Raw genomic sequence first — 47,464 nt, 5'->3', positions numbered from 1 at the left:
ACCGAGGTCTCCAACTGGACCTTCGACCCCGTCCGCAAGCAGTACTTCTTCCACCGCTTCTTCTCCCACCAGCCGGACCTCAACTACGAGAACCCGGCCGTGCAGGAGGAGATCCTGGCCGCTCTGCGGTTCTGGCTGGACCTCGGCATCGACGGGTTCCGTCTCGACGCGGTGCCCTATCTCTTCGCGGCCGAGGGCACGAACTGCGAGAACCTGCCGCCCAGCCACCGGTTCCTGAAGCGGGTGCGGCGCGAGATCGACGCCATGTATCCCGACACGGTGCTGCTGGCGGAGGCCAACCAGTGGCCGGAGGACGTCGTCGACTACTTCGGCGACTACGCGGCCGGCGGCGACGAATGCCATATGGCGTTCCACTTCCCCGTCATGCCCCGCATCTTCATGGCGGTCCGCCGGGAGTCCCGCTACCCGGTCTCGGAAATCCTCGCCAAGACCCCGGCGATCCCGGCCAACTGCCAGTGGGGAATCTTCCTGCGGAACCACGACGAGCTCACCCTCGAAATGGTCACCGACGAGGAACGCGACTACATGTACGCCGAATACGCGAAAGACCCGCGTATGCGCGCCAACATCGGCATCCGGCGCAGGCTCGCCCCGCTCCTCGACAACGACCGCAACCAGATCGAGCTCTTCACCGCGCTCCTGCTGTCCCTGCCCGGCTCGCCGATCCTCTACTACGGCGACGAGATCGGCATGGGCGACAACATCTGGCTCGGCGACCGCGACGCCGTCCGCACACCGATGCAGTGGACGCCCGACCGCAACGCGGGCTTCTCGTCCTGCGACCCGGGCCGGCTGTCCCTCCCCGCGATCATGGATCCCGTCTACGGGTACCAGGTCACCAATGTCGAGGCGTCGATGTCGTCGCCCTCGTCGCTGCTGCACTGGACCCGGCGCATGATCGAGATCCGCAAGCAGAACCCCGCCTTCGGCCTCGGGACCTACACCGAACTGCAGTCCTCCAACCAGGCCGTCCTCGCGTTCCTGCGGGAGTACGAGGACGACCTGGTGCTGTGCGTGCACAACTTCTCGCGCTTCGCACAGCCCACCGAACTCGACCTGCGCCGCTTCGACGGGCGGTATCCCGTCGAGCTCTTCGGCGGTGTCCGGTTCCCCGCCATCGGTGAACTGCCCTATCTGCTCACCCTCGCGGGCCACGGCTTCTACTGGTTCCGGCTCACCAGAGCCGCGTCCCGGATCGGTCGCCGCCGGTGAGCGTGCGCCGCGGAAAGGATGGGTCACCGTGACGAAGACCGCACCCCTGCGGCCGAGCGGCGCGAGCGGCGTCCGCTCGGTCGGGCCGCTCGCCGCGCTGCTGCGGGAGTGGCTGCCGCGGCAGCGCTGGTTCGCCGGCAAGGACCGGCCCCTCACCGATCTGCGCATGCTGTCGATGACCGAGCTGTACCCGGGCTGTCTGCATCTGCTCGTGCACGCGGGTCAGTCGGGCGTCCCGACGCCCGGGGGCACTCCCCCGGCCGGTGACTGCTACCAGTTGCTCCTCGGTCTCCAGGAGCATCTGTCGCCGCGGCTGGGGCGGGCGCTGATCGGCAGGGTGGAGGACGGGCCGCTGGCCGGTCTGACGGTCCATGACGCGTTGCAGGACCCCCGGTCGACGCATCTGCTCCTGGAGCGGATGCGTCACCCCGGCCCGCTCGGCCCGCTGTGCTTCGAGTCGGACCCGTCCGTGTCGCTGCCCCCGGGGCTCGCGCCGCGGCTGCTGGAGGCCGAGCAGTCCAACACCTCGCTGGTGTACGGGGACGCGTTCATCCTGAAGATCTTCCGGCGTATCCAGCCCGGGGTGAATCCCGACCTGGAGGTGCCGGTCGCGCTGGCCGGACAGGGGTGCGGGCGGGTGCCCGCGCCCGTGGCCTGGTTCTCGACGACGCATCCGCAGGAGGCGACGCTCGGCGTGCTCCAGCCGTTCCTGCCCGACGCCTCGGACGGCTGGACGCTGGCGCTGCGGGCGCTCGCCCGCGGGGAGGACTTCGCGGCGGAGGCCGAGGAACTGGGGCGGGCCACGGCGGACGTCCATCTGGCGCTGGCCGCGGCCCTGCCGGCCGGCCCGGACGCGGAGGACGGCCGTACGGCGGCGGCGATGACCGAGCGGCTGGAGGCGGCCGCGCACCATGTGCCGGCGCTGCGGCCGTTCGTCCCGGGCCTGACCACCGCCTTCGGCGCGCTCTCCGTGTGCGATTCCGGTCCGCCCGCCCAGCGCATCCACGGCGATCTGCACCTCGGGCAGGTGCTGCGCGCCGGGCGCGACTGGTTCGTCATCGACTTCGAGGGCGAGCCGTCCCGTCCGCTGGCCGAGCGGCGCAGCGCCCACTCCCCGGTCCGGGACATCGCCGGGATGCTGCGCTCCTTCGACTACGCGGCCCGCCAGCGCCGGCCGTGGCGGCCCGAGTGGGCGCGCCGCTGCCGGGAGGCGTACTGCGCGGGCTACGCGGCCCGCGCGGGCTGGGACCCCCGCAAGAAACATGCCCTGTTGCGTGCCTACGAGACGGACCGAGCCGTGTACGAAGTGCTGTACGAGGCCCGTAACCGTCCCGACTGGCTCCCCGTACCCATGGCGGCGATCGAACGACTCGCCGTCCGAGGAGGCTGACCCCTGTGGCCCTGCGTGACACCTCTGAGCCCGAGTCGGCCGGCCCCCGCCCGCGCACGGCGCCCGCACTCGATCCGGCCGACCGCGGTCGTCTGCTCGTGGGCGCCCACCACGATCCGCACGCGCTGCTGGGCGCGCACCCGGTGGAGGGCGGGGTCGTCTTCCGGACCCTGCGGCCCTTCGCCGACGCCGTGAGCGTCCTGATCCACGGCGATCCCACCCCGCTGGTCTCGGAGGGCGACGGTCTCTTCGCCGTCGTGCTGCCGCTCGACTCGGTGCCCGCGTACCGGCTGCTGGTGTCGTACGAGGGCGCCGAGCACAAGGTGGACGACCCCTACCGCTTTCTGCCGGCCCTGGGCGATCTCGATCTGCATCTCATCCGTGAGGGGCGGCACGAGGAGCTGTGGAAGGCGCTGGGCTCCGAGCCGATGGCCCACCAGGGGGTGATCGGCACCCGGTTCACGGTGTGGGCGCCGAACGCCCAGGGGGTGCGGGTGGCCGGGGACTTCTGTTTCTGGGACGGGACGGCCTTCCCGATGCGCTCCCTCGGTGCGTCCGGGGTGTGGGAGCTGTTCCTGCCCGGGATCGGCGAGGGCGCCCGCTACAAGTTCGAGATCACCTCCCGTTACGGCCACCGCTTCCTGAAGGCCGACCCGATGGCCCGGCGCTCCGAGGTGCCGCCGGACACCGCGTCGATCGTGCACGCCTCGCACTACGAGTGGTCGGACGAGGAGTGGATGGCGCACCGGGGCGATGTTCTCGTGCACGTCGCGCCGTTCTCCGTCTACGAGGTCCATCTGCCCTCCTGGCGACCTGGACTGACGTACCGCCAGTTGGCGGAGGAGCTCCCGGCCTATGTCGACGATCTCGGTTTCACCCATGTGGAGTTCATGCCGGTCGCCCAGCATCCGTTCTCGGGCTCCTGGGGGTACCAGGTCACCGGCTTCTTCGCGCCGGCCTCCCGGCTCGGCACGCCGGACGACTTCAAGTACCTGGTGGACGCCCTGCACCGGGCCGGGATCGGCGTGATCGTGGACTGGGTGCCGGCGCACTTCCCCAAGGACGACTGGGCGTTGGCGCGGTTCGACGGGGACCCGCTGTACGAGCCCGGGGACTCACGGCGGGCCGAGCATCCGGACTGGGGGACCTACGAGTTCGACTTCGCGCGGGTCGAGGTGCGCAACTTCCTCGTGGCGAACGCCACTTACTGGTGTGAGGAGTTCCACGTCGACGGCCTGCGGGTGGACGCCGTCGCCTCCATGCTCTATCTCGACTATTCGCGGGACTCCGGGCAGTGGACGCCGAACGTGTTCGGCGGCCGGGAGGACCTGGACGCGATGGCGTTCCTGCAGGAGATGAACGCGACGGTGTACCGGCGCAGCCCCGGGGTCGTCACCATCGCGGAGGAGTCCACCGCCTGGGACGGGGTGACCCGGCCGACCGACAGCGGCGGTCTCGGCTTCGGGCTGAAGTGGAACATGGGGTGGATGCACGACTCGCTGCAGTACATCGGCAAGGAGCCGGTGCACCGCAAGTACCACCACAACGAGATGACCTTCTCGATGGTGTACGCCTACAGCGAGAACTACATCCTGCCCATCTCGCACGACGAGGTGGTGCACGGCAAGCAGGCGCTGGTCTCCAAGATGCCCGGCGACTGGTGGCAGCGGCGTGCCAACCACCGCGCGTACCTGGGCTTCATGTGGGCCCACCCGGGCAAGCAACTCCTCTTCATGGGCCAGGAGTTCGCCCAGGGCGCGGAGTGGTCCGAGCGCCACGGCCCGGAGTGGTGGCTGCTCGATCCCGGGTACGCGTCGGCGGGCGATCACCGAGGCGTGCGGGACCTGGTGCGTGATCTCAACACCGTCTACCGGGCCACCCCGGCCCTCTGGGAGCGCGACACCGACCCGGCCGGCTTCCGGTGGGTGCTCGGCGACGCCGCGGACGACAACGTCTTCGCGTTCCTGCGCCACGACGCCCACGGCGCTCCGCTGCTGGCCGTCAGCAACTTCTCCCCCGTCGTACGGCACGACTACCGGCTCGCCGTCCCCGGCGAGGTCGCGGCCTGGCGTGAGGTGCTCAACACCGACGCGGAAGCGTACGGCGGCGGCGGTGTCGGCCACCCGGCGCCCCTCGCGCCGGAGAACGGGGAGCTCAGGGTCACGCTGCCGCCGCTCGCCACGGTGTGGCTGGTGCCGGCGTCCGTGTGAACAGGCAGCGGACAGGGCAGTCGGGTGCGTACCACCCGCCAGAGAGAGGCCGAATCCCGTGCGCACCGTCGGAGTGGAGGAGGAACTCCTCCTGGTCGACCCGGAGACCGGGGAGCCGCAGGCCCTGTCCGCCGCCGTCCTGGCCCGCGCCTCGCGGTGCGAGACGGAGAAGGACGTCTTCGAGAAGGAACTGCACAAACAGATGCTCGAGTTCGCCACCCACCCGCAGTCGGGCATGGGCGAGCTCGGCGCGGAGATCGTGGACATGCGCCGGGAGGCGGCGCGGCACGCCCGGGACGCCGGGTGCGCGGTCGTCGCGCTCGCCTCGTCCCCGCTGCCGGTGAGCCCGTCCGTCAGCATGAACCGGCGCTACCAGTGGATGGCGGAGCAGTACGGCATCGCGACCCGCGAGCAGATGGTGTGCGGCTGCCATGTCCATGTGTCCGTCGACTCGGACGACGAGGGCGTCGCGGTCGTCGACCGGATCCGGCCCTGGCTGTCGGTGCTGTCGGCACTGAGTGCCAACTCACCGTTCTGGCAGGGCCGGGAGACGGACTACAGCAGCTATCGCAGCCGGGTGTGGGCGCGCTGGCCGTCGGCGGGGCCGACCGAGCTGTTCGGTTCGGCGGAGCGCTACCACCGGCAGGTGGCGGACATGGTGGCCACGGGCACCATCCTCGACGAAGGCATGATCTACTTCGACGCCCGGCTGTCGGCGCGCTATCCGACGGTGGAGGTGCGGGTGGCGGACGTCTGTCTCCACGCGGACACCGCCGTGCTGATCGCCACGCTGGTGCGCGGGCTCGTCGAGACCGCCGCCCGTGAGTGGGAGGCCGGCCGGGCGCCGCTGGACCACAGCGTGAGCCTGCTGCGGCTGGCCGGCTGGCGCGCCGCCCGCTCGGGGCTGAACGGAGATCTGCTGCACCCCGCGACCATGCGGCGGACCCGCGCCGAGACGGTCGTGCGGGCCCTGCTGGAGCATGTCGAGGACGCGCTGGCGGACAGTGGGGACCTGGAGCGGGCCCGTGCGTCCTGCGCCCGGCTGTTGCGGCACGGCAACGGCTCCCGGATCCAGCGCGACGTGTGGGAACGCACCGGTAATCTGCGCGAGGTGGTCACCGCCTGCGTGCGCCACACACAGGCCTGAGAAGGCCGCCGATCCCCCGCCCGGCCTCCGGGTTCGGGGCTCGCGCGAGCCGTCCGGTCACGGCGAGATCACCAACGCGGATTACTTATTCGTTCCAGGCCACAACCGGTCCGACCTGGGCTAGATTCGACCACCGTCGATAACAGTTCCCGTCGGCGAGGTCACAGCCCGTACACGTCAGGAGCAGCGCATGCGCAACTTCGCCCTCGCTCCCCCCACCACCTCGCCGCTGACCGCGGGGCTCGTCGACAGCGTCTTCGAGACAGCCGCCCGTACCCCCGACCTCCCGGTGCTCTCCCGTCGGCCCGCCGGCTCCGCCGACTGGGCGGAGGTGACGGCCGTCGAGCTGCGGGACGAAGTGATCGACCTGGCCAAGGGATTCGTGGCGTGCGGGATCAAACCCGGCCACCGGGTCGCGATCATGGCGCGCACCCGGTACGAGTGGACGGTGCTCTGCAACGCGCTGTGGGCGGTGGGCGCCGAGGTCGTCCCCGTGTATCCGACGTCCTCGCGCGAGCAGGTCGAGTGGATCCTGCGGGACTCGGGCTGTGTGGGCGTGGTCGTGGAGGACGAACAGAGCGTCATGACCGTGGGATCGGTGTGCGCGGCGCTGCCCGCGCTACGGCACGTCTGGCAGTTGGACGCGGGGGCGCTCGACGAGCTCACGCACCGCGGCCGGTTGGTGCCGATCACCACGATCCACTCGCTGCGCCGGATCGTGCTGCCCGACTCCACCGCGGTGATCGCCTACACCTCCGGCACCTCGGGCCGGCCGCTGGGCTGTGCGCTGAGCCACCGCAGCCTGGCCAGCCCGTGCGACACGCTCCTGGCCGGCTGGGGGCACACGGCGGCGCGCTCCGGAGAACAGGGCCGGGTCCTGGCCTTCCTGCCGTTCTCCCACGTCTACGGGCTGATGATCCAGGGCCTGTGTCTGCGCGGCGGCATCATGATGGGCCATGAGCCCGATCTGGGCGCGGAGGCGCTCTCCCAGTCGCTGCGCACGTTCCGTCCGACGTATCTGTACGCGGTCCCGTCGGTGTTCGAGAAGATCTACAAGAACTTTCTGCGGGCCGCCCAGGAGGCGGGCCGCGGCGCGCTGTTCGAGCGGGCGGCGGAGACCGCCCGGGACTTCGCGGCCGCCGTCGAACGCCAGCGGCTGGGCCGCGGCTCGGGGCCCGGACTCGACCTGCGGCTGCAGCACTCCCTGTTCGAGCGGACGGTGTACCGCAGACTCCGGGCCGCGCTGGGCGGCCGTGTCCAACGCGCCACCTCGGGCGGCTCCCCGCTCCACCGCGATCTGTCCCTGTTCTACGAGGGCATCGGCGTCTATGTGCACGACGGCTACGGTCTGACCGAGACCAGCGGCGGGATCACCATGCAGCCGCTGGGCCGCGAGAAGTCCGGCACCGTCGGACAGGCCCTGCCGGGCACGGACATCCGGGTGGCGGACGACGGGGAGATCCTGGTGCGCGGCCCGTCGGTGTTCCAGGGCTACGTCCACGACGAGACCGCGACCCGGGCCGCGATGTGGGGCGGCTGGCTGGCCACCGGCGACCTCGGCTTCCTGGACTCCGACGGCTATCTCACGATCACCGGCCGCAAGAAGGACGTCATCATCACCAGCAGCGGCAAGAGTGTGGCGCCGGCCGCGCTGGAGCAGCGGCTGCGGATGCATCCGCTCGTCCACCAGGCCGTGGTCGTGGGCGACAACCGGCCCTGTGTGGGCGCGCTGATCACGCTCGACCCCGACTTCCTCACGCACTGGCGCGGCAACCTGACCCTGCACGGCGACCCCCAGAGCCGAGAGGCGCGCGAGGAGAACGCGCTGCGGGAGGAGATCGGACGGGCGGTGGCCGCCGCCAACAGCGCGGTGTCCCGCTCGGAGTCGATCCGCGCCTTCCGGATCCTGCCGCAGCCCTTCGACCAGGCCAACGGGCTGCTGACGCCCTCGATGAAGCTGCGGCGCGACTCGATCGTGGCGCACTACGCGACGGAGATCGAGGCGATGTACCAGGCGCGGGCCCGGCTGCCCCGGCAGAGCGCTCCGGAGGAGGTGCTGAGCTGGGACGACGCGGACGACGTGTTCCGCTGAGTCGGCCCCGCGCTTAGCCTGCGAGGCCTCGGGAACCCTGAAAGGGGCGACACCGAAGAGCCGTACGAGAAAGGACGACGGTCCCGGCAGCGACGGGGCCGCACAGACGACATGGCAACCGAGCCGCGTGGTGACGACGCACTGTCCTCCTGGGCGATCCCGGACAGTACGGCCCGTTTCGCGGGCGATCCCCGGGACGTCACGGGTGCGCGGCTGGCCACCGAGGAGTTCCTGCGCGAACTGGCGCGGACCTCGCCGCCCACCACGCCGGAGTCCTGGCACGACATCGTGCTGATCGTCACCGAGCTGGCCGCCAACGCGGTCCAGTACGCGCCGGGCCCCTTCGACCTGCGGCTGCGCCCCACCTTCGACGGGGTGCACATCACGCTCCACGACACCAGCAGCACCCCGCCGACCCCGCGGCCGTTCCGTCCCGACAGCGGGGGCGGGGGCATCGGCTGGTACCTCGTGCACACGCTGTGCAGTCAGGTCAGCGTGGTGCCGAACGAGGCGGGTCGGGGGCAGGGGAAGGACGTCCACGTCTTCCTGCCGTGGTGAGGGCGCGGGCGGGCTGCCCGCTCACGCCGAGGTCGTGCCGCGCGGGGTCAGCCGACGGTAGTGGTCGCCGACGGTGGTGAGGTACGCCGGGTCTCTCGTCTCGCTGTCGGTGCGGAACCGCGGTGCCTCCTTGACCTCGTCCCCCGTGCAGGCCAGGGAGACCTTGCGGCCCGCGTGGTCGATGCCCGTCACGACGCCGACCGGGACGACGGCGCTCCTGCCGAAGAGCCAGACGCCCGTGTCGACGACCAGGTGCCGCATGCCGTGCGGACCGGCCTCGCGTTCCACATGTCCGAGGGTGCCGTCGGCCGTCACGACGGCGTAGCCGGTCAGGTCCTGCCCTTCGGCACAGCCGCTGCCCGGTGCGTACGACCAGATTCCGTCGATGGTCACGCTGCCCCCTTCTCCCGCTCACAGCTCAAATACCCTTCCGCGGCGGCCGCATTCGGGCCCGTGCCACCCGTTGCGGACACCATGGGCTGTTCAAGGCCATCGGCCGGGGGCGTATACAGGCCTTTCGGCGGGTACGACGGTGGCCTCAGGAGAAACGTTCGTCTGCATGCCTCGCCCGGCTGGCGGAACCGGCCCGGGCGCGGTGGGATCGACGAGTGGCGAAGCGCCCGGGGGCGGGGCTCGCGCAGACGTCGGGGCAGACCGCCTGGAGCCGCAGAAAGGGATGGACATCGTGACACGACCCAGGATCCTGGTGGTGGGTGCGGGCTTCGCGGGAGTGGGGTGCGTTCGGCGTCTGGAACGCAGGCTCGCCGCCGCGGAGGCCGACGTCACTCTGGTGACGCCGTACTCCTACCAGCTCTATCTGCCGCTGCTGCCACAGGTCGCCTCAGGGGTGCTGACGCCCCAGTCGATCGCTCTGTCACTGCGTCGCAGCAAGAAGTACCGCACCCGGATCATTCCGGGCGACGCCGTCGGCGTGGACCTCGAGTCGAAGGTCTGCGTCATCCGGACCATCACCGACGAGATCGTCAACGAGCCGTACGACTACATCGTGCTGGCTCCCGGCAGCGTCACCCGCACCTTCGACATCCCGGGGCTGACCGACCACGCCTTCGGGATGAAGACCCTCGCGGAGGCCGCGTACATCCGCGACCACGTCATCAGCCAGCTGGACCTCGCCGACGCCAGCCACGATCCCGCCGAGCGGGCCTCGCGGCTGCAGTTCGTGGTGGTGGGCGGCGGCTACGCCGGCACCGAGACCGCCGCCTGTCTGCAGCTGCTCACCCACAACGCGGTCAAGCGCTATCCGCGCCTGGACCAGAACCTGATCAAGTGGCATCTGATCGACATCGCCCCGAAGCTGATGCCGGAACTCGGCGACAAGCTCGGTCTCAGCGCCCAGGAGGTGCTGCGCAAGCGAGGCATCGAGATCTCACTGGGCGTGTCCATCGCCAAGGCGGGCCCGGAGGAGGTCACCTTCACCGACGGGCGGGTGATCCCGACCCGGACCCTCATCTGGACGGCGGGGGTCGTGGCGAGCCCGCTCATCGCGACGCTGGGCGCGGAGACGGTCCGCGGGCGGCTCGCCGTCGCTGCCGAGCTGAACCTGCCCGGCAGCGACGGGGTGTTCGCGCTCGGCGACGCCGCCGCCGTACCCGATGTCGCCAAGGGCGAGGAGGGCGCGGTCTGCCCGCCGACCGCGCAGCACGCGATGCGGCAGGGCAAGGTCGTCGCCGACAACGTCATCGCGACGCTGCGGGGGCAGTCGATGCGGCCGTACGTGCACAAGGACCTCGGTCTGGTCGTCGACCTCGGCGGCACCGACGCCGTCTCCAAGCCGCTCGGCATCCCGCTGCGGGGAGTGCCCGCGCAGGCCGTGGCCCGCGGCTACCACTGGGGGGCGCTGCGCACGGGCGTGGCCAAGGCGCGGGTGCTGACGAACTGGACGCTGAACGCGGTCGCGGGCGACGATTTCGTCCGCACCGGCCTCCAGGCGCGCCGGGCGGCGAACCTGAAGGACTTCGATCACACGGACCGGTATCTGACGCCCGAGCAGGTGCGGGCGCAGGTCGAGGGGAACGGCCCGGAGACCGCCTGAGGGCCGGGCGGCGGGAGACGGACGGCGGGAGAGACGGTGGGCGAGAGTACGACGGCGTGAAGGCGGCGGCGTGAGGGCGGCGGCACGGTCGTTCGGTGCACGGTGGCGGGATCGGGTCGCGGCGTCCGATCCCGGGCTGCTGCGGCTGGCGGCCGGGCTGCGGACGGTCGGCGCGATCACCTGCACGCTGGCCGTGCTCTCCCTGCTCGGCGCGGACGTCTCGCATCTGGTGGCGGGGGCGATCGCAGCGATGGTCGCCACGTTCGCCATCCGCGAGAAGCAGCGCGACCGGCAGGCCGTCACACTGGCGCTGGGCCTGCCGGTGGCGCTGGTCTCGGTGTCGCTGGCGGCGCTGCTCAGCTCCCGGGTGGTGGCCGGTGACGTCTTCTTCGTCGTCCTGATCTTCTGCGCGGTGTACGGCCGCCGGTTCGGCGACCGGGGCACGGCGCTCGGGCTGATCGCCTTCCAGGTCTACTTCATGGCGTTGTTCGTCGGCGTCGGGACGTCCGACCTGGCGGGATACCACGGGGTGCTCGCCGTCGCCTTCGCGTGCAGCGCGCTGGCCCGGTTCGTGCTGGTGCCGCAGACCCCGGCGGGGATTCTCCAGCGGCTGCGGCTGGCGTTCCGGGCGCGGCTGGCGCAGTTGCTCGACGCCCAGCTCGACCTGCTCGACGCCGGCCCGGACGACGTGGACAAGGCCCTCGCCCAGGTCCGCGAGGGCACCGCCCGGCTGCACGAGACGGCCATGATGATCCACGGCCGGCTGGAGGAGGGCACCCCGGACGAGGCGACGGCCCGGTTGGTGCAGCGCCGGATCGCCGACGCCGAGATCGCCGCCGAGCGGCTGGGTCTGCTCCTGCTGACGGCCCGCAGCGCCGAGCAGGCCGACACCCTGACCCTGCACCTGCCGGGCGCGCCCCTGCCGGAGGGCGGTCATCTCCCCGTCCGGGACCAGTCCCTCGACGCCCTGCGCCGCGATCTGGGGGCCCTGGGGCTGCTCGTACGGCATCCCGTCGAGGAAACGTCGGGCACGGCGTTGGCGCAGGTGCGCAACCGGCTGCTCGGCTACCGGGACGAGGAGAACCTGCCGCGGGCCTCGCCGTCCGTGCAGGACGTCTTCCGGGGCGTCGGCGAGACGGCGCGTGCGGTGCTGGGGCTGCGGATCGCGCTCGACGGGCCGCAGGACGAGTCCGACGACAGCCCCGAGACGTCCCGCTCCCGCGAGGAACTGGACGCGGAGGACGCCGCGATCGGCGGGGCCGAGGAGGACGATGCCACGGCGGCGGACGCCACGGGGCTGCGGCGGCCGACGACCCGGGCCGCGGTGCAGGTCGCCGTCGGGTCGTCGCTGGCCATCGTCGGCGGCGAGCTGCTCTCCTCGCACCGCTGGTACTGGGCGGTGCTGACCTGCTGGATCGTCTTCCTGAACACCGCCTCCACCGGGGAGATCCTGGTCAAGGGCTACCGCCGGCTGCTGGGCACCGTGCTCGGCGTGGTCGCGGGCATCGTGCTGGCGGGGCTGGTCGGACACCACACCTGGACGGCGTTCGCGGTGGTGCTGCTGTGTGTGTTCGCGATGTTCTACACGGCCCCGCTGTCGTACACGCTGATGTCGTTCTTCGTGACGGCCGCGCTGGGCGTGCTGTACACGCTGCTGCACACCTACAGCCTGTCGGTGCTGGTCCTGCGGATCGAGGAGACGGCGCTGGGGGCGGCCTGCGGGATCGTCGCGGCGGCGCTGGTGCTGCCGGTGCACACGGACCGGCGGACCAACGAACTGCTGGAGACCGTGCTGGACCGGCTGACCGAGGTGACGGAGCAGGCCGTCGAGCAGCTGAGCGGCGGTCCCCCGGCCGAGCTGCTGGACCGGGCCCGCGATCTGGACCAGGCGCTGGCCGATCTGCGGGCCGCCACGCAGCCCCTGACGCATCCGGTCACCCCGCTGCGGACGCGGCGGGACACGGCCCGGTACGTCGTCGCGCTGCTGGAGACCTGTGCCTATCACGCCCGCTCCCTGGCGGCCACGGCGGAGCTGCTGCCGACGCATCCCTCGATCGCGGCGGACCCGCGGCTGCGCCGGGCCGGGCAGCGCATCCTGCACAACATCGGGGCCATCGCCGCGCGCGTCGCGGACGAGCGGAGCACCGTCGGCGTGCTGACCGGGCCGAGCGTCGCCGCCCTGCTGCAGCCGGGCGGGGCGGGGACCCCGCGCTACGGCCGGGTGACCGACCGGGTGCTGCGGCACCTGCAGCGCCTGGACGAGGCGGTGGTCGGCCTCGCCCGCCCGCTCGGGGTGCGGATCGCTCCGGCACCGCCGCCGCCGAAGTGAGAACGGCCCCTGCGGTACCTGTGTCCCTGCGTCCCTGCGGTCCCGGTCGGCCTCAGAAGTCCGTGGACATACCGCTCGCCTCCGCGATGCCCCGCAGTTCCTCGGTGTCCCGGTGGCGCTGCATGATGATGCCGGCGATCTCGGCGAGACGGCCGGGGTCGGACGCGGTGACCGCGTCGGTGACCACCCGGACCGGGCCGGTGCCGTCGACGTCGATCTCCACCAGCCGGTTGTCCAGCCGGCCGGTGACCGCGGTGGCGATGACCAGGGCGGCCTCGTCGCGTATCTCCTGGGGCAGGTGTTCGGCGTCCTCCGGGTCGAGGGCGAAGTCCAGACTCTCGGGTGGCTGTTCGTCGAGAGCGCGCAGGGCGGGGGCGACGACCCTCAGCAGAAGCTGGTAGTCCTCGCTGTCCATGCGGACGCGCAGCAGGTCGAGGTACATGTCCACGGCCCGCTCGTCGCTCGGGAACTCTGATTCGTCCATCTGGACCGTGTTCCCAGGGAGCGGGACGTCAGACCTCGCGCCGTCATCGCAGAGCTTCCTGGCGTACGCGGGCACAGCTGCGGCTGATGAGCCGGGAGACGTGCATCTGGGAGATGCCCAGCCGGTCGGCGATCCTGCTCTGTGTCATGTCCTCGAAGAAGCGCATGTAGAGGATGGCGCGCTCGCGTTCCGGCAGGCGGCGCAGGCTCTCCCTGGCGGACTCGCGGTCGACCACGATGTCGTAGGAGGAGTCGGCGGCGCCGAGGGTGTCGGCGAGGCTGTAGCCGTCGTCGCCGGTCGGGACCTCGGCGTCCAGCGAGAGGGTGCTGAAACTCTCCAGGGCCTCCAGACCGGCCGTCACCTCGTCCTGAGTGAGGCCGGTGTGGGCGGCGAGTTCGGCGGGCGAGGGCTCGAGGGCGCCCGGCCGCTGGATGAGTTCCCGGCGGGCGACGCGCACCTTGTTGCGCAGTTCCTGCACGCGTCGAGGCACGCGCAGCGCCCACATGCGGTCGCGGAAGTGCCGTTTGACCTCCCCGGTGATGGTGGGCACGGCATAGCTCTCGAAGGCGCCGCGGTCGGGGTCGAAGCGGTCGACGGCCTTGACGAGTCCGAGGGCCGCCACCTGCCGCAGGTCCTCGACCGCCTCGCCGCGGTCGCGGAACCGGCCGGCGATCCGGTGCGCCATGGGTAACCATGCGGTGACGATCTCCTCGCGCACGGCGTCCCGCTCCGGCCCCGCCTCCAGGGCGACCAGCCGGACGAAGCGGCTCACGGTGTCGGGCGCGTCGTCGTGGGTGCGTCGTGACGGTGCGGTGCGTGCGGCGCGTGCGGTGCGTGCCGTATGTGCGTTGTTTGCGGTGGGACGGCTTGTCGACATGTCGATGGGCATGCGGAATCGCTCCTGAAGGGTGGTTTCAGGGACTGCCGACGGAAGGGCTCCTGCCGTCCGGGGCTCGCGCGGCCCCCGGGGCGGACCTGCTGCTCCCCTCGGCGCGCCTCCGGTCCGAAGCACGAACCTCCGTCTGCCCGGCCCCCGAAGGAGCAAACTCCGGGTGCGCGAAAGTCGCCGGTGTGGGTACGCGAAGTACATGACCGATGTCGTGGACTCGGACGAACTGCTGCGGCGCATCCAGCGGGCCAGGGCCTTCGCCCGGGAGGAACTGCAGGTCTGGCGGGGCCGTGGCGCCGACCTCGGGCAGACCGACGCCGACGGTGCGCGCGACGCACAGATGCGGACTCTCGCCTACGAGGCCGTGCTGAGGGTGCTGGACGAGATCGTGGCGCCCGGCCGAAACCGCAGGACGGAAGTGAAACCGGTCACGCGACCGGGTTAGGTATGCACGAAATCTCCGTGAATGGTTTACGGTTCACTCAGACGTGGTGAGCGGGGTCGACGCTACTCCTCCTCCGTTCGCCACCCTTTACTGCCCTGGCTGGAATCCCCCGTCCAGCCAGGGCTTTTCCATGCGCCCGTACGGAAAGTACGGTCCGTCGAGGTGCCCCGGGCGTCGGCAACGGCTGAAATGGAAGGGGAAAGCCCCCCTCCACCGATCGCCGGCGAGGAGCTCCGCGCCATGACCAAAGCGACCAAACTCCTGACCGCCCTTCCCCCGCCCCAACGTCAGCGCCTCATGGAGCTCGCCCGTGAGGTCTCCTTCGCCGACGACGCCCGGATCTTCGAGGCGGGCGGCACGGCCGACCGTTTCTGGGTCATCCGGTCCGGCGCGGTCTCGCTCGTCCAGCAGGTGACGTCCCTGCGGCGGGTGACCGTGGCCAGCCTCGGCTCCGGCGACATGCTGGGCTGGTCCTGGCTGTTCCCGCCGTACCAATGGGACTTCGGCGCCGAGGCGTTCAGCCCGGTACGCGCCTACGAGTTCCAGGCCCAGCCGGTCCTCAAGCTGTGCGAGGAGGACCCTGCGCTCGGGATGTCCCTGGTGCGGATCGTGGCCGAGATCCTCGCCCACCGGCTGGAGATGACCCGGGGCAGGCTGATGGAGCAGTACGGGACCCATGGGCGCGGGGTGATGTAGAGCCCCGGACACCCGATGCCCGGCACCCGATGCCCGACACCCGGTGTCGCGTCCGTGTCAGATGCGGTACCGGCGCAGTGCGGGCACCGCGGCCGCCAGGCCCAGCATCAGGGCGACGACCAGCAGCCCGCCGCCCGTGACGGCGGCACGGGGTCCGAAGGCCGCGCCCGCCGTGCCGTGCAGGACGTCGGCCAGGCGGGGGCCGCCCGCCACGACGACCGTGAACACGCCCTGCATCCGGCCGCGCATCTCGTCGGTGGCCGCCGACAGCAGGATCGCCCCGCGGAAGACCATGGAGACCATGTCGGCGACCCCGGCGCAGGCCAGGAACACCACGGCGAGCCACAGGCTGCCGCTCAGTCCGAAGCCCGCGATCGACACGCCCCAGGCGACGACCGCACCGATGACCATCCAGCCGTGCCGGCGCGCGCGGGAGAACGTGCCCGAGAACAGTCCGCCCAGCACGGCCCCGATGGGGATCGCCGCGAACAGCAGGCCGAGGGCGAGCCCTTCGCCGTAGGGGGCGTACGTCTCGGCGGCGAGCTGCGGGAACAGGGCGCGGGGCATGCCGAAGACCATGGCGATGACGTCGGCGAGGAAGGACAGCAGCAGGACCTTGTGCCGGGCGATGTAACGGAACCCCTCGGCGATCTCCCGCACCCCGGCGCGCCGGGCGGTCGTGGTCGCGGGCGGGGGCAGCGCGGGCAGCCGGGCCACGGCCCACAGCGTCACGCACAGCGCCACGGCGTCGAGGAGGTACAGCTCGGGCAGCCCGATGACCGGAATCAGCGCGCCCGCGAGCAGCGGGCCCGCGACCAGGCCGGTCTGCATGACGGTCGAGCCGAGGGCGTTGGCGGCGGCCAGTTCGTCCGCGGGGACCAGCCGGGCGATGGAAGCGGTGCGGGCGGGGGCGTTGAGACCGAAGAACGCCTGCTGGGTGGCGAGCAGCACCATCAGCACCACCACCGAGTCGGCCCCGGAGACCGCCTGGAGCCAGAACAGCACCGAGGTGACGGCGATGCCGCTGTTGGTGACCAGCAGCAGCTTGCGCCGGTCGACGGTGTCGGCGACCGCGCCGCCCCACAGTGCGAACAGCACCATCGGCAGGAGCCCGGCGAGGCTGGCGTAGCCGACCCAGGCGGAGGAGCCGGTGATGTCGTAGATCTGCTTGGGCACGGCGACGGCGGTGAGCTGGCTGCCGACGGCCGTGACGATGGTCGAGGACCACAGCCGCCGATAGGCCGGCCGGCGCAGGGGGCGGGTGTCCATCGCCCAGCGGCGCCAGCCGCGCCGGGGGCCGCCCGGTGGACCCGGATCGTCGTCGGCTTCGGCCTTGGACTCGGGTGCGGTGCTGCTCTCGCTGGTGTCCACGCGCTTCCTGGTTGCTCGTTACATCTTTCGACTCCGGGGGCCACTATCCCAGCACCGCCTGAGATTTCGCTTCCCTCTTGGACATGCATTCTCAGATTGCGGACATCAGGCCCCGGCGATGAGCAGCACGCCGAGGGCGATCATCGTGGCGGCGACCAGACCGTCCAGGACGCGCCAGGCGGCGGGGCGGGTCAGGAAACGGCCGAGCAGCCGGGCCCCGAAGCCCAGCGCGGCGAACCAGCAGACGCTGGCGAACGCGGCGCCGAGACCGAAGGTCCAGCGCAGCGGGCCGCGGTCGGCGGCGACGGAGCCGAGCAGGAAGACGGTGTCGAGGTAGACGTGCGGGTTGAGCCAGGTCAGCGCCAGACAGGTCAGCACGGCCCGGCGCAGCGATCCCGTCCCCTCGCCCTCCGCCGCCAGGGCGCCCACCGGCCGGAACACCCGCCGGGCCGCCAGTGCCCCGTAGCCGAGCAGGAACAGTCCCCCGATCCAGCCGACGACGGTCAGCGCGTCCGGCCAGGCGACCACCAGCGCTCCCACCCCGCCCACACCGAGGGCGATGAGAAGGGCGTCGGACAGGGCGCAGATCCCGACCACGGCGAGGACGGCGTCCCGGCGGATCCCCTGCCGCAGGACGAAGGCGTTCTGGGCGCCGATGGCGACGATGAGCGACAGACCGGTGCCGAATCCGGCGGCAGCGGCGGCGAGAGCGTTGGACATGACGTCCACGCTAGGGAAGCGATCACAGGGAGTACAGCTAAAGATTTTTACGTATCATTAGCGTTCGTGATGATCGGATGATGACCGACCTCCCGCTGGACCAGGTGCGGACACTGCTCGCCGTGGTGGACGAGGGCACCTTCGACGCGGCCGCCGCCGCGCTGCATGTGACGCCGTCGGCGGTCAGCCAGCGCGTCAAGGCGCTGGAGCAGCGAACGGGCCGGGTCCTGCTGCTGCGCACCAAGCCGGTCCGGGCCACGGAGTCCGGCGAGATCGTCGTGCGGTTCGCCCGCCAGCTGGCCCGGCTGGAGCGCGACACGCGGTCCGAGCTGGGTATGAGTGGCGAGGACGAGCCGACGCGGGTGACGGTCGCGGTGAACGCGGACTCGCTCGCCACCTGGTTCCTGCCGGCCCTCATGCGGGTGGCGCAGGAACCGCGGCTCTGCTTCGAACTGCACCGCGAGGACGAGACACGCACGGCGGAACTCCTGCGGGAGGGTCGGGTGATGGCCGCGGTGACCTCGTCGCCCGACCCGGTCACCGGCTGTACCGTGCGCCCCCTGGGAACCATGCGCTACCAGGCCGCCGCGAGCCCGGACTTCGTGGACCGCCATCTCACCGACGGTCCGCTCCACGAGACGCTGGCCCGGGCGCCCGTGATGACGTTGGACCGCAGCGACGACCTCCAGGACGCGTTCGTCCGCCGACTGCGGCACGGCGCGGGCGGCGCGAGCCCGGCCCGACACGCCGTGCCGACCTCGGAGGGCTTTGTGACGGCGGTCGCCGCCGGGTTCGGCTGGGGCATGGTGCCCGAGGCGCAGGCGGAAGCCCTGCTGCGCTCCGGCCGACTGGTCTCCCTCGCCCCCGACCGGCCCCTGGACATCCCGCTGTACTGGCAGCAGTGGAAGCTCGACTCGCCCGCACTGGCGGCCGTGGCGCAGGCGGTGACGGCGACCGCGGCCCAGTCCCTCAGGCCCTGACCCAGACCCTCAAGCAGGCCCCGACCCGAACCCTCAGGCCCTGACCCGGGCCAGCGTCTGCTCCGCGCTGTCCAGCAGCATCTCCAGCGCCGTGGGATAGGCGCTGGTCACCATGCGGGACGCCAGCAGTGGGGCCGCCTCCGCGATGCGCGGGTGCGTCTCGGCCGGCAGCCGCGCGTACGTCGAGCGCCACATCGCGTCGTCGGCGCGCTGCGCGGCCCGGGGCAGCGCCAGGGAGGCCGCGTCCAGGGCGGCGAAGGCCAGGGTCTGGTCGATGAAGGCGTGGTAGATCCGCACGGTCTCCGGCAGCGGGAACCCGGCGGTGCGCAGCACCTCCAGGACGGCCTCGTCGACGGCGAGTTCGTTGGCCCGGCCGGTCACCCGGCTCGCGGTGAGCTGGGCGGCCTGCGGATGGGCGACGTAGGCGGCGTGGATGCGCAGCCCGATGGCGTGCAGGTCCGGCCGCCACTCCCCCGCCGACCGCCAGCCGCGCAGCGCCTCGCCGATGAGCGCGTCGCCGATGGCGAGGGTCAGCTCGTCCATCCCCCGGAAGTACCGGTACAGGGTGCTGGGGTCGCAGTCCAGGGCAAGGCCGAGCCGGCGGGCGCTGAGGCCGGTGCTGCCGTGTTCGCGCAGCAGGCGCAGCGCGGTCTCGACGATTGTCCGCTCGGACAGCACGACACCGCCCTTGGTGGGCCGACGCCGACGCCGCTTCTCCTCGGGCACGACCGGTTTCGCCACGGCCCCTCCTCGCCTCTCGCCCCCGCGCGCTTATGCCAACACCATTGACCTTAAGCGAACGCCGGGCGTTGTATCTCCCGTAGGGCCCCCTTTTGCACCTTGCTCCGCACCCTTTACGTTCGCAGTCTCAGCCGAGGGAGTTCTCGTCATGCGTGTCCTGCTCGTGGGCGCCGGCGGTGTGGGTACCGCCATCACCCGGATCGCCGCCCGGCGTCCGTTCTTCGAGGCGATGGTGGTCGCCGACCACGACCCCGCCCGGGCCACGGCCGCCGTCGCCGCACTCGACGGCGACGACCGGTTCCACGCCGAGCGCGTGGACGCCGCCGACCGGACGGCCGTGGCCGCCCTGCTCGCCAAGCACCGCTGCGACGTCCTGCTCAACGCCACCGACCCGCGGTTCGTGATGCCCCTGTTCCACGCGGCACGCGCCGCCGGGGCCACCTATGTCGACATGGCGATGTCGTTGTCGCGACCGCACCCCGATCGGCCCTACGAGGAGTGCGGGGTCAGGCTCGGCGACGCGCAGTTCGCCGAGGCCGACGACTGGGCCGAGGCCGGCGCTCTGGCCCTGGTCGGCATGGGGGTCGAGCCGGGCCTGTCGGACGTCTTCGCCCGGTACGCGGCCGACGAACTCTTCGACGAGATCGAGGAGATCGGCATCCGCGACGGCGCGAACCTCACCGTCGAGGGCCATGACTTCGCGCCCTCCTTCAGCATCTGGACCACGATCGAGGAGTGCCTGAACCCTCCGGTGGTCTACGAGGCCGACCGCGGCTGGTTCACCACCGCGCCCTTCAGCGAGCCCGAGGTGTTCGACTTCCCCGAGGGCATCGGCCCGGTGGAGTGCGTGAACGTCGAGCACGAGGAGGTGCTGCTCGTGCCGCGCTGGGTGAAGGCGCGCCGGGTCACCTTCAAGTACGGCCTGGGCCGCGAGTTCGTCGACACGCTGAAGACGCTGCACCAGCTGGGGCTGGACCGGACCGCGCCGGTGACCGTGCCGAGCGCGCAGGGGCCGGTCGAGGTCTCGCCCCGGGACGTGGTGGCCGCCTGTCTGCCCGACCCGGCGACCCTGGGCGCGCTCATGCACGGCAAGACCTGCGCCGGCACCTGGGTGCGGGGCGTCAAGGACGGTGCGCCGCGCGAGGTGTACCTGTACCACGTGGTCGACAACCAGTGGTCGATGACCGAGTACGGCAGCCAGGCCGTGGTGTGGCAGACGGCCGTCAACCCGGTGGTCGCCCTCGAACTGCTCGCCACGGGCGCGTGGTCCGGGGCGGGCGTCCTCGGGCCCGAGGCGTTCCCGGCCCGTCCGTTCCTCGACCTGCTGACGGCGTACGGCTCCCCGTGGGGCCTGCGGGAGCAGTGAGCGCCGCCGCGGGCCTCCCGTCTCAGCTGTCGCCGGGCGGCGGCGCGGCGGGCAGTCTCAGGGTGAAGACGCTGCCCGCGCCCGGGGTGCTGGCCGCTTCCACCGTGCCGCCGTGGGCGGCCGTCAGCTGACGGACGATCGGCAGGCCGAGGCCACTGCCGCCGGTGCGCCGGCTGCGCGACTTCTCCGCTCGCCAGAACCGCTCGAAGACGTGCGGCAGATCCTCCGGGGCGATGCCCGAGCCGGTGTCGGCGACCTCCAGGACGACCTCCTCGCCGTCGCCCCGGGCGGTCAGGGTGACCGTCCCGTCCGCCGGGGTGTGGCGTACGGCGTTGGCGACCAGGTTGCCGAGCACCTGCCGCAGCCGCAGCGGGTCGGCGTCCAGCCAGGGGTCGCCGTCGGTCTCGGTGCGCAGGGCGACTCCGGCCGTGTCGGCGGCGACCCGGTGGGCCGCGGCGACCTGGGCGAGCAGGTCGTCGGCGGGCACCGGTTCACGGTGCAGGAGCAGGGTGCCCGCGTCGGCGGCGGCGAGATCGCGCAGGTCGTCGATGACGCGCTGGAGGACCAGGGCCTCGTCGTGCAGGGCGCCGAGCAGTTCGGCGTCGGGTTCGACGAGGCCGTCGCGGGTGACCTCCAGCCAGCCGCGGATATTGGTGAGCGGACTGCGCAGTTCGTGGGCCACGTCGCTGACCAGGGCCTTGCGCTGGGCTTCCAGTCGCTCCCGGCGCTCGGCGAGGTCGTTGAACGCCTCCGCGAGGATCCCGGTCTCGTCGCGTGTCGTGACGGGTACGCGCGCGTGCCGGTCCGGCGGCTGCTGTGCGGCTTCGGTGAGGGCGCGCAGGGGCCGGACCAGACGGGTGGCGACGACGGCGCTCACGGCGACGGTGACGGCCAGCACCAGGCCTGCCGCGCCGACGACCTTCGCCTTGTTGTCCGAGGACAGGTTCCAGCGGGGCCCTCCGCCGCTGTCCCCGCCCCCGAGGAACAGTTCGGCGGGCGGGGCCACATAGGGGTCGAGCTGGGCGCGGCGGGCCTCCTCCAGGCAGGTCTGGGCCGCGCGCAGGGCGGTTTTGCCGCCGACCACGTCTCCGTACATGGGCGCCGGGGTCGCGTCCCCGCCGGGCAGGCCGGTGAGGCCGGGGCTGGTGTCGAAGGCCACCGGGGTGTCGGGATCCACGCCCACCCGGACCAGACAGCCGCCGGCCTGCTTCTGCAGCGCGGCCACCGCCTTCACCTCGGTGGGCGTCAGGGTGTTGAGTCGTCCGTCGGCGCACTGCTCGGGCACATAGCCGGAGAGCACACCGCCGTCCGTGTCCGTGAGGACGGAACGGCCGCTCGGGGTCCTGGTGAGGGTCGTGTCGACGCCGTACCGGGTGAAGCAGGCCTGCCGGACACGGGCGACCTTGTCCAGTTTCGTGCGTTCGACCGCGGTGAGCCGGTAGGGGCCCACCGCCCGCGGGTCGATGCCGCCGAGCTGGGCGCCGGACTCGCTGTAGGTGTCGGTGTGCAGCGGGTCGACGGTGGCGGCGGCGCGCGGCGGGAGAGAGGTGCCGCGTGGTGCGGAGTCGGCGAGGAGTGCGCCGTCGGCGGCGGTCAGGGCGATGCGCCGGCCGGTCCCCGCGGACAGCTCGCGGACGACGGCCTGGACGCCCGTCCACTCCGGGTGGGTGGCCGCGTAGCCGCTCAGCCGCGCGAGGATGTCCATGTCGTCGGCGAGTGCCTGGCCCTGTTCCTGCCGCAGCGCGCGGGTGGTGGTGGCGACCGCCAGCCATGCGGTGGCGGCCACCGAGCACACGGCGATCAGGACCGACGCGCTCAGCAGCCGGACCAGCAGACGCTTGCGCAGCGGTATGCGGGCGCGCTTCACGCGCGGCCCCCGCTGAGCTTGTAGCCGACGCCGAACACGGTCAGCAGCCGCACGGGTCTGCGCGGGTCGGCCTCGATCTTCCGGCGCAGGTTCATGATGTGCACGTCCACGGCCCGTTCGGTGGAGGCGCGGTCGAAGCCCCGGGTGCACTGCAGCAACTGCCGTCGGGAGAAGACCCGTTCGGGTTCGGAGGCCATCGCCAGCAGGATCTGGAACTCGGCCGGGGTGCAGTCCACCGGCTCGCCGTCGCACCGCACCTCGTGCCGCTCCGGATCGACGGCGAGCCCCGCCGCCCGTACGACGGGATCGTCGCGTCGCTCACCGTCGGCCCGTCCGCTGCGGCGCAGGACGGTACGGATCCGGGCCATCAGCTCACGCGGACTGTACGGCTTGGTCATGTAGTCGTCGGCGCCCAGTTCCAGACCGAGCAGCACATCGTCCTCGGCGGCGCGGGCGGTCAGCATCAGCACCGGGACGTCGTCGCCCCGGCGCAGCACCCGGCACACGCCGAACCCGTCGATGACCGGCAGCATGAGGTCGAGGACGACTAGGTCCGGGCGGTCCCGCCGGACCGCGTCCAGCGCGGCCGAGCCGTCGTGCACGACCGTGGCGGTGTGGCCCTCGGCGAGCAGCGAGCGGCGGATGAGTTCGGCCTGCATCGCGTCGTCCTCGGCGACCAGTACATGAGCGCACACGCGACAACTCCGTTTTCTCAGCGGGCCGGACAGGCATGGTCGCCCATGACGACCACCGGGTGCCGCGCGGGGTCGAGGACGCGCAGCAGTTCCCTCGGCGCGGCACGGGGTCGGTGCGTGATCATGGATCGACGATGACCGACGGGTGTTTGGAACTTGTCAGGTTCCGGGGCCGGTTCGGACACCGGCCCACTTGGACAGCGGACCGGGCCTACGGCGTGTCGGGCTTGCCCTGACCGTAGAGCCAGGTCTGGAACAGGGCGCCGAGATCGTGCCCCGACTCCCGTTCCGCGAGGCGCTCGAACTGGGCGGTGGTGCCGTTGCCGTGGCGGTGTGCGGTCGCCCAGGCGCGCAGGATGCGGAAGAAGGCGCGGTCTCCGACGGCGGTGCGCAGGATGTGCAGGGTCATGGCGCCGCGGGCGTAGACGGGGGTGCCGAAGATGTTCGCGCCGCTGCCGGGGTCGCCGGGCGGGAACTCCCACAGGCCGTCGTCCGCGGGCGTGGCGTACAGGCCGTCGAAGGTCTGCTGGGCGCTGTCGCCGCCGTGCTGTTCGGCGTAGAGCCACTCCGCGTAGGTGGCGAAGCCCTCGTTGAGCCAGATGTCCTTCCAGGAGGTGAGGGAGACGGAGTCGCCGAACCACTGGTGGGCGCTCTCGTGGACCAGGGTGCTCAGGTCGGGAGCGCGGTCGTACACGGGCCGCGTCTGGGTCTCCAGGGCGTAGCCGACGTTCGGGGCCCGGTCGACGATGGAGCCGGCGGCGCGGAACGGGTAGGGCCCGAACAGTCTGCTCTCCCACTCCAGCACGGACGGCAGTCGCTCGAGGACGGGCGTCGCGGCGGCGGCCTCGCGCGGGTCGACGGCGTCGTACACCTTGAGGCCGTCGCGGGTCGTGTACTGCCTGACCTGGAACTTCCCCACGGTCGCGGTGGCGAGGTAGGCGGCCATGGGTTCCGTCTGCCGCCAGCGGAAGGTGGTCCGGCCGTTCTTCGTGCGCTGTCCGAGCAGGACGCCGTTGGCCACGGCGGTGCGGTCCTCGGGGACGGTGATCGTGAAGTCGTAGGAGGACTTGTCGAGGGGATGGTTGTTGGCGGGGAACCAGGTCATCGCGCCCTGTGGTTCGCCGGCGACGAAGGCCCCGTCGTCGGTGGGGATCCAGCCGTCGAGGGAGCCGTCGGGGTCGGTGACCGGGCCGGGGGTGCCGTTGTAGGCGACGGTGACGCGGAATTCCTCGCCCTTGCGCAGGGCGCGCTCGGGGGTGACGACGAGTTCCTGGCCGTCGCGCCGGTAGGCGGCCTTGGTGTGGTCGACGGTGAGGCCGGTGATCTTCAGCCCGTGGAAGTCGAGGTCGAAGCGGGTGAGCCGCTGGGTGGCGCGGGCCGTGAGGACCGCCTTGCCGTCGAGGTGACGGCCGGCCGGGTCGTAACGGAGGGTCAGGTCGTAGTGGGCCACGTGGTAGCCGCCGTTGCCGGCGAGCGGGAAGTACGGGTCGCCGACTCCGGAGGCGCCCGTCGGGCCGGCGGCGGTGGCGGGTCCGGCGGCCGTGAGCAGCGCCGCCACGGCGACGGGGACGGTGGCGGCGACGGCTCGGCGGCCGAGGAGGGGGGTGGCGCCTCTGCGGGGGTGTGTCACGTGCGCTCCTGGGGGGGGTGGCGTGTGATCAAACGTCCTCAGACTAGGGATCGCAGGGACTGGACGCCCCGGATTTCCCCCTCGTTCAGGTCAAGCCGAGCGGTGTCGAGGGGCGTCCGGGACATACGCTCGACACGACCCGCCAACCAGAGGACGGCCCGCCCATGAGTGTCCGCGTGCGTCGCGTCTACGATCCGCCCGAGCCCGGGGACGGCGTGCGGGTCCTCGTCGACCGGCTGTGGCCGCGCGGCCTCGCCAAGGACCGGGCCAGGATCGACGAGTGGCCCAAGGCGATGACCCCCTCGACCGGGCTGCGCCGTTGGTACCACGCGGGCGAGGGGTCGTACGAGGAGTTCGCGCGCCGCTACGAGGCGGAGCTGGCCGCCCCGGAGGCGGCCGAACTGCTCGAACGGGTACGGGAGTCGGCAGCCAAGGGGCCGGTGACGCTGCTGACCTCCGCGAAGTCCCCGGAGCAGAGCCATACGGCGGTGCTGGTCCGCCTGTTGGAGGCGGACCAGCACTGAGAGCTCGATGCGTCCGCCGTCAGCCCGTCTGCTCGGCAGCCGCCCGTCCGGCGGCCCGCCCGGAGAAGAGGCAGCCGCCGAGGAAGGTGCCTTCGAGCGCGTTGTAGCCGTGGACGCCGCCGCCGCCGAAGCCGGCGACCTCGCCCGCCGCGTACAGCCCCTCGACCGGCTGCCCGTCGGCGCCGAGAGCACGCGAGTCGAGGTCGGTCTGGATGCCGCCGAGGGTCTTGCGGGTCAGGATGTGCAGCTTGACCGCGATCAGCGGACCGGCCTCGGGGTCGAGGACACGGTGCGGGGTGGCCACGCGGCCGAGCCGGTCGCCGATGTAGCGGCGGGCGTTGCGGATGCCCTGGACCTGGGAGTCCTTGCTGTACGGGTTGGCGATCTGGAGGTCACGGGCCTCGATCTGCCGGCGCAGTTCGGCCACGTCGAGCAGTGCCTTGTCGGTCAGCCCGTTCATCTTCTCGACGAGCTTGTCGAGGGTGTCGGCGACGACGAAGTCCGCGCCGTGGTCGAGGAACGCCTGCACCGGCGCCGGGGCGCCCTTGCCGAGCAGCCGCTCGCGCAGCACGGCCTTGCGGTCCTTGGCGGTGATCTCGGGGTTCTGCTCGGAGCCCGACAGCAGGAACTCCTTCTCGACGATCTTCCGCGTGAGGATGAACCAGGAGTGGTCGTGCCCGGCGATGTCCTCGGTGGTCCGCAGGTACTTGAGCGTGCCGAGGGTGTCGTAGGAGGGCAGGCACGGGTCGGGCAGGCGGCGGCCGAGGGCGTCGAACCACAACGAGGACGGGCCGGCGAGGATGCGGATGCCGTGGCCGGGCCAGATCGGGTCCCAGTTCTGCAGGCCCTCGGTGTAGTGCCACATCCGGTCGCGGTTGACCAGCCGGACACCGGCCTCGGCGCTGATGTCGAGCATGCGGCCGTCGACGTAGGCGGGCACGCCGGTGACCATCTCGGCGGGCGGGGTGCCGAGCCGCTCGGGCCAGTAGCGGCGCACGATCTCGTGGTTGGCGCCGATGCCGCCGCTGGTGACGACCACGGCCTGGGCGGCGAGCTCGAAGTCGCCGATCCGGTCGCGGTTGGAGGCGACCCCGCGCGCGGAGTCGTCGGGGGCGAGGACCGTGCCGCGTACGCCGCGGGCGGCGCCGTCCTCGATGACCAGCTCGTCCACCTGATGGCGGTGGTAGAAGGTCAGCAGCCCGTCCTTGGCCGCCTGCTTGGCGTAGCGGACGAACGGCTCGACCACGCCCGTGCCGGTGCCCCAGGCGACGTGGAAGCGGGGCACGGAGTTGCCGTGTCCGTCGGCGCGCAGATCGCCGCGCTCGGCCCAGCCGACGGTCGGCACGAAGGAGATCCCGTGCCCGGCGAGCCAGGTCCGCTTCTCCCCCGCCGCCCACTCGACGTAGGCCCGCGCCCAGCGCACCGCCCAGGAGTCCTCGTCCTCGGTCCGGTCGAACTGCGCGCTGCCCTGCCAGTCGCTCCAGGCGAGGTCGAAGGAGTCCTTGACGCCGAGGCGGCGCTGCTCCGGGGAGTCGACGAGGAAGAGCCCGCCGAAGGACCAGAACGCCTGGCCGCCGAGGTTGGCGGCGTTCTCCTGGTCGACCAGGGCGACCCGCCGGCCCCTGCTGGTGAGTTCGTGCGCCGCGACCAGGCCGGCGAGGCCCGCTCCGACGACGATGACGTCCGCGTCCATGGCGACCGTTGCCTTTCTCATTCGGGGTGGGCACTGCCGTCGGTCAGCAGCGCGGTGAGCAGTTGCTTGAGCCAGGCGCGGGCGTTGTCCACGTCCTTGTCCAGCAGGAGTTGGGTGGTGACGCCGTCGTACGCGGCGACCACCGCGTGGGCGGCGGAGTCGGTGTCGCCGAGGACGGCGGGCAGGGCGGTGTGGCCGCGGGTCCGGGCCAGCCGGTCGGCGATCGCACCGCGCAGTCTGGACCGGTGCTCCAGCAGGGTCTGGGCGACGACCGGGTCACGGGCGGCGTGCACCAGGAAGTCGGTCTTCACCTGGAGCCAGTCGAGGTCGAGGAGCAGTACCTCGGTGACCCGGTCCACGGAGGCCGGTACGTCCAGGTCGGGCCCGTCCCCGGCAAGGGCCTCGGCGACCTGCCGGGCGATGAGGTCGGCGCGTTCCCGGTAGAGCGCGAAGAACAGCTCGTCCAGGGTGGCGAAGTTGGAGTAGAAGGCTCCCCGGCTGTAGCCGGCGGCGTCGCAGACCTCCTCGATGGAGACCCGGCCGAAGCCCTTGGCGGCGAACACCGCGAAGGCGGCGTCGAGCAGCCTGGCCCGTGTGCGGCCCCGACGCCGGGTGACCCGCGCATCCGCCATGACGCACCTCCGTTCGATGCGTGAATGTATCGGATACATCGATGTATCGAAAGAGCAGGGCAACCCAGGCTGCCACGCATGATCACCGAACATACTTTCGATTAAGGCGTACGCTGTCGGTATGACCGCGCACCACCTCCAGGGCTCCCTCTTCGACCAGACGACAGAGCCGCGCCTCGACTCCCTGACCGGCATCGGCCGCACCCGCCTCGACGCGGGGGCCTGGATCGACGTACTGCCCGGCTGGCTCGCCGGATCGGACGCGCTGTTCGAACACCTGGCGAGCGAGGTCCCGTGGCACGCCGAGCGCCGCAAGATGTACGACAACGTCGTCGCCGTACCGCGCCTGCTGGCGTTCTACGACGCGGACGACGAACTCCCCCACCCGGTGCTGGAGGAGGCGCGCCTGGCGCTGTCCGCGCACTACGCGCAGGAGTTGGGCGAGCCCTTCGTCACCGCCGGTCTGTGCCACTACCGCGACGGCCGGGACAGCGTCGCCTGGCACGGCGACCGGATCGGCCGCGGCGCCCGGGAGGACACGATGGTCGCGATCCTCTCCGTGGGCTCCCCGCGCGATCTGCTGCTGCGCCCGGCCGGCGGGGGCGAGACGGTACGGCGCCCGCTGGGGCACGGCGACCTGATCGTGATGGGCGGCTCCTGCCAGCGGACCTGGGAACACTGCATCCCCAAGTCGTCCCGCGCCGCCGGCCCGCGGATCAGCGTCCAGTTCCGCCCTCGCGGAGTGCGGTGAAGGACGGCGGTGAAGGGGCGCCGAAACGGAGTCGTCGATACCCGTAGTCATACCCCTGAGGGGTATGTACGTTGGTGGCCATGACGAACCCACCGGAACCCGTGCCCGCGGCCGCGGCCGCGACCCGGCCCGTGGTCCTGCGCCGCTGGCCCACCCTGGCGGCGGTCGCGGCGACCGCGCTGATCAGCTTCGGCATGGAGGACGGCGTCGACCTGGCGCCCGCGCTCGCGGCCTCCGCCTTCGTCTACTTCGGCGCCGCCGCGCTGCGCAGGGCCTCGACGTCCTGGCCGCTGTTCTTCGCGGCCTGCGTCGTGATCTTCGCGACGGAACTGCTGGGCGGCGGCGAGGTCGACCCGACCTGGGTCCTGCTCGCGCTCGCCGCCCCGCTGCCGGCGTACGCAACTCGGCCCGGCGCGCTGGACGCGCCCGGCGGACTGCCCCTCCAGGTCGCCGCGATGGTCGCCTTCGGCGGCGCGGCCGCCCTAGCGCTGGGCCTGGGCGGCGACGCGGCCGCGTACCTGGTGGCCGGCGGGCTGCTCGGCCACGCGCTCTGGGACGCCCGGCACCACCGGATCGACCAGGTCGTGGTCCGCCCCTACGCCGAGTTCTGTCTGGTGCTCGACGTCCTCGTCGCCGCGGCCATCGTGATCGTGACGCTCAACGGCTGAACCCCGCCCTCCGCATCCTCCCGTCGGTCTGCTTTGCTGTCCCCCATGCAGGCAGACGTACGGCAAGTGGCGGACGGCACCTACCTGGTGCACGGCAGCAACACCAACTGGGTCATCCTCACCGAAGGGGACGCCGTCACGCTGATCGACACCGGCTACCCGGGAGACCGTCAGCTGGTCCTGGACTCCCTCGCCGCCGTGGGCAGTTCGCCCGAGGCGGTCACCGCCGTGCTGATCACCCACGCGCACAACGACCACCTGGGCTCCGCCGAGTACCTGCGCTCGACGTACGGCACGCCGATCTATCTGCACGAGGCCGAAGTGCCGCACGCCCGCCGGGAGTTCCTCCAGCAGGTGACCATCGGTCAGATCCTGAAGAACGTCTGGCGGCCCGGTGTCCTGCCCTGGACGGTGCACGCGCTGCGGTCCGGCGGCACCGAGCAGCACCCGGTCACCGCTCCGGAGGCGTTCCCGGCCGCCGTCGGCCCGCTCGACCTGCCCGGCCGGCCCGTGCCTGTGCACACCCCCGGCCACACCGACGGCCACGCGGTCTTCCATCTCCCGGAGGCGGGGATCGTCGTCTCCGGGGACGCCCTGGTGAGCGGGCACCCGACCTCGCGGCTGCAGGGGCCGCAGCTGCTGCCGGACATGTTCCACCACGAGCGCGCCCGTGCGGTGGCGTCGCTGGACGTGATCGAGGGGCTGACGGCCGACCTGCTGCTGCCCGGACACGGCCCGGTGCACCAGGGCTCCGTGAAGGAGGCGGCGCGGCAGGCCCGCGAACGCGCCGTCTAAGGTCTAGCCATGGCTTTGCAGATCAGCGCCACCAACCCGGAGCACCCGGCACTCCTGCTGGAGCTGCCCTGGCACCTCCCCCTGGAGGAGTGGCCCGAGGAGGTTCTCGTCCCCCTGCCGCGAGGCATCTCCCGCCACGTGGTGCGCTACGCGCAGGCCGGCGACGAGGTCATCGCCGTCAAGGAGCTCGCCGAACGGCCCGCGCTGCGCGAGTACGAGCTGCTGCGCGACCTGGACCGGCTCGGCATCCCCGCCGTCGACCCGCTGGCCGTGCTCACCGGCCGCGCCGACGGGGCCGGCGAACCGCTGGAGTCGGTGCTGGTCACCCGGCACCTGGGCGGTTCGATGCCGTACCGGTCGATGTTCGAGACGACGATGCGGCCGGCGACCATGCACCGGCTGATGGACGCCCTCGCCGTGCTGCTGGTGCGGCTGCACCTGGCCGGGTTCGCGTGGGGCGACTGCTCGCTGTCCAACACGCTGTTCCGACGGGACGCGGGCGCCTACGCCGCCTACCTCGTCGACGCCGAGACCGGCGATCTGCACTCCCGGCTGAGCCCCGGCCAGCGCGAGTACGACCTCGACCTCGCCCGTGTCAACATCAGCGGCGAGCTGCTCGACCTGGAGGCGTCCGGGGCGCTGCACCCGTCGGTGGACGCGATCGAGTTCGGCACCGAGATCTGCGCCCGCTACGGGGCGCTGTGGGACGAGCTGACCCACACCTCGGTCTACCCGGCGGGCAAGTACCACTACATCGAGCGCCGGATCCGCCGGCTCAACGAGCTCGGCTTCGACGTCGCCGAGATGCAGATCCAGCACTCCTCCAACGGCGACTCGGTCACCTTCGTGCCGAAGGTCGTCGACGCCGGTCACCACCAGCGCCAGCTGCTGCGCCTGACCGGCCTGGACACCGAGGAGAACCAGGCCCGGCGGCTGCTGAACGACCTGGAGAGCTGGATGGCCACCCAGGACGACTACGCCCCGGGCGACCCCCTCGCGGCCCGCCCGGAGGTGCTGGCGCACCGCTGGGTGCGGGACGTCTTCCGGCCCACCGTGCGCGCGGTGCCCCTGGAGCTGCGCGGCTCCATGGACGCCGCGGAGATCTACCACGAGCTCCTGGAGCACCGCTGGTACCTGTCGGAGCGCGCGCAGCACGACATCGGGCTCGACACGGCGGTCGAGGCGTACATCAGGAACATCCTGCCCAAGGCGCGGGAGACCCTGGAGCCGACCGTTCCCGAGTGAGCCGGTCGGCGGGGCGGTGCTGTGCCTGTGGTGTGCGTCAGTCGTGGGGCACGACGGCGACGGGGCAGTCCGCGTGGTGCAGGACGCCGTGCGCCACGGAGCCGATCCGGGCGCCCACGGCCGTGCGTCGGGCGCGCCGGCCGACCACCATCAGCTGCGCCCGCCCGGCGACCGACAGCAGTACCTGTCCCGCGCTGCCCATCTCCACGTGCTCCACCACCGGCACGTCGGGGAACCGCTCCCGCCACGGCTCGAGCGCCTCGGCCAGCGCCTTCTTCTCGTACGGCTCCAGGCCGCCGGCCTCGTCGAGGAGCTTCATCGAGCCGGGGCTGTAGGCGAACACCGGCGGCAGCGTCCAGGCCCGCACGGCGCGCACGCTCGCGCCGCGGGCGGCCGCCGTCTCGAAGGCGAGGCGCAGGGCGGGGGCGCTGTCGTCCGCATCGCCCTGCTGGCCGACGACGATCTCGTGCCCGGCCGCCTCGGCGGACGGCTGGTCACCGGCCCGGACCAGCACGACCGGGCGGGCGGCCTCGGCGATCACCTGCTGGCCGACCGAGCCGAGCAGGAACCCGACGACCGCCGCGTGCCCGCGTGAGCCGAGCACCAGCAGCTCCGCGTCGGCCGCGGCGGCGACCAGCGTCTCGACCGGGCCGCCCTCCCGGACCTCGGTGGTGACGGTCAGTCCCGGGTGCCGCTCGGCGACCGTCGCGACCGACTGCTCGGCCGCCTCCCGCACCCAGCGCTCCTGTACGTCCCGGTCCGCCACCTCGGCCGCCGCGTTCGGCTGGAACCGCCAGGCGTGCACCACCCGCAGTTCCAGGTCGCGCCGGACGGCCTCGCGGGCCGCCCAGGAGAGTGCCGCGAGGCTCTCGTCCGTTCCGTCGACCCCTGCCGTGATCGGGCCCGTCATCCCGCCGCCTCCTTGTGTCGAACTCACAACCGTCGGGCCCAGTCTTCACTACGCTGCCGACATGGCCTTGGAGTGGGAGCAGGTGGTCGTCGACTCGGCCGATCCGGTGGCGCTGGGGCGCTGGTGGGCCGCGGCCCTCGGGTGGGTCGTGATCAACGCCGCCGTCGACGAGTACGAGATCAGGCCGGCGCAGAACCATCTCCCCGGTCTGATCTTCGTACCGGTCCCGGAGGGCAAGTCGGTCAAGAACCGGCTCCACCTGGACTTCCGCCCGGACGACCAGGATGCCGAGGTGGCCCGGCTGCTGTCCCTGGGCGCGCGCCACACGGACGTCGGCCAGGGCGAGCGGTCCTGGGTGACGCTGGCCGATCCCGAGGGGAACGAGTTCTGCGTGCTGCGGGCACGGCAGCGACCCTGACCGGGCCGCGCCCGGCACTGTGCCAGGAGTGCACGATCTGCGGCTGTGTGCGGCTGTCCTGGGCGAACCGCCGCGATCGAACATACGATGGGCGAAGTCGGCGCGGGGGTTCGCCGCGCGCCGTGGGACGAGCACCGACCGCTCTCGGGGTGGGAGACGTATGGCACAGGCCGCCGATACCGCGCGGACCGTCATCCTGACCGTGGACGACGACCCGGGGGTGTCCCGTGCCGTCGCCCGCGATCTGCGGCGCCGTTACGGCGCCTCGTACCGGATCGTGCGCGCCGAGTCCGGGGAGTCCGCGCTGGAGGCGCTGCGCGAGCTGAAGCTGCGCGGCGACCTGGTGGCCGTCATCCTGGCCGACTACCGGATGCCGCAGATGAACGGCATCGAGTTCCTCGAGCAGGCCCTGGACGTGTATCCGGGCGCCCGGCGCGTCCTGCTGACCGCGTACGCGGACACGAGCGCGGCGATCGACGCAATTAACGTCGTCGACCTCGACCACTATCTGCTGAAGCCGTGGGACCCGCCGGAGGAGAAGCTCTACCCGGTCCTGGACGACCTGCTGGAGGCCTGGCGCTGCAGCGACCACCGGCCGGTGCCCGCCACGAAGGTGGTCGGACACCGCTGGTCGGCGCGCTCCTCGGACGTGCGGGAGTTCCTGGCCCGCAACCAGGTGCCCTACCGCTGGTACTCCGCCGACGAGCCCGAGGGGCAGCGGCTGCTGGCCGCCGCCGAAGTCGACGGGCAGCGGCTGCCGCTGGTGATCACCGCGGAGGGCACAGCCCTGGTCGAGCCGGACGCGCCCGAACTGGCCGCGCACGTGGGGCTGGCGACGACGCCCACGGCCGAGTTCTACGACCTCGTGGTGATCGGCGGCGGTCCGGCGGGGCTCGGCGCGGCCGTGTACGGGGCCTCCGAGGGGCTGCGGACCGTGCTCGTGGAGCGGTCCGCGACCGGCGGACAGGCCGGGCAGAGCTCGCGGATCGAGAACTACCTGGGCTTCCCCGACGGCGTGTCCGGGGCCCAGCTCACCGAGCGGGCGCGGCGGCAGGCCGCCAAGTTCGGCGCGGAGATCCTCACCGCGCGCGAGGTGACCGGTCTCGAGGTCAACGGGTCCGCGCGGGTCGTCCGCTTCTCGGACGGCTCGGCGGTGGCCGCGCACAGCGTGATCCTCGCGACCGGCGTGTCCTACCGGCAGTTGGCCGCGCCCGGCTGCGACGACCTCACCGGCTGCGGGGTGTTCTACGGCTCGGCGCTCACCGAGGCCGCCGCCTGCCAGGGGCACGACGTGTACATCGTCGGCGGCGCCAACTCGGCCGGACAGGCGGCGATGTATCTGGCGAAGGGCGCCAAGTCCGTCACGCTGCTGGTGCGCGGCGAGTCCCTGTCGGCGTCGATGTCGTACTACCTGATCCAGCAGATCGAAGAGGCGCCCAACATCTCGGTGCGCCCCGGCACGGTCGTCGAGGCCGCGCACGGGGAGGGGCACCTGGAGCAGCTGACGCTGCGGGACCTGGCGAGCGGGGAGACCGAACTCGTCGACGCGCAGTGGATGTTCGTGTTCATCGGCGCGGCCCCGCTGACCGACTGGCTGGACGACACGGTGCTGCGCGACGGGCGCGGGTTCATCCTCGCCGGTCCCGATCTCACACCGGACGGGCGGCCGCCGGCGAGCTGGGAGCTGGACCGGCCGCCCTACCACCTGGAGACCAACATTCCCGGCGTGTTCGTGGCCGGAGACGCGCGCGCCGAGTCCGCCAAGCGCGTCGCGTCCGCCGTCGGAGAGGGAGCCATGGCCGTGATGCTCGTCCACCGGTATCTGGAGCAGTCATGAGCGGGCAGCTGATGCCGTGCAGCCCGGGCGAGATCAGCTCGCTCTTCCTGTTCGAGAAGCTCTCCCCCGAGCAGCTCGGACGGCTGTGCGGCGAGGGGCGGGTGGAGCGGTTCGAACCCGGTCCCGTGTACACCGAGGGCGATCCGGCGACCTGCTTCTACGTGATGATCGAGGGCACGGTCGTGCTCTACCGCCGGGTCGGCGGGGACGACGTCGAGGTCAGCCGGACCTCCCAGCGGGGGGTCTACGCCGGGGCCATGCAGGCGTACCTGGGCGACCAGGTGCCGCAGGTCTACAACAACACGATGCGGGTGACCGAGCAGACCCGGTTCTTCGTGCTGCCCGCGCAGTCGTTCTCGAACATCATGCGCGAGTGGTTCCCGATGGCGTCCCACCTGCTGGAGGGGCTGTTCTTCGGCTCGAAGAACACCCAGCGCGCCATCGGCCAGCGGGAGCGGCTGCTGGCCCTGGGCTCGTTGTCGGCGGGTCTCACGCACGAGCTGAACAACCCGGCCGCGGCGGCGGTGCGGGCCACGGCCACCCTGCGGGAGCGGGTGGCGAAGATGCGGCACAAGCTCGCCGTGATCGCCTCCGGCGCCTACGATCCGGAGGACCTGACCCGGCTGATCGAGATCCAGGAGCGCACGGCCGAACTCGTCGCGAAGGCACCGGTGCTGAGCCCGCTGGAGGCCTCCGACCGGGAGGACGCCCTGACCGACTGGCTGGACGACCACGACATCCCCGAGGGGTGGCGGATCGCACCGACCTTCGTGCAGGCCGGACTCGACGCCGACTGGCTGGAGCAGGTCGCGGCGGCCGTGCCCGAGGACATCCTCCCCGGCGCGATCGGCTGGCTCAACTACACCGTCGAGACCGAGCTGTTGATGGACGAGATCGACGACTCCACCAACCGCATCTCGCACCTCGTCGACGCCGCCAAGCAGTACTCGCAGCTCGACCGCGCCCCCTACCGGGTCGTCGACGTGCACGAACTCCTCGACAGCACCCTGCTGATGCTGTCCGGCAAGATCGGGCAGCGCATCGAGGTCGTCAAGGACTACGACCGGAGCCTCCCACCGATCCCGGCCTACCCGGCCGAGCTCAACCAGGTGTGGACGAACCTCGTCGACAACGCCGTCTTCGCCGTCGACAGCACGGGCGGGGAAGGCACGTTGACCGTGCGGACGGCGCGCGAGGGCGACCGGCTGCTGGTGGAGTTCCGGGACACCGGACCCGGCATCCCGCCGGACATCCGCAGCCGCATCTTCGACCCGTTCTTCACCACCAAGCCGGTGGGCGAGGGCACCGGTCTCGGCCTGGACATCTCCTGGCGGATCGTCGTCAACAAGCATCACGGCAGCCTGCACGTCGAGTCCGCGCCGGGCGACACCCGCTTCCAGGTCCTGCTGCCGCTGACCGCCCCCGACCCCGAGAACGACCAGGACCCCGAGCCCGCCGAGGAGCCCGTATGACCGACACAGACGCCATTCGTCCGGACGTCCCGCCCAGCGGCGCCGGGTGCGCCGACTGCGACGCCGTGGGCGGCTGGTGGTTCCATCTGCGGCGCTGCGCGACCTGCGGGCACGTCGGCTGCTGCGACTCCTCGCCCGCGCAGCACGCCACCGCGCACTACAAGGCGACCGGGCATCCCCTGGTGCGCAGCTTCGAGCCGGGCGAGGAGTGGTTCTGGGACTACTCCGGCGACGAGCTGTACGAGTCCGGACCGGAGCTGGCCCCTCCGGTGAGCCACCCCGCGGACCAGCCCGTGCCGGGACCGGCGGGGCGGGTGCCCCAGGACTGGACCCAGTCGCTGAACCGCTGACCGCGGGCCGCTGGCCGCTGAACCACAGAGCCGCCGAACCGCCGAACCGCCGGGCGGGAAAGTCGTCGGCAGGGCTCCGTTCCTGGTCGTGGGCCGTGTTGTCGGTGGCGCGTGCCAGGATGGAGCCGTGTCGCAGACCGTGTTCGCCACCCCGTTCATCGGCCGGGAAGAAGAGCTCGCCCGGCTCTCGCTTGTGCTGGAGCGCGCCCAGGGCGGTGAGGCACGCGCGGTGCTGGTCGCCGGGGACGCCGGAGTGGGCAAGACCCGCATGCTCGACGAGATCGCGGCACGGGCCTCGCACTCGGGCATGACCGTGGTCACCGGGCACTGCGTGGACCTCGGCGACGTGGGCCTGCCCTACCTGCCGTTCACGGAGATCCTGGGCGTGCTCGCCGCCGACGAACGGTTCGCCGACGCCCTCGCCGCCCACCCGGTGGTCGACCGGCTGCTGGGCGCGGGGACGGACGCGTCGCGAGGGGACGTGGGCGGGCGGCTCAGGCTGTTCGAGGGGCTGGCCGCGCTGCTCGCCGACCTGTCGGAGGTCACGCCGCTGCTGCTCGTCCTGGAGGACCTGCACTGGGCCGACCAGTCCTCCCGGGATCTGCTGCGCTTCCTCCTCAGCCGGGGCTTCCTGCAGCGGCCGGCCGGCAACGGCTCCGGTCACCGGCTGGCGGTGCTGGCCTCGTACCGCGCGGACGACCTGCACCGCCGGCATCCGCTGCGTCCGCTGCTGGCCGAGCTGGTGCGGCTGTCGGCCGTGGACCGGCTGGAGTTGCGCCCGCTGGCGGACGCCGAGGTGGCCCGTCTGGTGCGCGCCCTGGAGGACCGTCCGCTGCCCGAGGCCACGGTGCGCCGGATCGTGGAACGCGCGGAGGGCAACGCCTTCTACGCGGAGGAACTGCTCGCGGCCACCGACGCCGAGCCCGGCGGAATGCCCAGCGGGCTGGCCGACCTCCTGCTCATCCGCGTCGAGCAACTCCCCGACACGGCCCAGCAGGTGCTGCGCACCGCCGCCGTCGCCGGCCGACGCGTGGAGCACGACCTGCTGCGGGACGCGGTGGGGCTCCCCGAGGACGAACTGGAGTCGGCCCTGCGGGAGGCCGTGGGCCGGCAGCTGCTGGTCGCGGGCGACGACGGCGCCTACGCCTTCCGGCACGCCCTCGCGCGCGAGGCGGTCTACGCCGATCTGCTCCCCGGCGAGAGGTCGCGGCTGCACGGCGCGTTCGCCCGCCTGCTGGCCGACCGGGGCCACCGCGCCGAGACCGCCGCGGAGCGCGCCCACCACTACCGCGAGAGCCATGACCTGGGCGAGGCCCTCGCCGCCTCCCTGGAGGCCGCCGACCACGCCCACCGCGTCGGGGCGCCCGCCGAGGAACTGCGCCATCTGGAAGCCGTCCTCGGCCTCTGGGAGTCGGTGCCCGCCCCCGCCCTGCCGTCGGGCGAGGGGAGCGACCGGGTCGCGCTGATGCTGCGCGCCTCGGCGGCGGCAGCGCACGCCGGGGACGTGCACCGCGCGGTCTCGTTGACCCGGGCCGCGCTCGCCGGCGTCGGCCAGGACACCGACTCCGAACTCGCCGCACGCGTGCGGTACACGCTCGCCGGCGTGCTCATGAACGTGGACAGCCTGACGGCCGCGTTCGCCTACAGCAGCGAGGCGCTGGCGATGATCCCGGCCGAACCGCCGTCGCCGACCTGGGTGTGGGCCGCCGCCACCCATGTCCTGGCGGCGCGGCACGTCGGCGACAACGAGACCGCGCTGCGTGTCGCCCACCGGGCGCTGGCCGTCGCCGAGCAGCTCGATCTGACGGACGCGCGCGCCGACCTGCTGGTCTCGCTGGCCAACCTGGAGGGCGAGGGCCGCCGCTCCCCGGAGGCCCGCGCGCGCCTTCAGGAAGCTCGTGAGCTGGCCCGTCGCGCGGGCAACGCCCCGGTGGAGATGCGGGCCCTGTTCACCCTCGCCATCGGCGCCTACGAGGCCGGGGAGCTGGCGGAGTGTCTGCCCTGGCTCGCCGAGGGCCTGGAGCGCGCCCGCCGCGCGGGGCTGCTGTCCTCGCCGTATCCGCTGGAGATGCGCTATCTCCAACTGCTGGTGCTCTACACGCTGGGCCGCTGGGACGAATGCCTGCGGACGGCGACGACCGATCTGGCGGTGCTGCCGTCGTCGGCGGGGTTCGCGATGGGTCCCGCCCTGTACGTGGCTCTCGCGCGCGGCGAGAAGGACGTCGTCGAGCGGGCCAGGGCCCTGTCGGAGAGACCCTTCGACTGGATGGCGGCGCTCGTCGCGGGTGTGGTCCTGACCGACGCGGCCGCGTTGAGCGGCGACGCCGAGGCGGCGGTGGCCCAGTTGCGGTCCTCGATCGAGTCCCTCATAGACGACGCGGGATCGCGTCCGGACGTCACGGTCCGGCTCACCGCGCTCACCCTCACCGCGGTGGCCGACGCGGCCGCCGGGGCACGGCTCACCGGTGACGAGTCGGCGGCCCGCCGCTGGTCGGCCGTGGCGAGCGAACTCCTGGAACCGGCCCGGGCGGTGGCCCGGCACGGCCAGACCGGCGTGCCGCAGGGCCCGGAGGGGCGCGCCTGGCTAGCCCGCGCCGAGGCAGAGTGGGCGTGGGCCACCACGGGACCGGACCCGGCGGCCTGGGAGGCGACGGTGGCCGCGTTCGACTTCGGCGACGTGTACGAGCTCGCCCGGTGCCGACTGCGGTACGCGCAGGCCCTGCTGGCGGCCGACCGGCGCGAGGAGGCGGCCGCCGAGGCCCGCGCCGCCCGGGAGACGGCCGTACGGCTGGGCGCCGCGCCGCTGCTGGAGCGGGCGGACGCGTTCATCCGGCGCGGGCGGCTCGCGCCGAACCCGTCGTCCGCCGCCGGGGACCGCTCGGTCACGCTGACGGCCCGGGAGCAGGACGTGCTGCGGCTGCTCGCGCTCGGCCGCAGCAACCGGCAGATCGGCGAGGAACTGTTCATCAGCGGCAAGACGGCGAGCGTCCACGTCTCCAACATCCTCGCCAAGCTCGGCGCGGCGAGCCGCACGGAGGCCGTGGCGATCGCCCATCGAGAACAACTCCTCGAACCGGCGCCCGGCGCGTCGGACTGATCCGATCAAGTCCGGGGCCGGCTGCACCGGCCGACCGCCGGCCCACAGCCAGGCGGGCCCGGCACCGCGAATCGGCCGCGCCCCTGCTCCGGGAACCCTCGGGGCCCGCGGCAGGCCCACGGCAGGGCCCGACCACCGGTCCGGCCACCGGACTCCCTGGGGCGGTGGCCGGGCGCGTCCGGGGGCGGCGGCGCCGACCGGCCGCAGGCCCTCGACCCCGACCGCACGGCCCCCAGCCAGGCGGTCCCGGCACCGCCGACCGGCCGCCCCCTGCTCCGGGAACCCTCGGGGCGTGCGGCCCGTTGTCCGGGCAGGCCCGCGGCGGGGCCTGTACCACGACACCAGGACGGCAGGATGAGCGAGTTGGTCCCCGGGGGCAACCTGCCCCTCCCCGGCGGCGCCCTGGCCGTCCGGGTACCCGGCCCCTTCGACGTCTGCGCGCTCGTGACCGACGACAGCGGCCGCGTCCGGGGCGACGCCGACTTCGTGTTCTACAACCAGCCGACGGCGCCGGGGGCCCGGCTCCAGGGCGACACACTGACGCTGGAACCCGGCAGGCTGCGGGCCGGCGCCACCCGCGTCACGGTGGTCGTCAGCGCCGCCGAGCCGGGCACGCCCCTGGCCCGGCTGCCCGTTCCCACGCTCCAGGTCACCGACCCGCAGGGCCGCGCGCTGGCCCGGTTCACACCGCCGCCCTCACAACAGGAGACGGTCCTGCTGCTGGCGGAGGTCTACCGGCGGGGCGGCGGCTGGAAGCTGCGGGCGCTCGGCCAGGGGTACGCGGACGGACTGGCGGGCCTGGCCAGGGACTTCGGGGTGGACGTCCTGGCGGACGACACGGCGACCACGGCAGCCGGCCGGGCCGCTGCCGACCCACAGCGCGACGGTCGCGCGCGGGACGTCGGCCGACCGCAGCGGCAGCCTGCGGCCCCCGCGCCGCCCGGCCCCGCCGCCGGTGGCCGGCCGCCCTCCGTCCCGCACGCACGCCCGGCCCCACCGCCCGACTCCGCACCCGGCCCCCGTGGCGTCCGCTCCGGCATCCCGCCCGCGCGTCCCGCCTCACCCCGGGTGCCACCCGACCCCGACGGCGTCCTCTCCCTGGTCAACTCCGCCCGCGCCGCCGCCGGTTCGCCGGCCGTCGCGCTGGACGCACGGCTCGCCTCGGCCGCCGCGGGGCATGCCGCCGCCATGGCCGCGGCCGGGCGCCTGGGCGTAGAGGGCCGGGACGGCGTCTCGCTCCACCAGCGGGTCACAGCCGCCGGATACCGGTATCTCGCCGTGGGCGAGCACCTGGTCTCCGGTCCCCGGACGCCCGCCGAGTTCATCGACTACTGCCTGCGCACCGACCAGGCCCGCCGCACCCTGCTCGAACCGGCGTTCACCCATACCGCCCTGGCGCATGTCACCGACCGCGGCGGCACCGCCTACTGGACCGCCGTGTGGGCGAGTCCGCTCACCACGGAGGGACTGGCCCGGACGGCCGCCGAGGTCGTCGATCTCACCAACCGCGAGCGGGCCCGGGCCGGGCTGCGCCCGCTCGCCGTCGACCGGCTGCTCACCACCGCCGCCCAGGCGTACAGCGCGGACATGGCGGCGCGCGCCTTCTACTCCCACACCTCGCCCGAGGGAAGCCAGCCGTGGGACCGGGCCGCGGCCGCGGGCAGCACCCGGCGGACCATCGGCGAGAACATCGCCTGCGGCCAGCGCTCCGCCGCCGAGGTGATGGACGGCTGGATGAACAGCCCAGGTCACCGGGCCAACATCCTCAAGCCCGCCTTCACCCACATAGGCGTCGGCTTCGCGGGCGGCGGCCCGTCGGGCACGTACTGGACCCAGCTCTTCGGCGCCTGACCCGCCCCTGCCCCGACCTGCCCCGACCTGCAGCGATACTGATGGCGCAACCGGAAAGAAGGGTGACTGCCATGATCGGCATCACGGACATCGAAGCCGCCGCCGAGCGGATCGCCGGACATGTGGTCCGTACGCCGACCGTGCCCAGCCCGGGGCTGACCGCCCTGCTCGGTGTCCCCGTGACCGCGAAGCTGGAGCTCCTGCAGCGCACCGGTTCGTTCAAGGCGCGCGGGGCGACGGCGAAGCTGTTGTCGTTGAGCGAGGCCGAGCGGGCCGCCGGGGTCGTGGCGGTGAGCGGCGGGAACCACGGGATCGCGCTCGCGGTCATGGCGGCGGCGCTGGATGTGAAGGCCACGGTCGTGATGCCGCGTTCGGCGCCCGCCCGTGCCGTGGAGATCGCGGAGGCGGCCGGCGCCTCGCTACGGCTCACCGACACCATGGACGGCGCGTTCGCGCTGGCGGAGCGGTTGCGGGACGAGGGCTTCACGCTGGTGCACCCGTTCGACGATCCGATGGTCGTCGCCGGGCAGGGCACGGTCGGCCTGGAGTTGGCCGCCGACGCCGATGAGCTGACGGACGTACTGGTCAGCGTCGGGGGCGGCGGACTGATCGCCGGTGTCGCCGCGGCCCTGCGCGCCCGCCGCCCGGACCTGCGGATCTGGGGCGTGGAGACCGAGGGCGCGCAGGCGATGTCGGAGGCGTTGGCGGCGGGCGGGCCGGTCCAGGTGGCGCTGTCGTCGATCGTCTCCACTCTCAGCGCGCCCAGCGTCTCGCAGTTGACGTACGACCATGTCTCCGCCCTGGTCACCGAGGTGCTGGTGGTTCCCGACCGGGAGGCCGTGCGGGGTTCCATGGAGCTCGCCGAGCACGCCAAGCTGTGGACCGAACCGGCGGCCGGCTGTCTCCTGCCCGCGGCCCGGGAGGTCGTGGCGCGGGTGGGCGACGGCGCGCGGCTGGGACTGGTGGTCTGCGGGGGCAACGCGACGATCGCGGACATGATGGCTTGGACGGATCGGTTCGGGCTGCGCTGAGGCGGCTCGGCCGCGTTGGGGAAATCCGTCGGAAGGGCCTCCGAGCAGGATTGGGCCGTCGCCGAGAAGGTCGTTTTCGAGATCCTCAATGAGCCTCGACAGACCCTCTTACCGCTGGTTACACCGCAGGACGGACCCCGGTCACGAACCCCCGACAAGCCCCGGCAATTCCCTTTTCTCATACATACACTCGCCGAAACCGTCGCACTGAATCGACGGCTCTTTGAATGAAAGACAGAAATCACGACGGAGTTGCCGCCCAATTGAACGGACCCCCTCGCGTCGGTCGTACCACTGGGAAAGGTGGGTACCAGCGGTTCAGCGAGGGATGACCATGGTCAAGACGCAAGTCTCCGCGCACGAGTTGGTCGCCGGGAGGTACCGGCTGCTCGACGTCGTTCACCGGGAGACGAACCGCGTCAGCTGGTACGGCGAGTACGTCGAGGACACCGGGGCGGCCCGGCCGTGCCTGGTCACCAGGATCGGGCTGCCCGTCGAGCAGGCCGAGGAAAGGGCCCGCCAGGCCGCCGACCGGGTGCTGCGCGTGTCGGAGACGATGGCCGGCCTGTGCCCGGGCCGGATCGCCGCGGTCGTCGACGCCGTGCAGGAGGAGGGCTCCCTGTGGACCGTCACCGAGTGGATCGACGGCCTGCCGCTGAGTCAACTCCTGTCGCAGAAGGGCACGTTCAGCACCGCCAAGGCCGCGTCGATCGGGCTGCAGCTGCTCGAAGTGCTCGAGGCCGCACACGATCAGGGCATCACCCACGGCGAGCTGAGCCCCGGCCAGGTCTTCCTGCGGACCGGGGGCCCGCTCGTGCTCACCGGGTTCGGACTGGCGGGCGCGACGCTGGCGCCGCGCGTGGCGGCGCCGTCGTACGCCTCTCCCGAGCAGGCCCGTGACGAGCGGATCGGTCCGGCGGCCGACATGTGGGCGCTGGGCGCGATGCTCTACGCGATGGTCGAGGGGCGGCCGCCGTACCGTGATCGGGACCGGCCCGAGAGCACGCTGAAGGGGGTGGACCGGCTGCCGCTGCGCACCCCGCTGCGGGCCGGTTCGCTCGCCCCGACCGTGCAGGGACTGCTGCGCAAGGACTCCCGGGAGCGGCTGACCCGGACGGTCGTACGCCAGTCCCTCACCCGGGTGCTGGACGAGGATCCGCACTCCGCGGCCCCCGCGCCCCGGTTACAGCGGGTCCGCGCCGCCGCCCAGTACGTCGGCCCGCAGTGGAGCGGCCGGGCCATGGCGGCCGGGACGGCGCTGGCCGTCGTCACCGTGGCGGTCGCCGCCCTCGCCGTGACCCACCAGCTGCCCGGCACCGAGGAGACGTCGGCGAGCGGCGCACAGTCCACGCCGTCCACGCCCGCCACGGCGCCCGGTGCGGACTCCGCCGAAAGAGGCACCGCGACGGCGCTCCCGACGCCGACCCCGACCGCGCCGAGCGGTTCGTCCCCGAGCGCGCCCGCGAGCTCCTCCCCGTCGCCCTCCGCCTCCGCCGGCGGTCTCCCGGCCGGTTACCGCGTGTACCGGGCGTCCGAGGGGTTCTCGGTCGCGCTGCCCAAGGGCTGGAAGCGGCTGGAGACCGCGAACGGGGCCGACAACTCGTACCGCGTCACCTTCGGGGCGGCCGGCGATCCGCGCACCCTCGCGGTGACCTACAGCGAGAGCGCCGGACCGGACCCGGTCGCCGTCTGGCGGGACGACGTCGAGCCCAATCTGAAGAAGGACGCCGGTTTTCAGCGGATCGGCGCGATCGCGCCGACGACGTATCTGGGGTACAAGGCCGCCGACATGGAGTGGCTCGTGGACGCCGACGGCACACAGGTGCGTACCTTCGGGCGCGGTTTCCTCCTCGGCGGGCACCGCAGCTTCTCCCTGCGCTGGACCACGCCTGTCGCGGACTGGGACGACGACGCCAGCGAGGAGGCCCTGGACACGTTCCTGGCGACCTTCCGGCCGGGTTCGGCGAACTGACCGAGGTGAGCGGCGCGGCGCGCACAGCGGGCCGCCGTGCCGTGGCCCGCTGTCCCAGTAGGCTGCCGGTCTGCACTTTCGCAGTGCGGATCCCATGCCCAGCAGCCCGCGAAGGAGAGTCATCCCGTGACCCTGGCGATCGACCTGCCCGAGACGTCCGGCGAGGACTTCGTCGTCGTGCCCCTGTCCGACCTCGTGGCGCGGGACGCGCGCGAGTTCGGCGGCTATGCGCGCACCGGCGGGTGGGCCTTCGGTCTGATGGTGGCGCGCAGCGTCCGGCCGGGCGGGCAGAGCGCGGACGAGACGCCGAAGGTGTCGGCGAAGGAGTTCGCCGAACTGGCCGGCTGCTCCCCCGAGCGCGTGATGCGCTACTACAAGGCCTGGGACCGGGCCGCCGACGACGGTCTCGTCCCGCACTTCGAGGAGCTGGCGCCGGGCCAGGAGGTCGAGCTGCCGGACGCCGACGTGTGGCTGACGTTCTATGTCTCCCGTTCCAGCGCGACCTCCGAGCGCGGCGCTGCGATCGCGGAGGCCGCCGAGGCGGAGGGCATCCGCCCGACGAAGGCGCTGGAGGTCGCGGAGAACCCCACCGCCCTGCGCGCCGCGATCCTCGCCGACCCCTCGACCGCCCGCGCGGCCCGCGCCGCCCTGCTGGACCGCATCAAGGAGGACCCCGACCTCCAGACCGAGCTGGCCCGGGACGTCGTGCGCACCGACGATCTGAAGAAGGCCGTGGCCAGCGAGAGCCGCTCGGCCGACCGGATCGGGTACGTGCGTCAGATCGCCGAGTCCGGTCAGATCAAGACGCCCGCCGGGCAGACCGTGGACGCGCCGGTCGAGCTGCGCCAGGAGGCCGAACGGCATCTGTCGCTGCTCGACGAGCTGGACGACGGCGAGGACGCCGGCGAGTGGGCGACCGAGGCCTACGACACGATGAAGAACCTGGTCGTCGAGACGGTGGAGGCCGATCCCGAACTGCGCGTCCAGGAGCGGCGGACGAAGTTCTACAGCAGCCTGTCGAGGGCGACGAAGGTGTTCGAGGAGCTGACCTTCGACGACGCGCAGGAGTTCTACGAGGACGACATGGTGCAGCAGTTGGAGGAACTCCAGCAGGCGATCGGCAGCTGTATCTCCGCGCTGCGCGGTGCGCGCGGCAACGCATCCGGGGCTGAGTAGCCGTACTCATGCCACCGCCCGGCGCGCGGCCCGACGATGGGGGCTCCTAAGACGTTCATCTTTCAAGGAGCGCCCCGATGTCCGCTGTACGTCCCGCACCGCGCAGTTCTCTGCCCGTAGTGTGCGCCGGGCTGGTGGTCGTGGGCCTGGCCCTGTCGGCCTGGCACGCCTACGACCCGACCACCTGGCTCCTGGAGACGGTGTGGGCGCTGGTGGGTCTGCCGGTGATCGTGCTGACCTGGCGGCGCTTCCCGCTCACGGGTCTGCTGTGCTGTCTGCTCGCGTTCCATGCGCTGGTGCTGGCGCTGGGCGGCCACTACACGTACGCGCGGGTGCCGCTCGGCGACTGGGCGCGGGACACGTTCGGCCTGGAGCGCAATCCGTACGACCGGTTCGGCCATCTCATGCAGGGGTTCGTGCCGGCGATCCTGGTGCGGGAGTTGCTCAGCCGTACGTCGCCGCTGCGCGGCAGCCGTTGGCTGGCCCCGCTGACCGTGTGCGCGTGTCTGGCGTTCAGCGCGGTGTTCGAGATGTTCGAGTGGGCGGCGGCCGTGATCGGCGGTCAGGCGGCGGACGCGTTCCTGGCCACCCAGGGCGATGTGTGGGACACGCAGTGGGACATGTTCTGCGCGCTCGTCGGCGCCACGGTCTCGGTGCTGCTGCTGAGCCGGGTCCACGACCGACAGCTCGCCGCACTGCCCGCCGCCCGCACCGGCGCCGAGGCCGACACCGGCGTCACTCTGTCGTATGGCGCCACCGGGTCCACAACGGCAGCGCGAACCAGCACAGTCCGTACCACATGACCACGCCGGCGACCAGCCACGGCACGTAGTCGTCGTCCGTGGCCACCCGCAGGACCAGCAGCAGCGAGGACGTCATGGTGGCGAGCAGCAGCAGGAGACCGACGAAGGTCAGCCGGGACGCCCACCGCACCGCCTGCGCTTTCACCCGGCGTCCGGAGACCAGGCGGTGCAGGGAGACGGGACCGATGAGGGCGCCGGTCGCACAGGCGCCCAGGACGACGGTCACGATGTAGATGACCTGGTCGGTGTCGCGCAGATCCGCGTAACGCGGGGTGAACACGACCGTCAGGAGGAAGCCGAAGAGGATCTGGACGCCTGTCTGGGCGATGCGGATCTCCTGGGTGATCTCCCCCCACATCCGGTCGGCTCTCTCCTCCTCGGTCTCGTCGCGCCCCCTGCGTTCCTCGGCTCCCGCCGCCGTGTCCGTCACGTGGCCTCCTCTGCCCGGTGCGAGCGACCTTCGGTCCTCTCCCCCGGCCGAGTACCCCGCGGGCGGCGATCCTCCCGCGATCACTGCCCCGGTCGGCCTACCAGCGTCCCTCGACCTGCTCCTTCACGCGCCGGTCGTAGAGGTCGCGCACGGCCGCCAGCGTCGTGTCGGAGAGCTCCGGAAGCTTGGCGGCGGCCGCGTTGGCCCGGGCCTGCTCGGGCGAGCGGGCGCCCGGGATCACCGTGGTCACGCCGGGCTGCTGAATGATCCAGCGCAGCGCCAGCTGGGCCGGGGTGTACCCCTCGGGGGCGAGGGCCGCGAACTCGACGGCTGCCTCGACGCCGGTGGCGTAGTCGACGCCGGAGAAGGTCTCGCCCTGGTCGAAGGACTCGCCGTGCCGGTTGTAGGTGCGGTGGTCGTTCTCCGGGAAGACGGTGTCCTTGGTGTACTTGCCGGAGAGCAGGCCGGAGGCGAGCGGGACCCGGGCGATGATGCCGACGCCCGCCGCGCGAGCCGCCGGAAGCACCTCGTACAGGGGCTTCAGCCGGAACGGGTTGAGGATGATCTGCACGCTCGCCACGCCCGGCCGGGCGATCGCGGTGAGGGCCTCGGCACAGGTCTCGACGCTGACGCCGTAACGCGCGATGCGCTCCTCCTCGACGAGCGTGTCGAGCGCGTCGAACACCTCGTCGCTGGAGTAGACGGGGGTGGGCGGGCAGTGCAGCTGGACCAGGTCGATACGGTCGACGCCGAGGTTGCGGCGGGAGCGGTCGTTCCAGGCGCGGAAGTTGTCCAGGACGTAGTTCTCGGGGATCTGGTCGAGGCGGCGGCCCATCTTGGTGGCGACCAGCACATGCAGATCGGGCCGGCCGGCGAGGAAGGCGGCGATGGTCTGCTCGCTGCGTCCGTCGCC

Annotated in this window: 41 protein-coding genes (1 of these 41 only partly in view); 27 read left to right on the top strand and 14 right to left on the bottom strand. The window is 72.5% G+C overall.

What is annotated here, in order from left to right:
* The 6 genes from treS to ABZ725_RS33320 form a co-directional block, all read left to right on the top strand.
* Window positions 1-1,233, top strand: a 1,233-nt coding sequence (gene treS, locus ABZ725_RS33345) for a maltose alpha-D-glucosyltransferase (RefSeq protein ID WP_358806207.1), incomplete at its 5' end; no start/stop codon positions are given.
* A gap of 28 nt (window positions 1,234-1,261) precedes the next feature.
* Window positions 1,262-2,623 carry a maltokinase gene (locus tag ABZ725_RS33340; protein ID WP_351909674.1) on the top strand — a complete coding sequence of 454 codons (1,362 nt, stop codon included), beginning with the start codon at window positions 1,262-1,264 and terminating at the stop codon, window positions 2,621-2,623.
* 5 nt (window positions 2,624-2,628) lie between these two features.
* The gene (glgB, locus tag ABZ725_RS33335; protein WP_358806206.1) at window positions 2,629-4,833 is read left to right on the top strand and encodes a 1,4-alpha-glucan branching enzyme; all 2,205 of its coding nucleotides are present in this window, start codon (window positions 2,629-2,631) and stop codon (window positions 4,831-4,833) included.
* A 58-nt stretch (window positions 4,834-4,891) separates the two neighbouring features.
* Window positions 4,892-5,980 carry a glutamate--cysteine ligase gene (locus ABZ725_RS33330; RefSeq protein WP_358806205.1) on the top strand — a complete coding sequence of 363 codons (1,089 nt, stop codon included), beginning with the start codon at window positions 4,892-4,894 and terminating at the stop codon, window positions 5,978-5,980.
* Window positions 5,981-6,170: 190 nt separating this feature from the next.
* A complete protein-coding gene (locus tag ABZ725_RS33325; RefSeq protein ID WP_358806204.1) occupies window positions 6,171-8,072 on the top strand; it encodes an AMP-dependent synthetase/ligase in 1,902 nt (633 codons plus the stop codon).
* Between the two features lie 111 nt (window positions 8,073-8,183).
* Complete coding sequence (locus ABZ725_RS33320) at window positions 8,184-8,630, top strand: ATP-binding protein (RefSeq protein WP_358806203.1); 447 nt, start codon at window positions 8,184-8,186, stop codon at window positions 8,628-8,630.
* A gap of 21 nt (window positions 8,631-8,651) precedes the next feature.
* Here ABZ725_RS33320 and ABZ725_RS33315 read toward each other — a convergent pair whose 3' ends face one another.
* Entirely contained in the window at window positions 8,652-9,023 is a 372-nt protein-coding gene (locus ABZ725_RS33315) for a PRC-barrel domain containing protein (protein WP_358806202.1), read from the bottom strand.
* A gap of 283 nt (window positions 9,024-9,306) precedes the next feature.
* On the opposite strand from ABZ725_RS33315, the gene ABZ725_RS33310 reads away from it, so the two are divergent.
* The gene (locus ABZ725_RS33310) at window positions 9,307-10,683 is read left to right on the top strand and encodes an NAD(P)/FAD-dependent oxidoreductase (protein ID WP_358806201.1); all 1,377 of its coding nucleotides are present in this window, start codon (window positions 9,307-9,309) and stop codon (window positions 10,681-10,683) included.
* Window positions 10,684-10,753: 70 nt separating this feature from the next.
* Complete coding sequence (locus tag ABZ725_RS33305) at window positions 10,754-13,012, top strand: FUSC family protein (protein WP_358806200.1); 2,259 nt, start codon at window positions 10,754-10,756, stop codon at window positions 13,010-13,012.
* A gap of 52 nt (window positions 13,013-13,064) precedes the next feature.
* Here ABZ725_RS33305 and ABZ725_RS33300 read toward each other — a convergent pair whose 3' ends face one another.
* Together ABZ725_RS33300 and ABZ725_RS33295 are read right to left on the bottom strand one after the other, a co-directional pair.
* Window positions 13,065-13,496 (bottom strand): hypothetical protein, encoded by a 432-nt coding sequence (locus tag ABZ725_RS33300; protein WP_358806199.1) that lies wholly within the window; start codon window positions 13,494-13,496, stop codon window positions 13,065-13,067.
* 43 nt (window positions 13,497-13,539) lie between these two features.
* Window positions 13,540-14,385 carry a SigB/SigF/SigG family RNA polymerase sigma factor gene (locus ABZ725_RS33295; RefSeq protein ID WP_358806198.1) on the bottom strand — a complete coding sequence of 282 codons (846 nt, stop codon included), beginning with the start codon at window positions 14,383-14,385 and terminating at the stop codon, window positions 13,540-13,542.
* Between the two features lie 199 nt (window positions 14,386-14,584).
* Here ABZ725_RS33295 and ABZ725_RS33290 point away from each other — a divergent pair, with 199 nt between their 5' ends.
* Both ABZ725_RS33290 and ABZ725_RS33285 read left to right on the top strand, forming a co-directional pair.
* Window positions 14,585-14,830, top strand: coding sequence for a hypothetical protein (locus ABZ725_RS33290; RefSeq protein ID WP_358806197.1), 246 nt, complete (start codon window positions 14,585-14,587; stop codon window positions 14,828-14,830).
* A 240-nt stretch (window positions 14,831-15,070) separates the two neighbouring features.
* On the top strand, window positions 15,071-15,526 hold the full coding sequence (locus ABZ725_RS33285) for a cyclic nucleotide-binding domain-containing protein (RefSeq protein ID WP_351909696.1): 456 nt from the start codon (window positions 15,071-15,073) through the stop codon (window positions 15,524-15,526).
* 57 nt (window positions 15,527-15,583) lie between these two features.
* Here ABZ725_RS33285 and ABZ725_RS33280 read toward each other — a convergent pair whose 3' ends face one another.
* Window positions 15,584-16,897: an MFS transporter gene (locus ABZ725_RS33280; RefSeq protein ID WP_358806196.1), complete on the bottom strand. Its 1,314-nt coding sequence runs from the start codon at window positions 16,895-16,897 to the stop codon at window positions 15,584-15,586.
* A gap of 105 nt (window positions 16,898-17,002) precedes the next feature.
* Window positions 17,003-17,617, bottom strand: a complete 615-nt coding sequence (locus tag ABZ725_RS33275) for a LysE/ArgO family amino acid transporter (RefSeq protein WP_358806195.1) — start codon at window positions 17,615-17,617, stop codon at window positions 17,003-17,005.
* 77 nt (window positions 17,618-17,694) lie between these two features.
* On the opposite strand from ABZ725_RS33275, the gene ABZ725_RS33270 reads away from it, so the two are divergent.
* Entirely contained in the window at window positions 17,695-18,597 is a 903-nt protein-coding gene (locus tag ABZ725_RS33270) for a LysR family transcriptional regulator ArgP (RefSeq protein ID WP_358806194.1), read from the top strand.
* Between the two features lie 33 nt (window positions 18,598-18,630).
* On the opposite strand, the gene ABZ725_RS33265 is transcribed toward ABZ725_RS33270, so the two are convergent.
* Window positions 18,631-19,338, bottom strand: coding sequence for a TetR/AcrR family transcriptional regulator (locus ABZ725_RS33265; RefSeq protein ID WP_358806193.1), 708 nt, complete (start codon window positions 19,336-19,338; stop codon window positions 18,631-18,633).
* A gap of 148 nt (window positions 19,339-19,486) precedes the next feature.
* Here ABZ725_RS33265 and ABZ725_RS33260 point away from each other — a divergent pair, with 148 nt between their 5' ends.
* The gene (locus ABZ725_RS33260) at window positions 19,487-20,704 is read left to right on the top strand and encodes a saccharopine dehydrogenase C-terminal domain-containing protein (RefSeq protein WP_358806192.1); all 1,218 of its coding nucleotides are present in this window, start codon (window positions 19,487-19,489) and stop codon (window positions 20,702-20,704) included.
* A gap of 22 nt (window positions 20,705-20,726) precedes the next feature.
* On the opposite strand, the gene ABZ725_RS33255 is transcribed toward ABZ725_RS33260, so the two are convergent.
* The 3 genes from ABZ725_RS33255 to ABZ725_RS33245 form a co-directional block, all read right to left on the bottom strand.
* Window positions 20,727-22,571 carry a HAMP domain-containing sensor histidine kinase gene (locus tag ABZ725_RS33255; RefSeq protein ID WP_358806191.1) on the bottom strand — a complete coding sequence of 615 codons (1,845 nt, stop codon included), beginning with the start codon at window positions 22,569-22,571 and terminating at the stop codon, window positions 20,727-20,729.
* Complete coding sequence (locus tag ABZ725_RS33250; protein ID WP_351909710.1) at window positions 22,568-23,266, bottom strand: response regulator transcription factor; 699 nt, start codon at window positions 23,264-23,266, stop codon at window positions 22,568-22,570. The genes ABZ725_RS33255 and ABZ725_RS33250 overlap by 4 nt, the downstream gene beginning before the upstream one ends.
* 211 nt (window positions 23,267-23,477) lie before the next feature.
* Window positions 23,478-24,896, bottom strand: coding sequence for a M1 family metallopeptidase (locus ABZ725_RS33245; protein WP_358806190.1), 1,419 nt, complete (start codon window positions 24,894-24,896; stop codon window positions 23,478-23,480).
* Window positions 24,897-25,060: 164 nt separating this feature from the next.
* Between ABZ725_RS33245 and ABZ725_RS33240 the strand changes: the two genes are divergently transcribed.
* The gene (locus tag ABZ725_RS33240; protein ID WP_358806189.1) at window positions 25,061-25,420 is read left to right on the top strand and encodes a DUF488 family protein; all 360 of its coding nucleotides are present in this window, start codon (window positions 25,061-25,063) and stop codon (window positions 25,418-25,420) included.
* 19 nt (window positions 25,421-25,439) lie between these two features.
* On the opposite strand, the gene ABZ725_RS33235 is transcribed toward ABZ725_RS33240, so the two are convergent.
* Window positions 25,440-27,113 (bottom strand): FAD-binding dehydrogenase, encoded by a 1,674-nt coding sequence (locus ABZ725_RS33235; protein WP_358806226.1) that lies wholly within the window; start codon window positions 27,111-27,113, stop codon window positions 25,440-25,442.
* Between the two features lie 17 nt (window positions 27,114-27,130).
* Window positions 27,131-27,745, bottom strand: coding sequence for a helix-turn-helix domain-containing protein (locus tag ABZ725_RS33230; protein ID WP_358806188.1), 615 nt, complete (start codon window positions 27,743-27,745; stop codon window positions 27,131-27,133).
* A 121-nt stretch (window positions 27,746-27,866) separates the two neighbouring features.
* Between ABZ725_RS33230 and ABZ725_RS33225 the strand changes: the two genes are divergently transcribed.
* The 4 genes from ABZ725_RS33225 to ABZ725_RS33210 all read left to right on the top strand — a co-directional run bounded on the left by ABZ725_RS33225 (window position 27,867) and on the right by ABZ725_RS33210 (window position 31,204).
* Window positions 27,867-28,496 carry an alpha-ketoglutarate-dependent dioxygenase AlkB gene (locus tag ABZ725_RS33225; RefSeq protein WP_358806187.1) on the top strand — a complete coding sequence of 210 codons (630 nt, stop codon included), beginning with the start codon at window positions 27,867-27,869 and terminating at the stop codon, window positions 28,494-28,496.
* Window positions 28,497-28,576: 80 nt separating this feature from the next.
* Window positions 28,577-29,164, top strand: a complete 588-nt coding sequence (locus ABZ725_RS33220) for a hypothetical protein (RefSeq protein WP_358806186.1) — start codon at window positions 28,577-28,579, stop codon at window positions 29,162-29,164.
* A 45-nt stretch (window positions 29,165-29,209) separates the two neighbouring features.
* On the top strand, window positions 29,210-29,959 hold the full coding sequence (locus ABZ725_RS33215; protein WP_358806185.1) for an MBL fold metallo-hydrolase: 750 nt from the start codon (window positions 29,210-29,212) through the stop codon (window positions 29,957-29,959).
* A gap of 9 nt (window positions 29,960-29,968) precedes the next feature.
* Entirely contained in the window at window positions 29,969-31,204 is a 1,236-nt protein-coding gene (locus ABZ725_RS33210) for a DUF4032 domain-containing protein (protein ID WP_351909724.1), read from the top strand.
* A 37-nt stretch (window positions 31,205-31,241) separates the two neighbouring features.
* Here the strand turns inward: ABZ725_RS33210 and ABZ725_RS33205 are convergent, their stop codons facing one another.
* The gene (locus ABZ725_RS33205; protein WP_358806184.1) at window positions 31,242-32,114 is read right to left on the bottom strand and encodes a universal stress protein; all 873 of its coding nucleotides are present in this window, start codon (window positions 32,112-32,114) and stop codon (window positions 31,242-31,244) included.
* A 61-nt stretch (window positions 32,115-32,175) separates the two neighbouring features.
* Between ABZ725_RS33205 and ABZ725_RS33200 the strand changes: the two genes are divergently transcribed.
* The 10 genes from ABZ725_RS33200 to ABZ725_RS33155 all read left to right on the top strand — a co-directional run bounded on the left by ABZ725_RS33200 (window position 32,176) and on the right by ABZ725_RS33155 (window position 46,121).
* Window positions 32,176-32,532, top strand: coding sequence for a VOC family protein (locus ABZ725_RS33200; RefSeq protein ID WP_358806183.1), 357 nt, complete (start codon window positions 32,176-32,178; stop codon window positions 32,530-32,532).
* 160 nt (window positions 32,533-32,692) lie between these two features.
* Window positions 32,693-34,369 (top strand): FAD-dependent oxidoreductase, encoded by a 1,677-nt coding sequence (locus ABZ725_RS33195; RefSeq protein WP_358806182.1) that lies wholly within the window; start codon window positions 32,693-32,695, stop codon window positions 34,367-34,369.
* The gene (locus ABZ725_RS33190) at window positions 34,366-35,841 is read left to right on the top strand and encodes an ATP-binding protein (RefSeq protein ID WP_358806181.1); all 1,476 of its coding nucleotides are present in this window, start codon (window positions 34,366-34,368) and stop codon (window positions 35,839-35,841) included. The genes ABZ725_RS33195 and ABZ725_RS33190 overlap by 4 nt, the downstream gene beginning before the upstream one ends.
* Window positions 35,838-36,191, top strand: coding sequence for a UBP-type zinc finger domain-containing protein (locus ABZ725_RS33185; RefSeq protein WP_351909734.1), 354 nt, complete (start codon window positions 35,838-35,840; stop codon window positions 36,189-36,191). Before ABZ725_RS33190 ends, ABZ725_RS33185 begins: the two co-directional genes overlap by 4 nt.
* A 127-nt stretch (window positions 36,192-36,318) precedes the next feature.
* Window positions 36,319-39,288: an AAA family ATPase gene (locus ABZ725_RS33180; RefSeq protein ID WP_358806180.1), complete on the top strand. Its 2,970-nt coding sequence runs from the start codon at window positions 36,319-36,321 to the stop codon at window positions 39,286-39,288.
* A gap of 354 nt (window positions 39,289-39,642) precedes the next feature.
* On the top strand, window positions 39,643-41,139 hold the full coding sequence (locus ABZ725_RS33175; RefSeq protein WP_358806179.1) for a CAP domain-containing protein: 1,497 nt from the start codon (window positions 39,643-39,645) through the stop codon (window positions 41,137-41,139).
* A 71-nt stretch (window positions 41,140-41,210) separates the two neighbouring features.
* The gene (locus ABZ725_RS33170; protein WP_351909740.1) at window positions 41,211-42,170 is read left to right on the top strand and encodes a threonine/serine dehydratase; all 960 of its coding nucleotides are present in this window, start codon (window positions 41,211-41,213) and stop codon (window positions 42,168-42,170) included.
* Between the two features lie 328 nt (window positions 42,171-42,498).
* On the top strand, window positions 42,499-44,142 hold the full coding sequence (locus ABZ725_RS33165; protein WP_358806178.1) for a serine/threonine-protein kinase: 1,644 nt from the start codon (window positions 42,499-42,501) through the stop codon (window positions 44,140-44,142).
* Between the two features lie 132 nt (window positions 44,143-44,274).
* Window positions 44,275-45,318, top strand: a complete 1,044-nt coding sequence (locus ABZ725_RS33160; protein ID WP_358806225.1) for a hypothetical protein — start codon at window positions 44,275-44,277, stop codon at window positions 45,316-45,318.
* A 77-nt stretch (window positions 45,319-45,395) separates the two neighbouring features.
* Window positions 45,396-46,121 (top strand): DUF2238 domain-containing protein, encoded by a 726-nt coding sequence (locus ABZ725_RS33155; protein ID WP_358806177.1) that lies wholly within the window; start codon window positions 45,396-45,398, stop codon window positions 46,119-46,121.
* Here the strand turns inward: ABZ725_RS33155 and ABZ725_RS33150 are convergent.
* Window positions 46,054-46,479, bottom strand: a complete 426-nt coding sequence (locus ABZ725_RS33150) for a DUF6328 family protein (protein ID WP_358806224.1) — start codon at window positions 46,477-46,479, stop codon at window positions 46,054-46,056. The genes ABZ725_RS33155 and ABZ725_RS33150 overlap by 68 nt on opposite strands.
* Before the next feature lie 169 nt (window positions 46,480-46,648).
* Window positions 46,649-47,464: the 3' portion of an aldo/keto reductase gene (locus tag ABZ725_RS33145; protein ID WP_358806176.1), read on the bottom strand. 168 nt of this gene lie beyond the right edge of the window; only the last 816 of its 984 coding nucleotides appear in the window; its start codon lies off the right edge, out of view; it ends in the stop codon at window positions 46,649-46,651.

The organism is Streptomyces sp. NPDC006872 (genome assembly GCF_040635845.1).
GTDB lineage: Bacteria > Actinomycetota > Actinomycetes > Streptomycetales > Streptomycetaceae > Streptomyces.
This window is presented reverse-complemented; position numbering and strand designations above follow the sequence as displayed.

What these genes read in the sequence shown, in the direction of transcription:
- ABZ725_RS33185 (WP_351909734.1), top strand. Translation starts at nt 35,838, where the DNA reads ATGACCGACACAGACGCCATTCGTCCGGACGTCCCGCCCAGCGGCGCC.
- ABZ725_RS33165 (WP_358806178.1), top strand. Translation starts at nt 42,499, where the DNA reads ATGACCATGGTCAAGACGCAAGTCTCCGCGCACGAGTTGGTCGCCGGG.
- ABZ725_RS33205 (WP_358806184.1), bottom strand. Translation starts at nt 32,114, where the DNA reads ATGACGGGCCCGATCACGGCAGGGGTCGACGGAACGGACGAGAGCCTC.
- ABZ725_RS33270 (WP_358806194.1), top strand. Translation starts at nt 17,695, where the DNA reads ATGATGACCGACCTCCCGCTGGACCAGGTGCGGACACTGCTCGCCGTG.
- ABZ725_RS33300 (WP_358806199.1), bottom strand. Translation starts at nt 13,496, where the DNA reads ATGGACGAATCAGAGTTCCCGAGCGACGAGCGGGCCGTGGACATGTAC.
- ABZ725_RS33210 (WP_351909724.1), top strand. Translation starts at nt 29,969, where the DNA reads ATGGCTTTGCAGATCAGCGCCACCAACCCGGAGCACCCGGCACTCCTG.
- ABZ725_RS33200 (WP_358806183.1), top strand. Translation starts at nt 32,176, where the DNA reads ATGGCCTTGGAGTGGGAGCAGGTGGTCGTCGACTCGGCCGATCCGGTG.
- ABZ725_RS33195 (WP_358806182.1), top strand. Translation starts at nt 32,693, where the DNA reads ATGGCACAGGCCGCCGATACCGCGCGGACCGTCATCCTGACCGTGGAC.
- ABZ725_RS33325 (WP_358806204.1), top strand. Translation starts at nt 6,171, where the DNA reads ATGCGCAACTTCGCCCTCGCTCCCCCCACCACCTCGCCGCTGACCGCG.
- ABZ725_RS33240 (WP_358806189.1), top strand. Translation starts at nt 25,061, where the DNA reads ATGAGTGTCCGCGTGCGTCGCGTCTACGATCCGCCCGAGCCCGGGGAC.
- ABZ725_RS33290 (WP_358806197.1), top strand. Translation starts at nt 14,585, where the DNA reads ATGACCGATGTCGTGGACTCGGACGAACTGCTGCGGCGCATCCAGCGG.
- ABZ725_RS33260 (WP_358806192.1), top strand. Translation starts at nt 19,487, where the DNA reads ATGCGTGTCCTGCTCGTGGGCGCCGGCGGTGTGGGTACCGCCATCACC.
- ABZ725_RS33175 (WP_358806179.1), top strand. Translation starts at nt 39,643, where the DNA reads ATGAGCGAGTTGGTCCCCGGGGGCAACCTGCCCCTCCCCGGCGGCGCC.
- ABZ725_RS33230 (WP_358806188.1), bottom strand. Translation starts at nt 27,745, where the DNA reads ATGGCGGATGCGCGGGTCACCCGGCGTCGGGGCCGCACACGGGCCAGG.
- ABZ725_RS33225 (WP_358806187.1), top strand. Translation starts at nt 27,867, where the DNA reads ATGACCGCGCACCACCTCCAGGGCTCCCTCTTCGACCAGACGACAGAG.
- ABZ725_RS33190 (WP_358806181.1), top strand. Translation starts at nt 34,366, where the DNA reads ATGAGCGGGCAGCTGATGCCGTGCAGCCCGGGCGAGATCAGCTCGCTC.
- ABZ725_RS33155 (WP_358806177.1), top strand. Translation starts at nt 45,396, where the DNA reads ATGTCCGCTGTACGTCCCGCACCGCGCAGTTCTCTGCCCGTAGTGTGC.
- ABZ725_RS33310 (WP_358806201.1), top strand. Translation starts at nt 9,307, where the DNA reads ATGGACATCGTGACACGACCCAGGATCCTGGTGGTGGGTGCGGGCTTC.
- ABZ725_RS33235 (WP_358806226.1), bottom strand. Translation starts at nt 27,113, where the DNA reads ATGGACGCGGACGTCATCGTCGTCGGAGCGGGCCTCGCCGGCCTGGTC.
- ABZ725_RS33215 (WP_358806185.1), top strand. Translation starts at nt 29,210, where the DNA reads ATGCAGGCAGACGTACGGCAAGTGGCGGACGGCACCTACCTGGTGCAC.
- ABZ725_RS33285 (WP_351909696.1), top strand. Translation starts at nt 15,071, where the DNA reads ATGACCAAAGCGACCAAACTCCTGACCGCCCTTCCCCCGCCCCAACGT.
- ABZ725_RS33220 (WP_358806186.1), top strand. Translation starts at nt 28,577, where the DNA reads ATGACGAACCCACCGGAACCCGTGCCCGCGGCCGCGGCCGCGACCCGG.
- ABZ725_RS33275 (WP_358806195.1), bottom strand. Translation starts at nt 17,617, where the DNA reads ATGTCCAACGCTCTCGCCGCCGCTGCCGCCGGATTCGGCACCGGTCTG.
- ABZ725_RS33170 (WP_351909740.1), top strand. Translation starts at nt 41,211, where the DNA reads ATGATCGGCATCACGGACATCGAAGCCGCCGCCGAGCGGATCGCCGGA.
- ABZ725_RS33320 (WP_358806203.1), top strand. Translation starts at nt 8,184, where the DNA reads ATGGCAACCGAGCCGCGTGGTGACGACGCACTGTCCTCCTGGGCGATC.
- ABZ725_RS33295 (WP_358806198.1), bottom strand. Translation starts at nt 14,385, where the DNA reads ATGCCCATCGACATGTCGACAAGCCGTCCCACCGCAAACAACGCACAT.
- ABZ725_RS33150 (WP_358806224.1), bottom strand. Translation starts at nt 46,479, where the DNA reads ATGTGGGGGGAGATCACCCAGGAGATCCGCATCGCCCAGACAGGCGTC.